The sequence below is a fragment of the Nocardia sp. NPDC004711 genome, assembly GCF_053601595.1.
The window spans coordinates 1-55828 of sequence record NZ_JBSGCB010000057.1 but is presented as its reverse complement, the minus strand read 5'-3'; the positions used below and the strand labels follow the sequence as shown (position 1 = coordinate 55828).

The window sequence follows — 55828 nt, the reverse complement described above, 5'->3', positions numbered from 1 at the left end:
GGCCAGCTGGTCGTGGTCGATTACTACGTGTCCCGTTCGCCCGAGCAGTTCCTGGAGCTGTTGCGCCGCGAGCAGGTCACGGTGCTCAACCAGACTCCGTCGGCGTTCTACCAGCTGGCCGAGGCCGACCGGATCGCCGCACCGGCGGACGACGAGCCGGGCCTCTCGTTGCGCTACGTGATCTTCGGCGGTGAGGCGCTCGAGCTGCGCCGCCTGTCGGATTGGGTTGCCCGCCACGGAGATTCCTCGCCGTACCTGGTGAACATGTACGGCATCACCGAGACCACCGTGCACGTGTCCGTCCGGTTCCTCGACGCCGACACCATCGCCGCCGCGACGGGATCGATCGTCGGCCGGGCCATCGCCGGCTTGAGCGTGTACGTCCTCGACGACCGCCTGCACCCGGTGCCGGTCGGTGTCGCGGGTGAGATGTACGTGGCCGGTGGGCAATTGGCGCGCGGCTACCTGGGCCGCCCCGAGCTGTCGGCGGGCCGCTTCGTGGCCTCGCCCTTCGGCGCGCCCGGCGGTCGCCTCTACCGCTCCGGTGACGTGGCCCGCTGGAACCGTCTCGGTGAGCTGGAATATCTGGGCCGCGCCGACGATCAGGTCAAGGTGCGCGGCTTCCGTATCGAGCTCGGTGAGATCGAGTCCGCCGTGCTGGCCCAGCCGGGCGTGGCGCAGGCCGCGGTCATCGTGCGCGAGGATCAGCCGGGCGATCAGCGCATCGTGGCCTACGTGATGCCCGAGGACGGTGCCGCGCTCACCGGGGACGCCGTGCGCGACGGCGCGGCCGAGTCGCTGCCGTCCTACATGGTGCCCACGGCCATTGTGGTCATGGACCGAATCCCGTTGACCGTCAACGGGAAACTGGATCGCCGCGCCCTGCCTGCCCCGGCGGTGCAGGTCCGCGCCTTCCGTTCGCCGCAGACCGCGACCGAGCGGATCGTGGCCGCCGTCTTCGCCGAGGTGCTCGGCATCTCCGGGACCGAGAACGGCACCGGGCGGGTCGGCCTGGACGACGATTTCTTCACCCTGGGCGGCAATTCGCTCATCGCCACCCAGTTGGTGGCGCGCCTCTCCAAGGCCACCGGCATCGCCGCCGGTGTGCGCATGGTCTTCGAAGCCTCCACCGTGGCCGACCTGGCCGCCCGGCTCGACGCCTACGACACCGCGGTCGATGCGAATACGGCACTGCCGCCGGTGGTTCCGCAGCACCGCGGCGATGTGGTCCCGATGTCCATCGCCCAGCAGCGTATGTGGTTCCTCAACCGGTTCGACACCGCTGGCGGCGGTTACAACCTGCCATTCGCGCTGCGCCTCACCGGATCGCTGAACGTCGAGGCGCTGCGCGCCGCAGTCGACGACCTCATCGACCGGCACGAGACTCTGCGCACCCTCTACCCCGAGCAGGACGGCGTGGGCCGTCAGGTGGTGCTGCCCGCCGGGACCCGCCTGGTGGACCTGGAACCGCGGCCGGTGGCCGCGGCCGAACTGCCCGCGCTGGCGGAGGGCTTGGCCCGCACCGCCTTCGACGTCACCGCCGAGGTGCCGCTGCGTGCCCGGCTGCTGCGCGTCACCGACGAGGCCGACACCTACGTGCTGCTGATCGTGGTGCACCACATCGCCGCCGACGGCTGGTCACTCACCCCGCTCACCCGCGATCTGGCCCAGGCGTACGTGGCCCGCTGCGCATCCACCGCGCCGACCTGGCGGCCGCTGCCCGTGCAGTACGCCGACTACGCCCTGTGGCAGCGCCGCGTGTTGGGCGAGCCCGAGGACGTGACCTCGGTGCTGGCCCGCCAACTGCGTTTCTGGCAGCGCGAACTGGCCGGAACTCCCGATGTGCTGGCCCTGCCGATCGACCGGCCGCGGCCCGCCGTGGCCACCGGCCGGGCCGGGGCCGGGACCGCCGTGCTCGACGCCGAACTGCACACAGCCGTGGTGGAATTCGCGGCCGAACACCGCGTCACCCCGTTCATGGTGCTGCACACCGCGCTGGCCGTGCTGCTGGCGCGGGTGTCCGGGCAAACGGACATCGTGGTCGGCACGCCGGTCGCCGGGCGCGGCGATGAGGCCCTCGACGATCTGGTCGGCATGTTCGTCAACACCGTGGTGCTGCGCACCCGGGTGCGGCCGGATGCCGGCCTGGCGGAGGTGCTGGCCGAGGTGCGCGAGCATGACCTGGCCGCCTTCGACCACGCCGCGGTGCCGTTCGAGACGCTGGTGGACGCGCTGAATCCGATGCGCTCCCAGTCGCATTCGCCGATCTACCAGGTCGGCTTCACCATGCAGAACCTGGCCCAGCCCGATATCCGGCTGCGCGGCCTGGCCATCAGCGGCCTGGACGCCGGGATGCTGCCCACCCAGTTCGATCAGGACTGGACGCTCAGCGACCACTACGCCGACGGCGCGCCTGCCGGGATCGACGTCCACCTGCACTACGCCGCAGACCTTTTCGACGCCGAGACCATCGGCGACTTCCTGGCCTGGTACGAGCGGGTGCTGCGCGCGCTCGTCACCGACCCGCGCACGACGGTGGCGGAACTGGAGCTCATGTCGGTGGCCGAACGCGGCCTGCTGCTGTCGGACCGCAATGCCACCGTGCGGGCGCTGCCCCGCGAGACTCTGGCCGACCTGCTCGACCGCCGCGCCGAGCTGTCGGCCGACGCGGTCGCCGTCGAACTCGACGGCGCCACCATGACCTGGGCGGAACTCGCCGAGCGCGCGAATCGGCTGGCGCGCCTGCTGATTCGCGACGGCGTCGGCCCTGACGACATCGTCGGCGTCACCGCGGTGCGCGGCCTGGACCTGATGGTCGCCCTCTACGGCATCGTGCATGCGGGCGCGGCCTACGTCCCGGTCGATCCCGAGCACCCGGCCGACCGCCTCGCCCACGTGCTCGCCACCTCCGACGCCCGCCTGGTGCTCACCGTCGACGGCGCGGAACTGCCCGAGCTGGAAGGCATCCGGACCCTGTCGGTCACCGACTCCGACACCTCCGGATTCTCGGCCGCCCCGATCGCCGACACCGAGCGCGCCCGAGCCCTGCGTCCGGACAACCTGGCCTACGTGCTGTTCACCTCCGGCTCCACCGGCAAGCCCAAGGGCGTCGGCACCAGCCACCGTGCCATCATGAACCAGCTGCGCTGGCTCGAGAACCGCTACGCCGTAACCGAATCCGACCGCATCATGCAGCGCGCGCCGCTGGCCTTCGACGTCTCGGTGTGGGAGTGCTTCCTGCCCGCCCTCACCGGCGCGCCGCTGGCGCTGCTCAGGCCGGGCGGCCACCAGGACCTGGATTACCTGGCCGCCCGCATGCGCGAGCACGGCGTCACCATCGCCGAGCACGTGCCGTCGGTGCTGGCCGCGCTGGTCGCGGAGGGCCACGGCGAGGCACTGCGCTCGTTCCGCCACCTGCACACCGGTGGTGAGGCACTGCCCGCCGAACTGCTGGGCGCGCTGCGCGCCCACGTCTCCGGCGCGGTGCACAACGCCTACGGCCCCACCGAGGCGGCCATCTCGGCGGTGTACCACGAGTTCACCGATGCCGACCCGGATTACGAGGTCGCCATCGGCCTGCCCAACTGGAACACCCGCGTCTACGTGCTCGACGCCCGCCTGCGGCCGGTCCCGACCGGCGTCATCGGCGAGCTCTACCTGTCGGGCACCCAGCTGGCGCGCGGCTACCAGGCGCGCGGCGGGCTCACCGCCGAACGCTTCGTCGCCGATCCGTTCGGCGTGCCCGGCGCGCGCATGTACCGCACCGGCGACCTGGTGCGCTGGAACCGCGCCGGGAACCTGGTGTACCTGGGCCGCAACGACTTCCAGGTGAAGCTGCGCGGCCAGCGCGTCGAGCTCGGCGAGATCGAGGCCGCGCTGCTGTCGGCGGCCGATGTCGCCAATGCCGTGGTGCTGCTCGACCGCGACAGCGCGGGCACCGAATGCCTGATCGGATACGTTTCCGGCCCCGGCCTTTCCGCTGCGGCCGTCCTGGACCACGCCCGGGATCGGTTGCCCTCCTACATGGTTCCCGCGCACCTGGTGGTGCTCGAGGACATGCCGCGTACCAGCGTCGGCAAGCTCGATCGGTCGGTCCTGCCAAAGGTCGAATTCACCGCCGCGGCGACGGCTTACCGTCCCCCGAACCCCGGCGCGGAGACACTGCTGGCCGACCTGATCGGAGAGCTGCTCGGGGAAGCGCGGGAAGGCGCAGCGGACCCCATCGGAGCGGACGACGACTTCTTCGATCGCGGCGGCAACTCGCTGCTGGCCATGCGCCTGGTCGCCCGGATCAATGCCGCCTTCGGCTGCGATCTCGGCGTACGCACGGTGTTCGAGGCCCCGACCGTGGCCCTGCTGGCCCCGGTGGTCACCGGTGCGGGCCGGCGCACGCTGCCGCCGCTGGTGGCGGTCGAGCGCCCGACGCGAATCCCCCTGTCGCCGTCGCAGACCCGCATGTGGCTGCTCAACCGCCTGGATCCGGCCTCGCCCGCCTACAACATCCCGTTCGCGGTGCGGCTCATCGGCGACCTCGACTTCGAGGCGCTGCGGGCGGCCATGGCCGATGTCATGGCCCGGCACGAGGTGCTGCGCACCGTCTACCCGATGGACGCCGAGGGCGTGGGCCACCAGGTGATCCTGCCCGTGGGCACCCTCATCGACCTGCCCATGGAGGTCGTCACCGGGTCGGTGGTGGAGCGGTTCTACGAATTCGCCGCCGCCGGTTTCGATGTCACCACCGAACTGCCGCTGCGCGCCATGCTGCTGCGCGAATCCGAGACCAGCCACGTACTGGTCGCGGTGCTGCACCACATCGCCGGTGACGGCGCGTCCACCGACCCGCTGCTGACCGACGTGGTGCTGGCCTACCTGTCCCGCACCGCCGGGAACGAGCCCGCCTGGGAGCCGCTGCCCGTCCAGCACGCCGACTACTCGCTATGGCGACACCTGGTGTTGGAGGCGGTCGGCGAGACCGAATTGGATTACTGGCGTGCGACTCTCGCCGGCGTCCCCGACGAGATCACCCTGCCCGCGGACCGTCCCCGCCCGGCCGTCGCCTCATTCCGCGGCGCGGTGGTGCGCGGCCGCATCGGCGGCGGCATCGGTGAACGGGTGCGCGAGATCGCCCGCCGGCACCACGCCACTCCGTTCATGGTGCTGCACGCCGCGCTGTCCACGCTGCTGGCACGACTGTCCGGCAGCGACGACATCGCCGTCGGCACACCGGTATTGGGCCGCGACGAACCCGTGCTGGATCGCGCGGTCGGCATGTTCGTCAATACCCTTGCGCTGCGGACCCGACCGGCCGCGCACCGCACTTTCTCCGAACTGCTGGCCGAGACCCGGGCGGCGGATCTGGCGGCCTTCGCGCACGCCGCCGTCCCGTTCGAGCAGGTGGTCAGCGCTCTCGGGGTGACCCCCGAGACCTCCCGGCATCCGCTGTTCACGGTGTCGCTGAACTATCTGGACCTGGACAACGGCACCCACGCCGTGCCCGGCCTGGTGCTGGAACCGGTCGACTTCGACGACACCGTCGCCAAATTCGACCTCACCTTCTCCGTCGGCCAGGACCTCGACGCCGACGGCAACCTGGTGGTCGAACTGGTCTACGCCACCGATCTCTACGACGAGGACACCGCCCGCGACCTGCTGCGCCGTTTCGGCCGGGTGCTGGGCACCGTCACCGCGGACCCGACCCGCACCCTGGGCAGCGTCGAGGTGCTCTCGCCCGGTGAGCGGAGCGCCATCCTGGCCCGCCGCGGCCCGGCCGCGCTGGAACCGATGTCGCTCGCCGAAATCCTGCGCGCGGCAGTCGATCTCAACCAAGCAGCCACCGCGCTGGTATACCGGGGCGAGCAGATCAGCTACCGGGAGCTCGATGAGCGGTCCTCGCGCCTGGCGCGACTGCTCATCGAATATGGCGTCGGGGCAGAGGATTTCGTGGCCCTGTCGGTCCCGCGCTCGGTGGACTCGGTGGTGGCGCTGTTCGCGGTCGCCAAGACCGGGGCGGCGTTCCTGCCCGTGGACCCCACCTACCCGGCCGACCGCATCGGCTTCATGCTGTCGGATTCCGGTGCGCCCGTCGGCATCACGGTCGCCGAGTACGCCGACCGGCTGCCGCACGACACCTGCGCCTGGCTGGTCCTCGACGACCCGGCCACCGCGGCCCGGCTGGCCGCGCTGCCCAGCGCGCGCCCGACGCCCGCCGAGCTGGTGCGTCCGGCGCACACCGACAATGCCGCCTGGATGATCTACACCTCCGGTTCCACCGGCCGGCCCAAGGGCGTGGTGGTCGGCAACGCGGGCATCATCGGCATCGCCGGCGTGCACCACCGGCACTCGCCGACCACGTGGAGTTCCCGTGTCCTGCACCGCACCTCGCCCAGCTTCGACGCTTCCATCCTGGAGATTCTGATGGCGTTCCCGGTGGGAGCGGCCATGGTGATCTCCCCGGTGGAGATCATCGGCGGAGCGGAGCTGAAGGAGCTCATCGAGTCCGAGGGCGTCACTCACGGCGTGTTCACCCCCGCGGTGATCAACACCCTCGACCCCGAAACCCTGCGCGGCATGCCGTATCTCACCGTCGGTGGCGAGGGCTTCGGTCAGGACCTGGTGGACCGCTGGGGCGGCACCCGCGAGCTGTACAACGGATACGGCCCCACCGAGATCACCATCATCAGCCACATGAGCTACCCGCTGCCGCCACACGGCCGCGTGGTGCTCGGCGACCTGGTGGACGGTCAGTCCGCGGTCGTGCTCGACAACCGGCTGCGGCCCGTCCCGGACGGCACCGCGGGCGAGTTGTACCTGCGCGGACCGGGTCTGGCGCGCGGCTACCACGGCCGCGCGGGCCTGTCCGCCGACCGCTTCGTGGCCGACCCGTACGGCGCGCCCGGCGGCCGTCTCTACCGCACCGGCGACCTGGTGCGCTGGGTGCGCAGCCCCATCCCGGGCTCCGCCGAACCCACGCTGGAGTACCTGGGCCGCTCGGACGACCAGGTGAAGGTGCGCGGCCTGCGCATCGAGCTGGGTGAGATCGACGCCGCGCTGATCGCCCACGAGAGCGTGGAATTCGCGGTCACCGTCGGCCACACCGGCCGCACCGGCGAGGTGTCGCTGGTGTCCTACGTCGTGCCCGCCGCCGGGCGGGTGGTGGACACCGAGGAGCTGCGCGCCTTCGCGGGCCGCTCGCTCATCGCCTACATGGTCCCGGCCGTGATCATGGTCATCGACGCCGTCCCACTCACCCCGATGGCCAAGCTGGACCGAAAGGCGTTGCCGGAGCCGGTCTTCCGCACCGCCGAGTTCCGCGCCCCGGAGACCGTCGTCGAGCGCGCCGTGGCCGACGCCATCGCCGAACTGCTCGGCGCGGATCGGGTCGGCCTGGACGACGACTTCTTCGCCCTCGGCGGCAACTCGCTGAGCGCGGTGAAGCTCTCGGCCCGCCTGTCGGCGCGGCTGGGCGTGGACGTGGCCATGCGCACCGTCTTCGAGCACTCCACCGTGGCCGGTCTGGCCGCCACCGTGGACGACGACGTGGTGCGGCCGTCCGACGAACCGATCCTGGCCCCGCGCACCGGCTCCGGGCCGGTGCCGCTGTCGCTGCCGCAGCAGCGCATGTGGTTCCTCAACCGCTTCGACGGGGACTCTTCGGCCTACAACATGCCGATTCCGATCCGGCTGTCCGGAACGCTGGACATCCCCGCCCTGGAGGCCGCGGTGGCCGATGTGGCGGCGCGGCACGAGGTGCTGCGGACGGTGTACCCGCTCACCGAATCCGGTCCGGTGCAGATGATCCAGCCCATGGAGCAGGTGGAACTGCCTTCGCTGCAACCTTTCTCGGTAGCACAGAGCGAATTGTTCGGTGTGATCACCGAATTCGTGTCGGCGGGCTTCGACGTCACCAGCGGCATCCCGCTGCGCGGTCGCCTGTTCGCGCTAGCGGGCACGGAGAACGAGTACGTGCTGGTCGTGGTGGTGCACCACATCGCCGCAGACGGCGCCTCCATGGCCCCGCTGGCCCGCGACGTGATGACCGCCTACGCCGCCCGGCACGCGGGCCAGGCCCCGGCCTGGGCGCCGCTGCCGGTACAGTACGCGGACTACGCGCTGTGGCAGCGGGCCCGCCTGGGCAGTGCGGACGATCCGCGGTCGCTGCTGTCGCGGCAGCTCAGCTTCTGGCGCGACGCGCTGGCGGGCCTGCCCGATCAGTTGGACCTGCCGTCGGATCGGCCGCGCCCGGCCGTGCTGTCCACCGAGGGCGCGGCGGTCGAGTTCGAACTCGACGCCGACCTGCACCGGCGGCTCACTGAACTGGGCCGCGCGCATGGCGCCACCCTGTTCATGGTGCTGCACGCGGCGTGGGCGCTGCTGCTGGCCCGGCTGTCCGGCACCACCGACATCGCGGTCGGCTCACCGGTCGCGGGCCGCGGCGACGAGGCCCTCGACGATCTGGTCGGTATGTTCGTCAACACCCTGGTGCTGCGCACCGCGGTGGATCCGGTCGCCGACTTCACCGCCCTGCTGGCCGGCGTGCGCGAAGCCGACCTGTCCGCCTTCTCACACGCCGACGTGCCATTCGAACGCCTGGTGGAGGCACTCGACCCGGCCCGCTCCACCGCTCGCCACGCCCTGTTCCAGGTCGGCTTCTCGTTCAACAATGTCGAGTCCCCGGAGCTGGAACTGGACGGATTGCGGGTCGGCGCGGCCGATTTCGAGACCGTCATCTCGCAGTTCGACCTGCACCTGGTGATCGCCGACCGCTACGCCGCCGACGGCGCCCCGGCCGGACTCAGCGCCCAGCTCACCTACGCCACGGCCCTGTTCGACAAGGGCACCGCTACCGGGTTCGCCGAACGCCTGAGCCGCCTGCTCTACGCGGTCGTGGCCGGCCCGACGACCCCGGTCGGCGACCTGGAACTGCTGGCCACGGCCGAACGGTCGCGAATCCTGAAGTCCTGGAACCAGACCGGGTACCGGACCGATCGCACCCTCACCCTGCCGGACCTGCTGAATCGCACCATCGCCGACACCCCGGACGCAATCGCGCTCGTAGGTGACGGCGACGAGCGGGTCGTCGTCACCTACGCCGAACTCGGCGAGCGGGTGAATCGCCTGGCCCGGCATCTGATCTCGCTGGGCGTCGGCCCGGAGAGCCGGGTGGCGCTGGCGCTGCGGCGTTCGGTGGACCTGGTGGTCGCCATGTACGCGGTGTCGGTCGCCGGTGGCGCGTACGTGCCGGTGGATCCGGACCAGCCCGCCGACCGCACCGAGTACATCCTCGCGACCGCGGACCCGGTGACCGTGCTGACCTCCGGCACCGACCTGTCGGTGGACACCGCCCAGGTCCGCATCGACCTGCTGGATCTGGCCGGATACTCCGACGAGCCGGTCAGCGACGCCGAGCGTCGCGGCCGGCTGCGGCCCGCGCACACCGCCTACGTCATCTTCACCTCCGGCTCCACCGGACGGCCGAAGGGCGTGGCCGTGCCGCACGCGGCCATCGTCAACCAGTTGCTCTGGAAGACCGCGGAATTCGCGCTCGGCGATGATGACGCCGCACTGCTGAAGACCGCCGCCACCTTCGACCTGTCGGTCTGGGAGTTCTGGTCGGCGGCGGCGTCCGGCGGCCGGCTGGTCATCGCCCGCCCTGACGGGCAGCGCGATCCGGCCTACCTGCGCGAGCTCATGGTCCGCGAGCGGGTCACCACCCTGCACGCGGTACCGTCCATGGTGGACGCGCTGCTCAGCGCCGGAGCCGACCTGCCCGAGCTGCCGCTGCGGCGGGTGCTGGCCATCGGTGAGGCGCTGCCCGCGCCGCTGGCCCAGCGCTTCCGCGCGGCGCAGCCCGACACCGAGCTGTACAACCTGTACGGCCCCACCGAGGCCGCTGTCTCGATCACCAATCACTATGTGACCGAGGATGATCAGGTCACGGTGCCGGTCGGCGCCCCGGAGTGGAACTCGCGGGTCTACGTCCTCGACGCTCGGCTGCGGCCGGTCCCCGCCGGGGTGGAAGGCGAGCTGTACCTCGCGGGCGCGCAGCTGGCGCGCGGCTACTTCCGTCGCCCCGAACTGACCGCGGATCGCTTCGTGGCCAACCCCTTCGAACCGGGCGAGCGCATGTACCGCACCGGCGACCTGGTGGCCTGGAACGCCGAGGGCGAACTGGAGTACCGGGGCCGCACCGACTTCCAGGTGAAGGTGCGCGGCTTCCGCATCGAACTGGGCGAGATCGAGGCCGCGCTGCTGGCACTGCCGCAGATCGCGCGGACCGCGGTGCTGGTGCTGGACCGGGGCGCGCAGGGCGGCACCCTGGTGGCCTACCTGGTCCCGGCCGCGGGTGTCGCGCTCGACACCGACCGGGTGGCGGCTGCGCTGCGCGAACGGTTGCCGTCCTACATGGTGCCCTCGGCCTTCACGGTCCTGGATACCCTGCCGCTCAACGCGAACGGCAAGCTGGACCGCGCCGCGCTGCCGGAACCGGTGTTCGCGGCCCGCGAATTCCGCGCTCCCACCAGCGAAGTGGAGCACACCGTGTGCGCCGCCTTCGCCGCGGTGCTCGATGCGGAGCGAATCGGCCTGGACGACAACTTCTTCGAGCTGGGCGGCAACTCGCTGCTGGCGGTGCGACTGGCCGCCGAGCTGAGTACGGCCTTCGGCACCACGGTGCCGGTACTCGCGCTGTTCACCGACCCCACCCCGGGCGGCCTGGCGGCGCGGGTGCGGCGTCGGGAGTTCGCGGTGGACCGCGCCTTCGACGTGCTGCTGCCGCTGCGCGACGGTAGCGGCGCGCCCCTGTTCTGCATCCACCCCATCGGCGGCGTGGCCTGGTCCTTCGCGGGCCTGACCGCCCACCTGGAGGCGAACCGGCCGATCTACGGTCTGCAGTCCCCGACGCTGGGCAGCGCGGTGCCGCTGCCGGATTCGATCGAGGAATGGGCCGACCGCTACGTCGAGGAGATCCGCCGGGTGCAGCCGGAGGGGCCGTACCACCTGCTCGGCTGGTCGCTGGGCGGCGTCATCGCGCACGCGGTGGCGGTGCGGCTGCAGGACGACGGGCAGCGGGTGGCGACGCTGGCCATGCTGGACAGCTCGCTGGATGTGGACGGCCCCATGGTCGACGCCGGGGCCCAGTCGGTCACCGTGCCGATCGGGGAGATGCTGGGCGACCTGCTCGGCGATCCTGCCGACCTCGAGGGTCTCGACCCGGCCGCCCTGGCCGACCAGCTGGCCGCGCTGCCCGAGCCCTTCGCCTCGGTCGGCGCGGATCGCCTGGCCCGCATCATCGACAGCGGCGTGGCCTCGCTCGAGCTCATCGGCCGCTACCGGCCTCGCCCCTTCCACGGTGACCTGCTGTATTTCACGGCGGCCCTGGACGATCCGACCGGAACCCTGGGTATCTCGGGCTGGCCCGACGCCATCGACGGCGAACTGCGCAACCACTCGGTGTGGGCCACCCACTGGCGGATGGCGAGCCCGGAGGCGCTCGCCGTGGTCGCCGACGCCCTGAACGGGCAGCTCTCGAACGAATCCAGCCTGCACGCCGCAGCCGGCTCGGAAGACCGTGCCTAGAAAGGAATACCGCAATGAGCAATCCCTTCGACGATGAGGACGCGCAGTTCTACGTGCTGGTCAACGAGGAAGAACAGCACTCGCTGTGGCCGGTGTTCGCCGCCATCCCCGGCGGCTGGTCGGTCGCGCACGGCCCTTCCCGGCGGCAGACGTGCCTGGACTACGTCGAGGCGCACTGGACGGACATGCGGCCCAAATCGCTCATCGAGGCGATGGCGGTCGATCCCGAATAACCCGCGGAAATAACAGCTCCGCACCTGAACCCGAGGCCGCTCATGGCCTCGTGCGGCGGTCCCGAGAAGAAACCACACATCGAGGGGGTCTGTCCGCGTCGTGAAAGAAAGGGAAACACCATGACCACCACTCCTCCCCCCACCGGTGGCGGAACCACCGTCGACATCGGCGCCCTGATGACCCAGGTGCTGCAGTTCCTCGGCGCTGGTTCCACCGCGAGCTACAACCCCAAGGGGCCGAAGGGCAAGCGTCGCAACGCGAAGTAATTCGCATTGCCCCTTCGCGAAGAGATTCGCACTGAAGAAAACAATCTCGAAAGGATTCACCCCATGCCTCTCTACACAGGCAGTGGCTTCACCGACCTCTTGCTCGCCTTCGCTCACCTCGTGACTTCTGGATCGTCGACGTCGATCACCCAGCCGGGCGCGGGCACCACCACGCCGCCGGTCGTCTAGGAGGCGCGATGTTCAGCGGCAGTGCAATCAACGACCTCTTCGCGATGATGGCGAAGGCGTTGGGCACCGGTTCCTCGTACACCTTCCCGCCGCAGACCACGACTACGACGTAGCGGTCGGCCAGGTGTGAAGGCCGCCAGGGCATTCCGGTCCTGGCGGCCCCGGGCCCGCGACGTCCGGCCATCGGCGCTCAGTCGACGGCCGGCCAGTCCCAGCCCAGCTGAAGAAACATGCCCAGCCGGTCGCTGACCGCGCGGATTTCGCTGATGCGCGAGCCGGTCAGGGTGAAGATCCAGATCTGCTCGACGTCGCAGGTGCGTCCGGTCGGCTCCGGCATCCGGGCATGCGCGCCGGTGTGGCGGCCGATCACCCGCAGCCGCGCCACGATCCGATCGTCCTCACCGATCAACTCCTGCACCAGGATTCCGCTCTCCTGCTCGTCGATGGCACTGAAGGCTGCGAGCTGCTGACGGAAGCCCTCGATGGCGGCGCCCGGTGCGTCCTCCTCCCCGAAGATCACCTTGTTGTGGTCGATCACCTGCGGGGACAGGTAGCGGACCCACTCGGTCCCACCCTCGAGGCCGTGGTTGAGCGCGTCGATGAACGCGGTGATGACGGTCTTGTTGTCGGCGACGGTGGTGGTGGTCATGCGGTTTCTCCCTTTCCGATGACTCTTACGTCGTAAGAGTTCGTTACTGTGGACTATGATTCACTTACGACGTAAGAGTTGTCAACACCGGAAGGAAACCCGATGGCCGCCAAGCGCACCCGAGCCGAACGAGCAGGCATCTCCCGCGAGCAGGTGCTCGACGCGGCGCTCGCCTTCGCCGATCGGGACGGCCTGGCCGCGCTGTCCATGCGTAAGCTCGGCGCCGAACTCGGCGTGGAGGCCATGACCCTGTACCACTACGTCCCGAACAAGGACGCCCTGCTCGACGGCATGGTCGAGCGTGTCATGTCCGAGGCCGACGCCGGATTCACCGACGGCCCTTGGCAATCGGTCCTCGTCGACTACGCCCGCGCCCTGCGGACCGCGCTGCTCGCGCATCCCGGCGCGCTGCCGCTGGTCGCGACCCGGCCCGCGGTGACCCCGAAGACCCTGCACACCGCCGAATGCGGCCTGAAACTATTGGTGGAGGCGGGTTTCGATCTCGGCCCCGCCCTCGACGCCCTGAACGCGCTCACCCTGTTCGTGGTGGCCCACGCCAATTCCGAAGCCCGTACGACCCCCGTCAACGAGGCGGGTGATCCAGGGTCGGTCGACTACCTGAAAACCCTCGAGCCCGAGGAATTCCCGCTGATCCTGCAGGCGGCACGCACCGGCGCGGGCACCGATGACCGCACCCGCTTCGAGTTCGCCGTAGCGGCCCTCGTCCACGGCTTCGCCATAATTCTCATGGACACAACGCCTTCCGGCCAGATTCGTGTAACCCGCCCGAAACCTCGTTAACCGGCAGTTTCGGATCTGCGGGCCCTTGGGGGCCGAGGCTGCCTTGGGTACTATTCTGCCGCAACCGATTCCAAGGAGACTACGTGTATCCGCAGCACACGCAACAGGGTGCTACCGCCAGCTCGAAGTCGCCGGTCGAGGACATGGGTCCGCGAATCCCGATCTACAGCCCGGAATTCGCTGCCGATCCCCACGGGTACTACCGTCGGATGCGCAGCGACTATGGCGCGCTGGTGCCGGTCGAGATCTGGCCGGGAGTACCCGCGACCCTGGTCGTCAAATACGCGACCGCGGTGCGTATTCTCAACGACTCCACTCATTTTCCGGCCGATCCGAGTGCCTGGCAGCGGTCCGTGCCCGGCGATATCCCGATCATGCCGATGATCGAGTACCGGCCCAACGCGATCCGCACCAGTGGCCCGGTGCACACTCGCTACCGCAAGGCGCTGAGCGACGCCCTGGCTGGGATCGACCTGAACTCGGTGCGATCCATGGTGGAGCGCACCGCGATCCCCGTGGTCAACACCTTCTGCGAGGACGGACGGGCCGACGTGCTGAGCCAGTACGCCCTCCCGCTGGTCTTCTCGGTCTTCTGCCAGTCACTCGGCTGCCCGCCGGACATCGGTCAGCGCGTCGCGGCCGCCAGTGCCGCGATGTTCGACGGCGTGGATACGGAGACCGTGAATGCGAGCATGGGCGAGGCATTGCTCGACCTCACGGCGCTGAAGCGGGTTCAGCCCGGCGACGACGTCACCACCAGACTGGTCCAGCATCCCGCCGGGCTGTCCGACGAGGAGATGGTGCATCAGCTGGTCCTGCTGTTCGCGGCAGGTGTCGAACCGCCCCTGAATCTCATCGCCAACACCCTGCTGCTGATGATGACCGACAGCCGCTTCACCAGTGCTGTACAGGGGATTCCGCTGCCGACGAGCACCGCGATCGGCGAGCGGCTCGCCACCGACCCGCCGATGGCGAACTACTGCATCACCTACCCGCGGCAACCCACCTTGATCGAGAACGTGTGGCTGCCGGCCGATCAGCCGGTCATCATCAGCATGGCCGCCTGCAACACCGATCCGGAGTTGAACCCGGGCGAATCCCTCGGCAACGCATGGAACCTGGCGTTCAGCTCCGGCGATCACGCCTGCCCCGTGCACGCCCAGTCGTACGGGCGTCTGCTCGCGCAGGAGGTCATCGATCAGCTGCTGGACTTCCTCCCGGAAATCCAATTGGCGGTCGCCGCAGACGATCTCGTGTGGCGGCCCGGCCCGTTCCACCGGGCGCTCACCGAGTTGCCCGTGGTGTTCCCGCCTACCAGGCCGTTTCCCGCTGTGTAGGTGCAGCTTCCGGCGCCTCGGACCCGTGGTGACCGCGGTCTGTGATTGTTCACCGTGAGCCGCGACACGAATTGTGTAACAATACAATCCATGACACGGTCGGTCGAAGGTAGTTCTGCGGCAACTGTGTTGCCGCAGTTCGACGCGGCCGCAATGTCGGCTCATCAGCGGGTATGCGCTGCTGCCCAACCGGTACGAACACACCTGCCACCCCGGCGACCGGACCAGATCGGGCGACCGTCGCCGCGGGGACTTCACGTGAAGGTGTGTGGTGCGTCGAACTTTTGACAGGTGATCGCCCGGCTCCCTTTCCGGTCCCCGCGGTGCCCGTGTGAGCGTGCGCCAACGGTGGCCCCCGGTGCATCGAAGTTCGGCAGCGATCGTCTCGCATGCCCAGTGGTGGACGAATCGCCGCTGGGATCGTGAATGAGTAGGAGGCGGTTATGGATACGCACGGGCGCAAGGAAGGGACATCGCTGGCCGAGCTGCTTCGGCATGGTGACCTGGCATTCGACCAGCAGCTGCAGAAGGTGCTCAGCAACCCGGACTACTTCGTCACTGAGCAGCAGAGCCAGGCGGAGCGCCGGCAGAACGCCTACGACCAGCTGCGATATCTGGTCCAGGAGATCGGTAGCACCAGCGATGTCGCTACCAGCCTCCCGCAGCTGTTCGCGGTGTTCGACTGGGCGGCAGTGCTGGCGACGGACCTGATTCCGCTGATCTCGGGCCACTACAACCTGGCCTCGGGCAGCCTCGCCACGCTGACCGATTCCGATTCGGCCGCACCGTATCTGGAGGATCTGGACGACGCCTCCGCCATCGGCGTCATGTTGCTGACCGAGTACGGGTGCGGCTCCAACATCCAGTTCATGCAGACCCGCGCGACCTGGGACGGCGACGGGTTCGTGATCAACACCCCGAACCCGCGGGCGCGCAAGTTCATGCCGAGCGTCGGCATCCCGGTGTCCCGGGTCTGCGTCGTCGGCGCCCGCTACATCGACTCGGCGGGCGTCGATCAGGGCGTGCATCTGTTCACGGCGCGCCTGCGCGGTGCCGACGGCGAAGCGGCGCCCGGCGTGACGATCACCCAGCTCGACCACCAGCCGCTGGTCATCATGGACAACTCGGTGATCAGCTTCGACAATCTCCGGGTCGAGCGCAGCGCCTGGCTGAGCAACGACCTGGCCACCATCGACGACGACGGCGTGCTGACCTGGCGCGACGAGACCAGCCAGAAGCGGGCATTCGCCTCGGCGATCAGCCAGCTCACCGTGGGACGCTTGGCGCTCTCGTCCTGCCTGAACGCCTCCGCCCGCGCCGCGCTCTACATCGCGCTGCGCTACGCCTCCAAGCGGGTGGTGCCGCTGACACCGTTCGACAGTCCGCTGATGGCGGATATCCCGCACGTGCGCGACACCCTGCTCACCGATCTGGCCGGCACCGTCGCCCGCACGATCTACGGGAACGCGATCAAGACATCGCTCGCGGGCAGCGATCTCACCAGTCGCGACACCGTCGTCTCGGTGATGCTGGCCAAGCACTACATCCAGCCGCACGCCTTGCAGTCCGTGACCAACAGCCGCCTCAAGATGGCCGCCCAGGGCATGTTCAGCGCCAACCGGGTTGCCGACTATCTCGGTGTCTGTCACGCGGCCATCACCGGCGAGGGCGACTGCCACGTGCTCGGCTCCGTGGCCGGCCGCGTCCTGGCCAAGCACCTGGCCGGGAAGCCGGTCCCCGAAGTCCGCGTGCACGATGGCGCGGATCCCGGCGACCGCATGAGCCTGTTCAGCACACGCACTCTGACGATCGTGGAGGAGACGCAGCACTATCTGACGACGCCGGGGCTCGAAGCCCGGCTGGCGATCATTCCGGAGGTGCTGGAGCTGGCCGAGGCATACAGCGCCGAAGAGGCGCTGCAGCTGCTCCACCAGTATTCCGATCATCCCGAGATCATCGCCGTGCGTGACGTTTTCGCACTGAGCTACCTCGATCAGCACGCCACCTGGTACCTCACCCGCGGCCTGCTCGACATCGACGCTGTGCAGACGATCAAGCAGCAGCTCCGCCTGGCCCTGGACAACCTCGCCGACAAGCTACCCACGCTGCTGGACGCGTTCGGCCTCGACGATGAAATTCTCGGCGCACCGGTCCTTTCCGACGACCTGCCGGCCGCGTGGGTCTCCCGCATCGACGATCGACGACGTCCCTGATCCTGCCTGGGCAGGTCCGGACCGGGCGCCCGTCGGGGTGCTCTGTCCGGTAGGGCCCGGCGGCGTGGTGGGTCGCGGCCCGCGAGGTCTCGCCCACCGCGCTCGACTGGGGCCGATGCTGTATTCGGCGACGCTCGGATACACGCGCGAGGGCGCAAGCGCGGGCGGCGCATGGGCCTGCTGCCCGGCCCGGTATTGCGCGGTCGCGAGCTGCCGGGTGATTTCCTCGCGTTCGGGATGCGCGTCGAAGACGGTGCGCAGTTCGATGGCGACCTCGCCGAGCCGATTGCGTTCCAGTTCCACCGCCGCGCGCATTTCCGCCGCAGTGAGCCGGAGATCTGTTAGCCCCCCGTATAGCGAATGTGCACTTGCGGTATCGACAGGCCGGTATGCGGCGGATTGTCTTCCCGCAGATCGTCGATGAGCCGATCGGCGCTGGTGGCGCGGCCGCTCGCAGCGGCGAGGGGGGCCGCCGAAGTCCGTAACATGATGGCTCCCAAACCAACCGACTGGTCTTCTATGCTGAGATCTGGCCGAGTACGTGAATCGGTTCGACCATAGGACAGCAATTATTCCGCCGCGACGCGGCCGCAAACGGCGGAAACCGGTGAGTGAATTCGACTCGCGCGTGCAGCTTCAACCATCGGCGAATGTTTGGCAAATATATTTGCTCAGAAGAGAAGCCCTAATCACCACGAAAGAGTCCCGGAAGCGTGGCGGCGAATACTTTTCGGCATGACAGCTACACCGGGATTGCCAATGGTGACCGCAATAAGCAGGAGCGAGGACGACGAGGCCGTGCCCGGCGGCGATCATGCGTGCCGCAGCCTGGCCGCCCGGAGTCTCGCAATCGCTGACGGGTAGCTATGAGAGGAAGACCATGAGCCGGAGTGACACGGTCGAACCGAACACCATCGGCCTCTACTGGGACCGCGACGGCGACATCTGGCAGCGGGAGGACGCCGGCTGGCGGCTCATCCTGCAGAGCGGCGTCGCCGTCGATCCGATCTCGCTGTGGGAGTGGGACAAGGGGCACGTGTGCGACTACGCGCCGTTCACCCCGCTGAAAACCCTGGCCGGTTAGCCTCGGGACTCCGGCGTCCCGGCTCCGAAGAGGGTGACCTCCATGAGCCGGATCACCCTGGGCTGCGGGCAGATCGCCGGATACCCGCCGAACTCCCGGCCCAGGTCCACCACCAGACCGAAGGCGGCCTGCACCAGGATGCGCGCCTCGCTCTCGGACAGTTCCGGGCGCACCGCCACCAGCAGCCGCACCCACTCGGTCACGATAAGCCGCTGCACATTGCGCAGCATGGTGCGCTCCTCGGCAGCGACGTGCCCGAACTCGGCGTAGTACACGAAGGTCAGCTCGCGCTCGGCGAACGACCCCGCGACATACAGGTCCACCAGCTTGCTCATCGCCTCGGCCGGACTCGACGAGGACGCCACCGCCGGCCCGATCGCCCCCGACACCCGATCCGCCGCCCGTCGGAACGCGGCGGCCAGCAGATCGCCCTTGCTGCGGTAGTAGCGGTACACCGCCGAGGCCGCCGACAGATCCGCCGCCGCCGCGATGTCCTCCACGCTCACGTTCGGATAGCCGCGCGCGTGGAACAGCTCGACGGCCTTCTTGAGCAGCAGCTCGTGCTTGAAGCTCTGCGGAATCTCCACCGCCCGCGGCGGCTCGGCGACGGTGCCCTCGGGCGGCAGCTCGGTCGCGATGATGGCGTCGCAGGCCGAATGTAGTAGGGCCGTCAGCGATTTCGCGGGCAGCGTGGCGTGATGGTCGCCAATGCTGGAGATGACGCTGAGTATCGACACCGCCCGTACCGCGCGACTGTGCCCGTCCAGTTCGGGCCGCACATCCGCGATGAGCCCGCGCAGGGTGGCCAGCGCCGCGGTGAACTGCTCCTCGAGGGTCTGCCGGTCGGTGTCGTCGAGGTAGCGGCGCTCCCAGCGCACCAGGGTGACCGTGGCGCGATTGGCGATGGTCTCGGCGATCAACCGGTCCAGCACCCGGTCCAGCCGTTCGCGCGGGGACAGGCCCTCGGACTCGTCGGGCGGGGTGGCGGCCTCCGCGGTCAGCCGCGCCAGGCGCAGCAACTCCTCGCGGAAGAGCGCGTATTTGCTCGGATAGTGGCGATACAGTGCGGCCGAGGAAATGCCGAGCCGCGCGGCGATGTCCTCCATGCTGACGCCGTGATAGCCCAGCGAACCGAAGGCGGCGGCCGAGGTGGCGGCGATCTGGGCGCGCCGGTTCTTCGGGCGGCGGCGAATCACGCGCTGCGGCTGCTCCTCGACGGTCATATCGCAATGGTAGTCACCAGGCATTTCCGTCGACGCCGCGCCGCCGATCTCGTAGTCTGCCCACAGGATCCGCGTCCATCAGAACGGAGCCGGCATGCGCACGGTCGATGTCGAACGCACCATCGCGGCAGCACCGCCCGACGTCTTCGACTGGCTCACCGATGTCACCAATTACCAACGGGTCCCGATGGTTCGCCGCGTCACCCTGGTGCGTCCCGGCGATACCGCGGGCAACGGTGCGGGCGCGGTGCGCCTGGTGGTGACCCCGCTGCTGCGCCTCACCGAGGAGATCGTGGAATACGATCCGCCCCGCCTCATGCGCTACCGATTGCTGAATTCCGTTCCGCCCCTGCGGCATCAGGAGGGTTCCATCACCTGCGCGCCGGTCGCCGCCGGCACCCGGGTGTGCTGGTCGTCCACCTTCGAGATCGCCGCGCCTGTGCTCGCGCCGCTGTGGACGCGGATCTTCCTGCCGGTGGTGCGCGGCGGCTTCGTCATGGTGCTGCGAACCGCGGAGCGCGAGTTGGGCGGGCGGTGACGCGGGTTACCATCTGGGGCCATGGCGGAGATCAAGGTGGAGCGCCTGAACTCAGTGGCGCTCGTAACGGTGCACGACCCCGGCAAGCGGAATGCGTTGACGCTGGACCTGTCCGCCGATCTCGCGGACGCGGTGGCGGACGCGGAGGCCGACGACTCGGTACACGCGCTGGTGGTCACCGGCACGCCCCCGGCCTTCTGCGCGGGCGCGAACCTGACCGCCCTGGGTGAGGCGAAAGAGGAGGGCCTGCGGGCCATCTACGAGGGCTTCCTGGCGGTGGCGCGCTGCAAGCTGCCCACCGTCGCGGCGGTCGGCGGCGCGGCGGTCGGCGCGGGCCTGAACCTGGCCCTGGCCGCGGACGTGCGATTCGCGAATCCCAAGGCGCGCTTCGACGCTCGCTTCCTGCGCCTGGGCATTCACCCGGGCGGCGGCATGACCTGGATGCTGCAGCGCGCGGTCGGTCCGCAGCAGGCCACGGCCATGACGCTGTTCGGCGAGGTGCTCGACGCGCACGCCGCAGCCCAGGCCGGTCTGGTGCACCGCGTCGTCGACGGCGATCATGCCGCCCTGGTGGCCGCCGCCGTCGAATTCGCCTCCGCCACCGCGGAAGTCCCGCGCGAGCTGCTCATCACCACCAAGCGCACCATGCGCGCCACCCGCGCCCTGGCCGCCCACGCCGAGGCGGTGAACACCGAGGTGGTGCCGCAGCTGGCCTCCCTCGAATCCCCGGAATTCGCCGCCCGCCTGGCCGCGGCCCAGACCCGGATCACGGGTTCGAAGAACTGAAAAACACAGTGGCGCGGGCGGATTCACGTCCACCCGCGCCACCGTCCCCGACCGCGCCCGGGGAGATTCGGCCCGCCACCGCGAGTGCCCCACGCCGCGGCGTGGTCGCTGGGCTCGTCGGGCTGCGGGTCACCTCGCCCGACCTCGCTCCGCGTGAGCGGATCATCTCCGCCCGCGCCACATCCATACCGTGCCAGGGGAATTCAGCCCGGTGCCGATCTCACCCAGGCGTCGATCTCGGTCCTGTGCCGGCCTCACCCCAGGGCAGCGAGCGCCATGCGCCGCAGCACCGGTCGTGCGCGGGTCGCGCTGGCCGGCGCGCTGTGCGGCGTGGAGTTGATCAGGCCGAAAGTCGCGTGCGCCTGCACGCGCGCCGCCTGCTCGGGTAGCTCCGGCCGCAGTTCACGCAGCACCGCCACCCAGACCTCCACGTACTGCCGCTGGGTGCGCCGCACCTGACGGCGCGCGGACTCCGGCAGGTTCTCCAGGTCGCGATCCTGGATCCGGATGAGTTCGGGCTCGCCGAGGGCGAAGTCGAGGTGGAAATCCACCAGCCCGCTCAGCGCCTCCTGCGGCGACACCGCCTGCTCGGCCACGGCCTGGCCGCCGTCGAGCAGCCGCTGACTGATGCCGACCAGCAGCTCGACCAGCAGCGCCTCCTTGTTGGGGAAGTGCCGATACACCGCGGGCCCGCTGATCCCGGCCGCCGCGCCCAGGTCGTCGAGCCGCATGCCCAAGAATCCGCGATCGGCGATGAGCCGCGCCCCCGCCTCGAGCAGCTGCTGCCTACGCTGGGCTTTGAGCTGCTCACGACGGGTGAGCGTGACGGTTTCCGCAGTGTTCACCGTGGCTCCCTCTCGCCGGTGCTGGACAATTCAGTTAGTGAAGATTATCTTATTTTCCAGTTATTGGTGACTAACCGAGCGGCCGGATCGGCCGAACGGGGAGGCGGAGCGGATGACGCTGACCGAAGGCACACGGACCGGGAACCGGGCCGCGCATCTGGCGCTGGTCGACGAGCTGCGAGAGCGGCTGGCCGTCAGCGCGCTGGGCGGACCGGAGCGGGCCCGGGAACGGCACCTGGCGCGCGGCAAGCTGCTGCCGCGCCAGCGGGTGGACCAGCTGCTGGACACCGGCAGCCCGTTCCTGGAGCTGTCGCCGCTGGCGGCCAACGGCATGTACGACGACGAGTCACCCGGCGCGGGCGTGATCGGCGGCATCGGCCGCGTCTCCGGGCGCGAGTGCGTGATCATCGCCAATGACGCGACGGTCAAGGGCGGCACCTACTACCCGATGACGGTCAAGAAGCACCTGCGCGCCCAGGAGGTGGCGCTGCAGAACAACCTGCCGTGCATCTACCTGGTCGACTCCGGCGGCGCCTACCTGCCCCGTCAGGACGAGGTGTTCCCCGATCGCGAGCACTTCGGCCGCATCTTCTACAACCAGGCGAACATGAGCGCCAAGGGCATCGCGCAGATCTCCGCGGTGCTCGGCTCCTGCACCGCCGGTGGCGCGTACGTGCCCGCCATGAGCGACGAGACCGTCATCGTGCGCAATCAGGGCACCATCTTCCTGGGCGGCCCGCCGCTGGTGAAGGCGGCCACCGGTGAGGTGGTCACCGCCGAGGAGCTGGGCGGCGGCGATCTGCACTCGCGCACCTCGGGTGTCACCGACCACCTGGCCGAGAGCGATCAGGACGCGCTGCGCATCGTGCGCAATATCGTGGCCACCCTCGGTCCGAAGACCCCGACCCCGTGGGATGTCGCCCCGACCGTGGATCCCATTGCGCCGCAGGACGAGCTGTACGACGTGGTCCCGGTGGACCTGCGCACCCCGTACGACGTCCGCGAGGTCATCACCCGCATGGTGGACGGCGGCGAATTCCAGGAGTTCAAGGCCGAATACGGCAAGACGCTGGTCACCGGCTTCGCCCGCATCCACGGCCACCCGGTCGGCATCGTCGCCAACAATGGCGTGCTGTTCAGCGAATCCGCCATGAAGGGCGCGCATTTCATCGAGCTCTGCGACAAGCGCAAGATCCCGCTGCTGTTCCTGCAGAACATCACCGGCTTCATGGTCGGGCGCGACTACGAGGCGGGCGGCATCGCCAAGCACGGCGCCAAGATGGTGACCGCGGTGGCGTGCGCCCGCGTGCCCAAGCTGACCGTGGTCATCGGCGGCTCCTACGGCGCGGGCAACTACTCCATGTGCGGGCGCGCGTATTCGCCGCGCTTCCTGTGGATGTGGCCCAATGCCCGCATCTCGGTCATGGGCGGCGAGCAGGCGGCCTCCGTGCTGGCCACCGTGCGGGGTGACCAGTCCGAGGCGGACCTCGAGGCGTTCAAGGCCCCGATCCGGGAGCAGTACGAACACCAGGGCAACCCGTACTACTCCACGGCCCGCCTCTGGGACGATGGCGTCATCGACCCCGCCGACACCAGAACCGTTGTCGGCCTGGCCCTCTCGGTCTGCGCGCAGGCCCCGCTCGAGCCCGTCTCCTACGGCGTCTTCCGGATGTGATGACCTTGATGAACACGATGTCCTCCTTTGTCTCCGACAAAGCGCAACCCGTCGCCTTCGACACCGTGCTGGTCGCCAATCGCGGCGAGATCGCGGTGCGGGTCATTCGCACCCTGCGCGCCATGGGGATTCGATCGGTCGCGGTCTACAGCGACGCCGACGCCGACGCCCGCCATGTGCGCGAGGCCGATACCGCGGTCCACCTCGGCCCGGCCCCCGCGCGCGAGTCCTACCTCAGCATCGACAAGGTGGTCGCGGCCGCCGTGCGCTCCGGCGCGCAGGCCGTACACCCGGGATACGGCTTCCTGTCGGAGAATTCGGCCTTCGCGGCCGCACTCGAGGCGGCGGGCATCGCCTTCCTGGGCCCGTCCGCCCGCGCCATCGAGGTGATGGGCGACAAGATCACCGCCAAGAACGCGGTGGCCGAATACGGCGTGCCGGTGGTGCCCGGCATCGCCAAGCCCGGCCTCACCGACGCCGAATTGATCGACGCCGCAACGGAGATCGGCTACCCGGTGCTGGTGAAGCCGTCCGCCGGTGGCGGCGGCAAGGGCATGCGCCGGGTCGACGATCCGGCCGACCTGCCCGCCGCCCTGGTCAGCGCCCGCCGCGAGGCCGGCGCGGCCTTCGGCGATGACACCCTGTTCCTGGAGCGCTTCGTCACCCGCCCCCGGCACATCGAGGTGCAGATCCTGGCCGATCAGTTCGGCCACGTGCTGCACCTGGGCGAGCGCGAGTGCAGCCTGCAGCGCCGCCACCAGAAGGTGATCGAGGAGGCGCCCTCGCCGCTGCTGGATCCGCAGACCCGCGCCCGGATCGGCGCGGCCGCCTGCAATACCGCGCGCAGTGTCGACTATGTCGGCGCGGGCACGGTCGAGTTCATCGTCTCCGCCGACCAGCCGGACGAGTTCTTCTTCATGGAGATGAACACCCGCCTGCAGGTCGAGCACCCGGTGACCGAGCTGGTCACCGGCGTCGATCTGGTGGAATGCCAGGTGCGCATCGCGGCCGGGCAGAAGCTGGCGGCCGCGCAGGACGACATCCGCCTCACCGGCCACGCCATCGAGGCGCGCGTCTACGCCGAAGACCCGGGCCGCGACTTCCTGCCCACCGGCGGCACCGTGCTCGCACTGGCGGAGCCGGAAGGCCCCGGCGTGCGGGTGGATTCGGGCCTGCGTGCCGGCACTGTGGTCGGCAGCGACTACGACCCGATGCTGTCCAAGGTCATCGCCCACGCCGCCGACCGCACCGCCGCCATCGCCAAACTCGATGCGGCCCTGCGGGACACGCAGATCCTCGGCGTCCGCACCAATACCGATTTCACGCGCTTCCTGCTCGCCGACCCGGATGTCCGTGCGGGACAGCTGGATACCGGTCTGCTGGACCGCCGCGCCGTGGACTTCACGCCCGAACCGGTCAGCGACGAGCAGTTCATCGCCGCCGCGGCCGAACTCTGGCTGCGGCACTGGCCGGCCGCCCCGGTCGATCCGTGGCAGCAGCCCACCGGCTGGCGGGTCGGCGCGCACGCGCCCGTCGGCATCCGCCTCATCGGCGGCGATCGCACGGCCCACGTGTACCTGTCCGGCACCCCGGAGCAGGCGACGGCCTGGGTCGAGGGCGGCGAAAAGCACGTCCTGACAGTGGAATCCGACGGTGACTCGCTGATGCTGGCCCTCGACGGCCTGCGCACCCGCTTCCGCGTCGCCACCGGGTCCGGTCAGATCTGGGTCGCCGACCGCACCGGCACCGCGCTGCTGCGCGAGGTCGCCGAGGCCGATGTCCGCGGCGGCGACGCCCATGTCGGCGACGCCGAGATCCAGAGCCCCATGCCGGGTTCGGTCATCGCCACCCCCGCCGCGGACGGCGAGATCGTCGCCGCGGGCACGCCCATCGTGGTCGTGGAGGCCATGAAGATGGAACACACCCTCACCGCACCCATTGCCGGCCGCGTCGAACTGCTGGTCGAGCCCGGCGCGCAGGTGAAACTCGAACAGCCGCTGGCTCGCATCATCGCCGAGGAGAACACCCAGTCATGACCGATTTCCTGTCCACCGGAACCCTGCCGGACGAGTACCGCGAACTCGCCCTCACCGTCCGCGATTTCGCCAACCAGGTGGTGGCCCCGGTCGCCGCCAAGCACGATGCCGAGCACAGCTTCCCCTACGAGGTGGTCTCGGGCATGGCCGACATGGGCCTGTTCGGCCTGCCGTTCCCGGAGGAGTTCGGCGGCATGGGCGGCGACTACTTCGCGCTGTGCCTGGCCCTCGAGGAGCTCGGCAAGGTCGACCAGAGCGTGGCCATCACCCTGGAGGCCGGTGTCTCCCTGGGCGCCATGCCGATCTACCGCTTCGGCAACGACAAGCAGAAGGCGGAGTGGCTGCCGCTGCTGGCCAGCGGGCGCGCGCTGGGCGCGTTCGGCCTCACCGAGCCCGGCGCGGGCAGTGACGCGGGCGGCACCCGCACCACCGCGCGGCTGGACGGCGACACCTGGATCATCAACGGCTCCAAGCAGTTCATCACCAACTCGGGCACCGACATCACCCGGCTGGTGACGGTCACCGCGGTCACCGGGGGAGTGGACGGCAAGAAGGAGATCTCGACGATCATCGTGCCGACCGACACTCCCGGTTTCACCGCCGAACCCGCCTACAACAAGGTCGGCTGGAACGCCTCCGACACCCACCCGCTCAGCTTCGACGACGTCCGGGTGCCCGCCGAGAACCTGCTCGGCGAGCGCGGCCGCGGCTACGCCAACTTCCTGCGCATCCTCGACGAGGGCCGGATCGCCATCGCGGCGCTGTCGGTCGGCGCGGCGCAGGGCTGCGTGGACGAGAGCGTGCGCTACGCCAAGGAGCGCGAGGCCTTCGGCCGCGCCATCGGCAACAACCAGGCCATCGCCTTCAAGATCGCCCGCATGGAGGCGCGCGCCCACATGGCCCGCACCGCCTATTACGACGCGGCCGCGCTCATGCTGTCCGGCAAGCCTTTCAAGAAGCAGGCCGCCATCGCCAAGCTGGTCGCCAGCGAGGCCGCCATGGACAATGCCCGCGACGCCACGCAGATCTTCGGCGGCTACGGCTTCATGAACGAATATGCTGTGGCGCGGCACTATCGCGACAGCAAGATCCTGGAAATCGGTGAGGGCACCACGGAGGTGCAGTTGATGCTGATCGGTCGGGAGCTCGGCCTGTGAGCGAGCGACACACGGGTACCGCCGAGGTGAAGCGGGTCGTCCAGCGCGGCTTGTGGTTCGACGAGTTCGAGATCGGCGTGGTGTACGAGCACCGGCCCGGCCGTACCATCACCGAGGCCGACAATGTGCTGTTCACGACGCTGACCATGAACACCCAGGCCCTGCACCTGGACGCGGCGTTCTCCGACGCGCTGCCGCCGTTCCACCAGCGGCTGGTGAACTCCATGTTCACGCTGTCCACGCTGGTGGGCCTGTCGGTGGCGCAGCTGACCCAGGGCACCATCGTGGCCAACCTCGGCTTCTCCGAGATCGCCTTCCCCAAGCCGCTCTTCCACGGCGACACCCTGTACGCCGAGACCGTGGTGACCGACCTGCGGGAATCCAAGAGCCGCCCGGGCGAGGGCATCGTGACCTTCGCGCACACCGGGCGCAATCAGCACGGCGACATCGTGGCCACCGCCGCCCGGAAAACCTTGGTGAGACGGAGCCCGACATCCAGCCCGCTGGAGGAACCCGCATGAGTTGGGAAATGCCCGGCCCCGCTTGGCTTTTCTGCCCCGCGGACCGGCCCGAGCGCTACGGCAAGGCCCTCGCCGCGGCCGACGTGGTCATCCTCGACCTCGAGGACGGCGTCGCCGAGGCCGACAAGGCGGCGGCCCGCGAGGCGCTCATCGCCACCCCGCTGGACCCGGAACGCACCGTCGTCCGCGTCAATGCCGCGGGCACCTTCGAGCACATGCTCGACCTGGACGCCCTGGTGCGCACCGAGTACCGGCGCATCATGCTGCCCAAATGCGAATCGGCCGAACAGATCACGCGGCTGACCGACTACGAGGTGATCGCGCTCATCGAATCCCCGCTGGGCGCGCTCGCGGTCGGGCGGGCGGTCATGGTGCGCAATGCCATCGGCGTCATGTGGGGCGCGGAGGATCTGGTCGCCGCGCTCGGCGGCAACTCCAGCCGGCACGCCGACGGCGGCTACCGGGATGTGGCGCGGCACGTGCGCTCCCAATCCCTGCTGGCCGCCAAGGCGTACGGCAAGTTCGCGCTGGACTCGGTGTACCTGGATATTCCGGATCTGACCGGGCTGGCGGCCGAATCGGAGGACGCGGTCGCCATCGGCTTCGACGCCAAGGTGGCCATCCACCCCAGCCAGGTGCCGGTCATCCGGACCGCCTACGCGCCGACGCCCGGCGAAGTCGACTGGGCGCGCAGACTATTGGCGGAAGCGCCGAACCATCGGGGTGTCTTCACCTTCGAGGGGCGCATGGTGGACATGCCCGTCATCCGGCATGCCGAGCGAATCGTGCAGCGGGCCGCCACGGCCGGCAGCGCGGGATTCGCGTCGTAGGAGGTATTGCGGTGGAACCACAGTGGGTGCCCAGCGATCAGGACATCGCCGAGGCACAGGCGACCAGCTTCGCGCTGTTCGTCGAGAAGCGCACCGGGCTGTCCCTGCCGGACTATCGAGCCCTGTGGCAGTGGTCGGTGGACGACCTGCCCGGCTTCTGGGGCGCGATCTGGGACTACTTCGATCTCGGCGAGCGCTCCGACGAGGTGCTCGGGAGCACGGAAATGCCCGGCGCGCAGTGGTTCCCGGGCACCACGCTGAACTATGTCGAGCAGGTGATGCGGCAGGTCCGCGACGACCGGCCCGCCATCCTGTCCGTCGACGAGACCGGCGAGATCACCGAGATCTCCTGGGCCGCACTGATCGCCACCGCCGCCGCCTTCGCCCACACCCTGCGCGCGCTGGGCGTCGGACCCGGCGACCGGGTCGCGGGGTACCTGCCGAACATCCCCGAGGCCGTCATCGCCTTCCTGGCCACCGCCAGTATCGGGGCCGTCTGGAGCGCCTGCGGCCAGGACTACTCCGCCCAGGCCGCGCTCGACCGGCTCGGGCAGCTGGAACCGAAGGTGCTGGTCACCGCCGACGGCTACCGGTTCGGCGGCAAGGCGCACGACAAAACCACCGATATCGCCGCCCTGCGCGCCGGGCTGCCCTCGCTGGCGGCGACCGTGCTGGTGCCGCGCCTCGGCCTCGAGGTGCCCGGCACCCTGGCCTGGGAGAGCGTCGATCCCGGTGACGAGTTCGTCGTGCTCCCGATCGAGGAGGTGGATTTCGCACACCCGCTGTGGGTGCTGTACTCCTCCGGCACCACCGGGAAGCCCAAGGGCATCGTGCACGGGCACGGCGGCGTGCTGCTCGAGCACCTCAAAGCCGTTGCCGTGCAATCGGATATCGGCTCGGACGACACGTTCTTCTGGTACACCAGCCCGAGCTGGATGATGTGGAACTTCCAGGTCGCCGGACTGCTGGTGGGCGCGACCATCGTCTGCTACGACGGCAGCCCCGCCGCGCCGACGCCGGATGCGCTGTGGCAGTTGGCCTCCCGCACCGGCACGACGGTCCTCGGCACCAGCCCCGGCTATGTGCTGGCCTGCGCCAAGGCCGGATCCGTGCCGCGCACCGACCACGATCTGTCCGCCCTCCGGCTGGTCGGCATCACCGGCTCCGCGCTGCCCCCGTCGTCCTCGCTGTGGCTGCGCGACAACGTCGGCGAGCAGGTGCCGGTGGCCTCGATCAGCGGTGGCACCGATGTGGTGTCCGCCTTCATCGGCGGCGTCCGCACCGTGCCCGTCTGGCCCGGCGAGCTGTCCGCCCCGTACCTCGGCGTGGCCCTGGACGCCTGGGACGAGCAGGGCAATCCGGTGCGCGACGAGGTCGGCGAACTGGTCATCACCAAGCCGATGCCGTCGATGCCGGTGTCCTTCTGGAACGATCCCGACGGCTCCCGCTATCGCGACGCCTATTTCGAGATGTTCCCCGGTGTGTGGCGGCACGGCGACTGGATCACCATTACCGAACACGGCAGCATCGTGGTGCACGGCCGCTCCGATTCCACCCTGAACCGGCAGGGCATCCGTATGGGCAGCGCCGATATCTATACGGCGGTGGAACGCATACCGGAAATTGCCGAGGCACTGGTCATCGGTGCCGAACAACCGGACGGCGGCTACTGGATGCCGTTGTTCGTGGTGCTGACTCCCGGGGCCGAATTGACCGACGAGCTGCGATCCCGCATCAATGCGACCATTCGCGCCGAAGTGTCCCCGCGACACGTGCCGGACGAAATCATCGCGGCACCCGGCATTCCGCATACTCGCACCGGCAAGAAATTGGAAGTGCCGATCAAGAAACTGATCCAGGGCGCCGAGGTGTCCACGGTGGTGGCACCCACGGCCGTCGACGTTCCCGAACTCCTGGACTGGTACGCCGCGCGCAAGCCGAAGTGAGGTGGGTCAGTGTGCACCGGGCAGGCGACGACGCCCGGTGCACACTTCCGACGCCAAATCCTCATAGCCGACCGCCAATTCGGCCAGGTGCTCCCAGGCAATGGTGAGTTCCCGGCCGGATTCGCGCGCCAGCGCCGCATAGGCGGTGGCGGTGAACCGGGCCAGCCGATCGATGACCGCGCCCAGGGTTTCGGTGTGTACCCGGGCCGCGCCGTGTGACGGCGGCAATTGCGCGGTCACCCAGCAGTCGATCTGATGCACCAGGTCCGTCCGGATGGTGTCGAGTTCGATCAGCTGGGCCGGTTCGGCACTGAGCAGGCGCTCGTGCAGCGCGGTCAGGTCGTGCGCCGCGCGTAGTAGTGGATGACCGGGCTGACCAGAACCTCGACAAGCCTCAAGGACCTGGTTCTTGGATGGCAGTGTGTCCCTCATCGCGACTCCTATAACGCGACCTGCGAATTCCCAGCACGTTAGTCAGCGCAGATGACAGGGACGTGTCTGCCGGTTCAACACCCCACTTCGATTCCGCTATTGGAAGCTCGCCGTACCCGTTGGGCAAACGGTGAGATCACGCCGTGGCGCCGCCGTCGATCACCAGATCGTGGCCGATGACGAAAGCGGATTCCGGGGAGGCCAGCCACACCACGGCCGCCGCGATCTCCGCCGGATCCCCGACCCGGCCCAGTGGAATTGCCGACGCCATGCGCGCATCGCGATCCGCGCGAGTTTCCCCCGGGCGGAAGGACATTCGCGTATCGGTCGCCCCCGGGCTGACCGCATTGATGCGAATACCGTCGCCGATATGGTCACGCGCGGCGGTCTGGGTCAGCACACTGACCGCCGCTTTGGAGGCCGCGTAGGCCGCCAGACCAGGACGGCGCCCGTGCGCGCCGATATTCGAGGCCATATTCACGATGACGCCGCCGCCATTGCCGCGCATATGGGCGATCTCGTGTTTCATGGACAGGAAGACGCCGGTCAGGTTGACATCCAGCACCCGGTGCCAGTCGGCATCCTCCAGCTCGCCGACCGGGGCGGGCGTGCCCAGAATTCCGGCATTGTTGAAGGCCACATGCAGGCCGCCGTGCCGGCGCACGACCTCCTCGATCATGGCCGCGACCTGGTAGCCGTCGGTGACGTCGGCGACCACCCAGTCGACCGTGCCGGCCGCCGGCCGAACTCGTCCGGCGGCGTCGGCCAGCTGCTGCGCATCACGGCCCGCCAGCACGACCGTGGCGCCGAGATCGGCGAAGGCCTGGGCGGTCGCGCCCGCGATCGTGCCCGCGCCGCCGGTGATCAGCACAGTTTTGTCATCGAATCGGGTAGTCATGACAGTTCGAAGCTCCTTTTCAGAATGGCCGTTCTCGAATATGGACAGTGGAAAAGGTTGTGGATGAATGGGAAACCTGTTCAGCCGAGCACGGATACGGCCACGCGGGCCGCATCCTGCAGGCGCGCAGCCGAATCCGGCGTGCGCTCGATGACGCGGACTCCCTGGAAGAAGACGAGAAGGAATCGGGCGAGTGCGCGCGGGTCTGAGTCCGCCGCCAGTTCGCCCTGCGCGCGGGCGCGCAGCAGCGCGGAAGTCAATGTCGTCTCGAGGTGCGCCCAGCTGGACTCCACGAGCCGCGCCACCGCCTCGTCGCAGTGCGCCAACTCGACCGCGCTGTTCACGACCAGGCAGCCCAGAGATGAATCGGGACTGGATGCTTCGCGGACGAACCGCTGCACGAGTCCGCGCACCGCTGGCAGAACCGGACCCGGCTGCGACAACTCGTCCATGATCACCGGATCGGTGGTCTCGAGGTAGCGCTGAAGGGCCTTCAGGTAGAGGTCGCGCTTGCCGCCGAAGGTCGAGTAGATGCTCGCCCTGGCAATCCCAAGGTGCTCAACCAGATCCGACATGGACGTCGCCTCATAGCCGCGCTCCCAGAACAATTCGAGAGCCCGGCGGAGCATGGTGTCCGGATCGAACTCCTTGGTCCTCGCCATGGCACGGACACTACGGCTTTCAAGACCAATCGGTCAAATATGGCGGGCTCGGTGGATCGTGCCGAAGCAGGCCTGAATATCGGCCACATGCGCCCGGGGAACGTCCATGGCCAGGAAGTGGTTGCCGGTGTTGCCCTCGGGCCAGTGCACGATGGTGTTGTCGCGGTCGGCGAGCCGGCGCATGAGCGGCGAGCCCCCGGCGTACACGCCGACCGGGACCAGCTTCTGGCCGGTCGGCCATGCGAAACCATGGTCGCCCAGTCCGTTGTACATGGGCCAGGACGAGGTGGCGGCGGTATCGGAGAACCAGTAGACGCTGACATTGGTCAGCAGCTGGTCGCGGTCCACGGCGTCCTCCAGCCGGTCGGCCAGCGGGGAGAACTCGTCGAACTTGTGGACCAGCCACGCGAGCAGGCCGATCGGGGAGTCGGTCCAGGCGTGCGCGAACGTCTGCGGCGCCTGGCGGAGCAGGACATGGTGATTCACGCCGGACTGCCACTTCTGCATGAGATCCCACTCGGCGCGTTCCTCGGCCGTCATGGTCGGGACGTCCGCCTCGGTGGGCAGGCCGATGCCGCCGTCGATGTGCACCCCGACCAGGTGGCCGGGGGCGGCGATCGCCATCTCCTGCACCACGTACGCGCCCAGATCCCCGCCCTGCGCGCCGTAACGGTCGTAACCCAGGCGGGCCATGAGCTCCACCCACATGCGGGCCACGTGCCGCGGCCGCAGGCCCGGTTCGCGCGGCGCCGCCGAGAACCCGAAACCCGGCACCGACGGGATCACCACATGGAACGCCTGCGCCGACTCCATGCCGTGCGCTCGCGGATTCGTCAGCAGCGGAATGGTTTTCGTGAACTCCACGAAACTGTTGGGCCAGCCGTGGGTGAGGATGAGCGGCAGCGCGTCCGGGTCGTCCGAGCGCACGTGCAGGAAGTGCACGTCCAGCCCGTCGATCTCGGTCAGGAACTGCGGGAACTCATTGAGCGCCGCTTCCTGCGCGCGCCAGTCGAATTCGGTGCGCCAGTATTCGGCCAGCTCGCGCAAATAGGCCACCGGGACGCCGCGCTCCCAGCCCTGTCCCGGGAGCTGCCGGGTCCAGCGGGTCCGCGCCAGCCGGTCGAGGAGGTCATCGAGATCGGACTGCGGGATGGCGATGCGGAACGGGCGGATATCGGTGCTGGTCATGGTGACTCCTGACGTCGGGCGGACGATCCGCTGACCACGGTAGGAGTCATATAGGACTATTCTCGTCCTACTTCGAGCGGAGGATGGCGGGTATGAGCGACACGTCGGCACGACTGCTGCGGCTGCTGTCGCTGCTGCAGACCCCGCGCGAATGGCCCGGCAGCGAACTCGCCGAACGTCTCGGCGTCACCGATCGCACCGTCCGCCGCGACATCGACCGCCTCCGCGATCTCGGCTACCCCGTCGCGGCCACCATGGGCGCCACCGGCGGCTACCGGCTGGTCGCGGGGGCCGCCATGCCGCCACTGCTGGTCGACGACGAGGAGGCGGTCGCCATCGCGGTCGGCCTCCGGGCGGCCGCGGGCTCCGCCATCGCCGGCATCGAGGAGGCGTCCGTCCGCGCGCTCGCCAAGATCGAACAGGTACTGCCCGCCAAACTGCGCCGCCGGGTGCGAGTCCTGGGAGCCGCCACCGTCCCGCCCCGCTCCGGTGCGACCCCCGTCGACCCGGAGCTCCTCACCGCCCTGGCCGCGGCCGTGACCAACCGGGAACGAATCCGCTTCGCCTACGCAGCGGCCAACGGCACCGAAACCCGGCGCAACACCGAGCCCGTCGGCCTGGTCCCCCACCGGCACCGCTGGTACCTGGTCGCCTTCGACCTCGACCGCAACGACTGGCGCGTCTTCCGCGCCGACCGAATCCACCGCCTCCAGCCCACCGGCGCCCGCTTCACCCCACGCGACCTCCCCGCCGCCAACCCCGCCGCCTACGTAACCGGCGAACGAACCGACTGGGGCACCCCAACCCTGCACTTCCAGGTCGACATCGCCGCCCCGGCCGAAGCCGTAATCGGCCGCCTGGGCGAAGGGCCCGGCGACATCGTCCCGCACGGACCAAACACCTGCACCCTGAACATGTCCCGCGACGACCTCCCCGAATGGGTAGCACACCGCCTCCTGGAGCTGGGCGTCGAATTCGAAGTGCACAGTCCCTGCCAACTAACAGACGAGCTGCGAAAGATCCGCGATCGCGCCGCCCGCGCAATAGAAGCCAAAAGATAAAAAGACCAAAACCCAAAGGATCAAAAGATTGAAAGACAAAGATGCCTGGAGAAGGGAGGGGGTCGGGCTCACGTCCGCGCCTACACCTACCAGCCCCCCACCTTTGAAGCCGCATGTGGGGTTACTGCAGGACGTATTCCTTCAGATCAGCGGGTTGGGGTCGCCACATGATGGTTGTCGGCGTCTTGGTGGCGGCAGTGGCGATTGAGATCGGAGAAACCGTGGCAGGAATGTCGGTGCGGGCGTCCGGCGTTCGGCAGACGAGGCAAACCACACTCCCCGGTCCGTGCGCACGCCAGCAAGACATGCGCAGCCGGGAATCATGCCGCTCGTGAACCCCACCTTCGGCAACTCGATTCGATCGTGGTGGCGACCTGCTGCCCCACGTGATGTCTGTCGTTCACGCGAGGAATGCCGGTGGGATCAAGACTCTTCGGTGCAATCCATCCGGTGCGTCCCCGATAGGGGGAATCTTTGCCCATGACAACGGTTTCCAGCCGTCGGGACTGTCGTTGACGAGCGCGTGGCAGTGATCGCATGCCAGGGTCAGATTGGTCAGGTCGGTGGGGCTTTCCGGGTCTTCGAGGTTGCACATGCCCGGACGTGCGAACTTCGCGAACACCGCGTCCAACAGGGCCCGCAGTTCGGGGGTGATCCAGCCTTCGATCCAGGACATGCCATCGATGCCGGGGCGGCACAGCATGATCCCCCGCTTGCGACGGCGGTCGGTGTCGGAGATGACCTTGCCGTCGGGGTCGATGCGGGCGAGGATGTCGCGGCCGATCTTGGGCAGGTCATCGGGCCAGCCGATCCGCGAGTGGCCGACCAGAATGTGCTCGGCTTCGGCGCGGGTCTCGGCGGGGATGTCGGTGGGCAGGTGGTTCATCACGTCGATGATGTTGCGGACGTGGTCGCGTGAGATGCCGCCTGTCTCAAAGGCTTCGGCGGTCTCGGCCAAGGTGGGCGGACGCAGGTGGCCAGTGGGTTCGAAGAACTCGCCGCACTGGCGGGTGATCTTCACCCGCACCGACGCTTCGTATTTCGACAACGCGAGTGTCTGGCGCAGGAACGGCACCAGGTCCCCGGCTCCACTGGTTTCGGGCAGGGAGCGATTCGCGGCTTCGATGATCAGGCGTGAATCGAGCGCCGACAGTTGGCGTTTGCAGGTTTCCAGGCGCTGCATCAACTCCACGACATCAGCATCGGAGAATTGCTTCAGGCTGGTGTTCGAAAGGGTCTGGACTGCGGTCGCCAATTCGGCGATACCGCAGCTCTCCAGCGCTTTCCCCTTCGAATTCATACCTCTATGCTATCGCTTCCGCTATAAGATAGGAATCCGAATTGTCCAGTATCACTGTATATTTCAGGCCGCCAATGCCGATTTCTGTTGTGTAAGAACGCCATCCACCATTCGGTACACGCTGTCCATTTGATCCAAATGCGACAGATCGTGCGTCACCAGCAACGTCGACGCTCCATGCTCCCGAACGATCCCGACGATCAGATCGATGATGGCCGCCCCGCGCTCCTGATCCAGCGCACTGGTCGGCTCGTCGATGACCAGCAGCGACGGGTCGTTCATCAGGGCGCGCGCGATGTTCACCCGCTGCCGCTGTCCGCCCGAGAGCTGAGCCGGCCGCTTGCTCTCGTGCCCCGAGAGCCCCACGGCCGCCAGCAGATCCCGTGCGCGCGAGCGAGCTGCGCGCCGCTTGGCGGGTGAGACGAACCAGCTCTGCCTCAGGTGCACCATGGCCTCGAGCTGCTCGACGGCGGTCAGCGCCGGGACCAGATTGGACTGCTGGAACACGATGCCGATCGAGCTGCGCCGCAGGGTCGCGGCGTCGCGTCGGCTCAGCGAAGCGAGATCCATGGTGCCCGTGGCGGTTTCGAGCTCCACCCGCCCCGAATCCGGGCGCAGCAGGGTGGAGACGGTGGCCAGCAGGGTCGACTTGCCGGAGCCCGACGGACCGGTGATGGCCGCGATCTCGCCGCCGCCCACGCGCAGGTTCACGTGGTCGAGGGCGGTGATGCGGTCCGTGCCGTCCGGGAAGGTGAGGGTCAGATCGGAGACGGTCAGTGCGTTGGTCATCGCAATGCTCCTGGGAGGCAAGGGGAGTGTGGTCATCAGCGGGCCTGGTTGAGGGCGGTGAGGGGATCGGTGGTGACGAGGAAGCGCAGTGCGAAGGCCGCGCCGAGCAGACCGAGCGCGATCAGCGCCGCGGCCGGGAACAGCGTCGTGCTTGCACTGAGCACGAAAGGCACTGCGCCGCCCATGAATACGCCCGCCACGGCGGTCAGGCCGACACCGACGCCGACACCGAGCAGCAGCACGATCAGCGCCTGGCTCAGGGCATCCCGGATCAGGGAGCCGGTGGTCGCGCCCAGCGCCTTCAGCGTCGCGATGTCCGGCTGCCGCTGCACGGTCCACACCGTGAAGAACGCGCCGATCACCAGCGCCGAGATGGCGAACAGCATGACGGTCATGAGGGTCAGCGAACCGTTCTCGGCCTGGTACGACGACATCGCGGACAGCGAGTCCTTGCTGCTGGTCGTGGTGGTGTGCGCCGACGCGTTCACCGCGGACTGCTCGCTCACGCCGGACACCGCGAGGATGGTGGCCGCGCCCGCGTGGGGGTTGAGGGACTGCCAGTCCGCCAACGTCATCCACACCACGGGGGTATGCGCGTACCAGTCGTCATCGGTCACGCCCTGCACGGTGTAGGAGGCCGCGCCCAGCTCGACGGTGTCGCCGGTCTTGGCGTCGAGGTCCTTGGCGGCGGCCTTGGACAGGATCACCGAGCCCGGATCGGTTGCCACACGCTTGCCGAAAGGCGTGCCCTGGACGCCGAACAGTGCCACCTGGGTGGGCGACGCGCCATCGAGGGTGGCGCGGGTGCGGCTGATGCCGATCGGATCGACGGTGCCGCCCGCCGCCTGCCACGTCTGCACCTGCTCGGTGCTCAAGGTGGAGGCGTCGAAGGAAGGGGAGGACCCGGTGTCGGAGAAGACGACCGTGCTCGTGTTGAGGGACTGGATGGCGGAGATGTTCTGGTGCGCCAAGCCGGCCGTCAGGCCGCTGAGAAAGCTCACCAGCAGCGCGACCAGCGTGACCACCAGGGAAATGAGGAGGAAGCGGCCGCGGGCGGCCCGCAGATCTCTGAGTGCGACGAACATGATTCCACTGTGTCGTCGCGGACCTCGAAAGCCATCGTCGAGCAGGACGGTTCCCGGACCAGCCAAGGGTGGGGCGGCGTTTCCTACTTTCGATGGATGCCGCGGCAATAGCCGGGCATAAGCTGGTCGCGTGCACCGCTCGCCACTCACCCCGGTCTTCTCCGCCCTGCAGGCGGGACTGCATGTCATGGTGGTGGCGCTCACCATCGTGGTGGGGGTGCAGGAGTTCCTGACGGGTTCGCATCGGGTGCTGGTCGTGGTGCTCGCGAGCGTCTTTCTCGGCGTCTACTTCGCCGGCGGCCGGTTTCGTCGCGATCTTCCCGCGGCCCGGGTGTGGCTGGGCCTGTTGACGCTGCTGTGGCTGGGCCTGGTGACCGTGGCTCCGCTGCCGGTGTACCTGGTGTTCGGACTGTTCTTCCTGTATCTGCATCTGCTGCCGCGCAATTGGGGGCTGCTCGCGGTGACCGCGACCACGGTGGTGTCGGTGGTCGGGTACGCAGCACACCGCGGCTGGACGGTGGCGGGTGTGATCGGCCCGCTGCTCGGCGCCCTGGTCGCGGTGGCCATCGGGCTCGGCTACCAGGCGCTGTTCCGGGAGGCCGCCGAACGGCAGCGCCTCATCGACGAATTGCTCGCCACCAGAAACACTCTCGCCGAACAGGAACGCACCGCGGGCAAGATGGCCGAGCGGGAACGCCTGGCCCAGGAGATCCACGACACGGTTGCCCAGGGCCTCAGCAGTATTCAGCTGCTGCTGCACGCCGTCGAGCGCGCCGCCCCGGATCATCCGGCGCTGGAGAAGATCCGGCTGGCCCGCGAGACCGCCGCCGACAGCCTGGTCGAAACCCGCCAGCTCATCGCGGAACTCACGCCCGCCGCACTCGAGGGCCAGTCCCTCGCCGGTGCGCTGCACCGCATTGCCGAGCGGGCCGCCGCGCCCGGCCTGGATGCCCAGGTGCTCGTCGAGGGGGAGCCGCAGGCGCTGCCCATGTCCATGGAGGCCGCCCTGGTCCGCATCACCCAGGGCGCGGTCTCGAATGTGGTGCGGCACGCCCACGCTCAGCGCATGCGGGTCACCCTCACCTACGCCGATGACGCCGTGCACCTGGACGTGGTCGACGACGGCGTCGGCATCGATCCCGCGGTGCTGGCCGAATCCCCTTCCGGCAGTTTCGGTCTCAATGCCATGCGCAGCCGGGTGGAGCAGCAGGGCGGCACCATGGATGTCGAATCCGAGCCCGGCCACACCGCGGTAACCGTCTCCTTCCCCCTGGAGGAGCAGCCCACCATCCCCTCGGAGCAGAAATGATCCGCATCCTCCTCGCCGACGACCACGCCATCGTCCGCGCGGGCCTGCGCGCGCTGCTGGACTCCAGCGTCGCCGAAACCGATTGCGACGATATCGAAGTCGTGGGCGAGGTGGCGACCGCCGAAGAGTCCGTGGCCTTCTGCTCCACCACCCCTGTCGACCTGGTCCTGATGGATCTGCGCTTCGGCCCCGGCAAGTCCGGCGCGGACGCCACCGCGGCCCTGCGTGATCTCCCGAATCCGCCGAATGTCCTGGTGGTCACCAACTACGACACCGACGCCGACATCCTCGGCGCGATCGAGGCGGGCGCGGTCGGCTACATCCTCAAGGACACCCCGCCCGCCGAACTGCTGGCCGCCGTCCGCTCGGCCGCCGAGGGCGAGAGCGTCCTGTCGCCCTCGGTCGCCTCGCGTCTCATGACGCGAGTCCGCAAGCCCGACACCACCTTGAGTCCCCGCGAGATCGAGGTCCTCCGCCTGGTGGCCGACGGCCATTCCAACCGGGAGATCGGCAAGCGCCTGTTCCTCTCCGAGACCACCGTGAAATCCCACCTGGTCCACATCTATTCGAAGCTCGGCGTCAAATCCCGAACCTCCGCCGTGGCCCGGGCTCGCGAGCGCGGGGCCATCTGAGGTCGTACGGTGTCGCCCATGGCCTCACTGTCCGATCAGCGTGTACGCGATTTCCTGACCGAGGGCACCCGGACCGGCAAGCTCGCCTTCGTGGCGAGCGACGGCCGCCCCCTGGTGGCGCCCGTCTGGTTCATCCTCGAAGGCGACGAGATCGTCTTCAACACCGGCAAGGACACGGCCAAGGGCCGCTCGATCCGGCGGGACGGCCGACTGAGCCTCTGCGTGGACGTCTCCACATCCCCGTACTCCTTCGTTCAGGTCCAGGGTGTGGCCGAAGTCTCCGAGGACCCGGACGAACTCCTCCGCACCGCCACCGACATCGCCGCCCGCTACATGGGTCCCGGCCGCGCCGACGAATTCGGCAAGCGCAATGCCGTCCCCGGCGAACTCGTGGTCCGCCTCCGCCCCACCAAGATCGTCACCGACTTCTCGGTGAGCGGCTGATCGCGGTGCCGGTGGCGGCCGGGCAATTCGGCTGAGCGGGTGTGCGAGACTCGGCCGATGACAGTGCACTTCATCGGGGCCGGGCCGGGGGCGGCGGATCTGCTGACCGTACGGGCGGTCGAGCTGCTGCGGCGGTCGCCGGTGTGCCTGTACGCGGGGACCTATCTGGATCCCGAGGTGCTGGGGCACTGCGCGCCGGATGCCGAGCTGATCGATACCCAGCGGCTGGATCTGGACGAGATCATCGCGCACTGTGCGCGGGCACACGCCGAGGGCAAGGACGTCGCGCGGTTGTGCTCGGGCGATCCCTCCTTGTATTCCGCGCTCACCGAGCAGAAGCGCAGGCTGGACGCCCTGGGAATCCCCTGGGACGTGACGCCCGGGGTGCCGGCGTACGCGGCCGCCGCGGCGCTGCTGGGTGCGGAGCTCACCGTGCCGGAGCAGGTGCAGTCGGTGGTGCTGACCCGCACCCGGGCGCGGTCGACCGCGATGCCGGAATCGGAGGCGCTGGCAAATTTCGCGCGCACCCGGGCGACCCTGATCCTGCATCTCGCCATCACCCGGATCCGGACCCTCGCGCAGGAGCTGGTCCCCGACTACGGCGCGGACTGCCCGGTCGCGGTGGTCTACCGCGCGACCCAGCCTGAACAGCAGGTTCTCCGGGGCACCCTGGCCGATATCGCCGATCGCGTGGAGGCGGCCGGACTGCGGCAGGCGGCCGTGATTCTGGTCGGTCCCGCATTGGCCGAAACCCTGAACTGTGCCCAGTCGCATCTGTACGATCCTGCTCGCGATAGGTCGCACATCACTGGCTGAAAGTACGAAATGCGATGATAGTTAAGGGCTATGGCCCTTTCTTATTGTCGCTTGCGCGCTGACGGTAGATTGGACCGAGTGTCCGTCACCAAGTTTGCGACTGTGGCTGCCCTGCAGCGGCCGACGGGTGTGGTCGCGCCCATGTAACAAGATCGGCCAGCTGGGGGGATACCCCAGGGAGTCTCAATTTACGGTGAAGTGAGCCCCGAACACCGGACGCCACGCTGAAGCAGGCGTGGCGTCCTGTTCGGGTTTTCGGCGGGGAGCGCTGCGTGTCGTGGTGTTCCGGAAGCGAGGTTTGGGTTGGACCGGCTGGATTTCGGCGGCATCGGCGAAGCTGGCAGCGAAATCGCACCGGGATCGGGCGAACTTTTCCCGCTGTCGCCGGCGCAGCTCGGCATCTGGTATGCCCAGCACCTGGACCCGCAGGTCCCGATCAATATCGCCCAGTACGTGGAACTGCGCGGCGAACTCGACGTCGAGTTGCTGGAACGCGCCATGGTCCACGGCTCGGAGGAGTTCGGGTCGGGCTTCCTGCGCGTCGTCGAGCGTGACGGTGAGCCCATGCAGATGGTGGACCACTCGCTGGACCGCACCATCTACCACGTCGATCTGACCGATGAGGCCGATCCGGCCGCCGCGGCCCAGGCCTGGATGCGCGCCGACTACAGCGCCCCGCTGGACCTCACCCGGGACCGCCTCATCCGCACGGCCATGCTGAAGCTGGCCGACGGCCATTACTACTGGTACGCCCGCATCCACCACATCGTGCTGGACGGCTTCGGCGCGGTGACCTACATGACCCGCGTCGCCGAGCTGTACACCGCGTATGTGCGGGGCGTCGAGCCCGCGCCGCACAAGCTGACCGACCTGCCCACCCTGGTCGAGCAGGAATTCGCCTACCGCGAGAGCAGCCGCTTCAAGTCGGACAAGGAGTACTGGGCCGAGCGGGTCGCCGGGCTCGAGGACGGCACCAGCCTGGTCGGCCGCTCCGCGCCGCCGGCCGCCATCAACCGGATCGCCACGGGCGCGCTCAGCGAGGACCAGAGCTCGCTGCTGGACGACGCCGTGGCGCGCCACGAGTCGTCGCCCGCGGGCCTGCTCATCGCCGGTTTCGCCGCCTATCTCGCGCAGTGGACCGGCAGCGAGGACGTCATCCTCAGCCTCCCGGTGACCGCGCGCACCACCGCGATCATGCGCCGCTCCGGCGGCGCCGCCTCGAACATCGTGCCGCTGCGCCTGCGCGTCGGCCACGGCGTGACCGTGAGCGATCTGCTCAAGCAGGTGCAGGTCGAGGTGTCGGGTGCGCTGCGTCACCAGCGCTACCGTGCCGAGGACATTCGCCGCGACTCGACCGGCGAGTTCACCGGCGGCGAGGTGGGCTCGCAGTTCTTCGGCCCGTGGGTCAACATCATGTTGTTCCACAACGAGGTCGTGCTCGGTGACATCACCGGTGAATACAGCGTGCTGTCCACCGGTTCCATCGAAGATCTGGGCGTCAACTTCTACCAGTCGGTGAAGGGCACCCGGAATCACATCGATTTCGAGACCAACCCCAACCTTTACTCCGAGGACGAGACCGAGCGTCACCACGCGCGGTTCCTGGAGTTCTTCGACCGCTTCCTGGCGGCGGGGGTGGAGCAGCCCGTCTGGGGCCTGCCCATCACCACCGCGGCCGAGCGCACCCGCACCCTGGTGGAGTGGAACTCCGCCGCGCACGAGGTGCCGGTCACCACGCTGCCGGCGTTGCTGGACAAGCAGATTCCGCTGACCCCGGACAATGTCGCCGTCGAGTTCGAGGGCGAGCAGCTCACGTACGCCGAGTTCGGTGCGCGCGTCAATCGCCTGGCCCGCTTCCTCATCGCGGACGGCGTCGGCCCGGAATCGCTGGTCGCCCTGGGCATGCGCCGCTCGCTCGACCTGGTCGTCGGCATGCACGCGGTGCTGCGCGCCGGTGGCGCCTACGTGCCGATCGACCCGGATCACCCGGCCGACCGCACCGCCTACATCCTCGAGTCCGCGGCACCGGTCTGTGTGCTGACCACCGCCCGCGACGAACTCGAGCTGCCGGACTCCGTGCGCCGCTTGGCGATCGACACGCTCGACGTCTCCGGCTTCTCCGCGGAGCCGGTGACCGATGCGGATCGCCGGGCCCCGCTGCGCCCGGACAACACCGCCTACGTCATCTACACCTCGGGTTCGACCGGCCGCCCCAAGGGCGTCGCCGTCACCCACCACGCCATCGTCAATCAAGAGCTGTGGATGCTCGACGAGTATCCGCTCACCGAAGACGATGTCTACCTGCAGAAGACCGCCACCACCTTCGACGTGTCGCTGTGGGGCTACTTCATGCCGCTGCTGGTGGGCGCGAAGCTCATCGTGGCGACCCCGGACGGCCACCGTGATCCGCTGTACGTGGCGGAAATGATCGAGCGCCACGGCGTCACGGTCACCGACTTCGTGCCGTCCATGCTGACGGTCTTCGTCGCGCACGCCACCCGGGCCCAGTGTGCCTCGCTGAAGTACGTTTTCGTGATCGGTGAGGCGCTGCCGCCGGAGACCGGCGCCGGCTTCCGCGAGATCACCTCGGCCGGCCTGCACAACCTGTACGGCCCCACCGAGGCCGCGGTCTCGGTCACCTACTGGGAGAACACCGCCGCCGACACCGTCACGGTGCCGATCGGTCTGCCCGAGTGGAATGTCGAAGTCTACGTTCTGGATTCGCGGCTGCGGCCCGCCGCCATCGGCGCCGCGGGTGAGCTCTACCTCGCGGGCCGTCAGCTGGCCCGCGGGTACAAGGGCCGTCCGGATCTGACCTCCGATCGCTTCGTCGCGAACCCGTTGTCGCCCAACGGCGAACGCATGTACCGCACCGGTGACCTGGTCCGCTGGAACGAGGCGGGCGCGCTGGAGTACATCGGCCGCACCGACTTCCAGGTGAAGTTCCGCGGTCAGCGCATCGAGCTCGGCGAGATCGAGACCGACCTGCTGGCCCACCCGGCCGTCAGCCAGGCTGCCGTCCTGGTCATGGACACCGCCACCGGTCAGCAGTTGGTCGCGTACGTGGTCCCGGTCCCCGGCCAGTCCATCGATCCGGCCGAGCTGACCCGTTTCGCCGCCGAGAAGCTGCCGTCCTACATGGTTCCGGCGTCGATCATGGTGCTGGACGCCTTCCCGCTCAACACCTCCGGCAAGCTGGACCGCAAGGCCCTGCCGGAGCCGGTGTTCAGCGCGGATGCCGCCGGCTACCGCGCGCCGCGCACCGCCGCCGAGGAGATCGTGGCGGGCGTGTTCGCCGATGTGCTCGGCCACGACCGGGTCGGCGTCGACGACAACTTCTTCGATCTGGGCGGCAACTCGCTGGTCGCCACCCAGGTGGTGGCCCGCATCTCCGCCGCGTTCAGCACCCGCCTGGGTGTGCGCGCGCTGTTCGAGACCCCCACCGTGGCGGGCCTCGCCGCGCGGGTGGAAGCCGCTGGGCCGTCCGATGTTTCGCGTACTCCGCTGATGGCGCAGGAGCGCCCCGATCGGGTGCCGCTGTCGCTGGCGCAGCAGCGCATGTGGTTCCTCAACCAATTCGACCCGAACGTCCCCACCTACAACCTGCCGTTCGTGGTGCGGTTGCGCGGGCAGGTCGATATCGAGGCCCTGCAGCTGGCGCTGGCCGATGTGGTCGCGCGCCAGGAATCCCTGCGCACCATCTTCCCCGAGTCCGGCGACGGCGGCTTCCAGCAGGTGCTGCCGATGTCCGAGGTGGAGCTGGGCATCGACGTCATCGATCTCGCCGAGACCGAATTGCCGTCCGCGCTGGCGGAATTCGCCTCCGCCGGTTTCGATGTCTCGACCCAGCTGCCGATTCGCGTGCGCGTGTTCCGGGTCTCCGGTGCGGCGGCGCTCGAGGCCGGCGAGGTCGATCTCGCCGTCGCCTTCGTGGTGCATCACATTGCGGCGGACGGCTTCTCGTTCGGGCCGCTCTCGCGCGACATGACCGCCGCCTACCTGGCGCGCGTGGCCGGTCAGGAGCCCGCGTGGGCGCCGCTGCCGGTGCAGTACCAGGACTTCAGCATCTGGCAGCGCGAGGTGCTCGGTTCGGAATCCGATGCCGAGTCCATGGCCGCCCGCCAGATCGCCTACTGGCGTGGGGCGCTGGCCGGGCTGCCGGATCAGCTGGACCTGCCGGCCGACCGTCAGCGTCCGCCGGTGCAGAGCTTCCACGGCTCCCGCGTCACCTTCGACATTCCGGCCGAGTTGCACACCCGGCTGGCGGGTTTGGCGCGCGCCCAGGGTGTTTCGCTGTTCATGGTCATGCACAGCGCGCTGGCCGTGCTGCTGGCCCGGCTCTCGGGCACCGGCGACATCGCCATCGGCACCCCGGTCGCCGGTCGTGGTGAGCAGGCGCTCGACGACCTGATCGGCATGTTCGTCAACACCCTGGTGCTGCGTTCGGAGGTGGATGGGGCCGAGCGCTTCACCGACTTCCTGGCCCGCACCCGGGAGACCGACCTGGCGGCCTTCGCCAATACGGATGTCCCGTTCGAGCGGCTGGTCGAGGTGCTCAACCCGACCCGTTCGCAGGCCCGGCACCCGCTGTTCCAGGTCATGCTGTCGTTCCAGGAGATGTCGCACGGCTCCATGGAGCTGCCCGGCCTCACCGTCTCCGCGGACGAGCTCGAGGTCGACATCGCCAAGTTCGACCTGCAGTGGACGCTGACCGAGCAGCGCGGCCTGGCCGGTGAGCCGGCCGGGCTGGCGGTGGTGCTGTCCTACGCCACCGATCTGTTCGACGCCTCGACCGTGGCCGAGTTCGGGCAGCGCTACCTCCGCGTCCTGGAAACCGCGGTCGCCGCACCGGACACCGTGGTGCGCGACATCGACGTCCTCGACGCCGGTGAGCGCGAGACCGTGCTGCACGCGTGGAACCACACCGCACGTGAACTTCCGTCCGCCGCAACCGTTCTCGACCTGTTCGAGCGGCAGGTGCGGATCCGGCCGGACGCCACCGCGCTGATCTTCGATCCGGGCGAGCGCAACGGCAGCATGTTCGGCCCCGCCGAGGAGCTGAGCTACGCGGAGTTCTCCGCGCGCGTGAATCGCCTGGCGCGCAGGCTGATCGACGCCGGCGTGGGTCCGGAGTCCCTGGTCGCGGTGGGCATCCGCCGCTCGGTGGACATGCTGGTCGCCATCTACGCCACCCTCACCGCGGGCGGCGGTTACGTGCCGATCGACCCGGACCACCCGGCCGAGCGCACCGACTACGTGCTGCGCACCGCCGAGCCGGTGGTGCTGCTCACCACCGCCGACGATGCCGTGGAATCCTCGGATTGCCCGGTGCTGCACCTGGATTCGCTGGATCTGGGCGACTACAGTGCCGCCCCGGTCACCGACGCGGACCGGCTGGCGCCGCTGCGGCCGACCAATGCCGCCTACGTGCTGTTCACCTCCGGCTCGACCGGCCGCCCCAAGGGCGTGGCCATCCCGCATGCCGCGGTGCTCAACCAGATCGCCTGGATCACCCGCGAATACGACATCGACGACACCGATGTGATCCTGCAGAAGACGCCGGTCACCTTCGACGTCTCGGTGTGGGAGCTGTTCGGCTCGCTGGCCGTGGGCGCGCAGCAGGTCATCGCCGCGCCGGACGGCCACCGCGATCCGATGTACCTGTCGGAGGTCATCGGCCGGCACCGGGTCACCATGACCTCGTTCGTGCCGTCCATGCTGAGCGTGTTCGCCTCCAGCGCCTCGTCGGCCGAATGCCTGTCGCTGCGTGCGGTGCTGGTCGCCGGTGAGGCGCTGCCGCCGGCCACCGTGACCGCCTTCCGCCGCTTCTCCACCGCGGCCGTGCACAACCTGTACGGCCCGACCGAGTTCACCGTGCACGCCACCTACGCGGCCATCGACGCGCCCGTGGTCACCTCGGTGCCCATCGGCCGCCCGGTGTGGAACGCGCAGACCTATGTGCTGGACGAGGGCCTGCGCCCGGTGCCCGCGGGTGTCCCGGGTGAGCTCTACCTGGGCGGTGTCCAGGTGGCGCGCGGCTACTTCGGCCGCCCGGACCTGAGCGCCGAGCGCTTCGTCGCCAACCCCTACGGCGAGCCGGGTTCGCGCCTGTACCGCACCGGTGACCTGGTGCGCTGGAACCACAACGACCCGGGCGTCATCGACTACATCGGCCGCACCGACTTCCAGGTGAAGTTCCGCGGCCAGCGCATCGAGCTCGGCGAGATCGAGGCCGCCCTGCTGGACCACCCCAAGGTGCAGCAGGCCGTGGTGCTGGTCATCGACACCGTGGCCGGCGATCAGCTGGTCGCCTACATCGTGGCCGGCGGCCCGGTGGATCTGGACGGCGTCAAGACCTCGCTGCAGCGCACCCTGCCCGCCTACATGGTGCCGGGTTCGATCATGGTGCTGGACGCGTTCCCGGTGAACGCCTCCGGCAAGCTGGACCGCCGCGCGCTGCCCGCGCCGCGCTTCGAGGTGCGCGAATTCCGCGCTCCCACAACGCCGATCGAGGAGATCGTCGCCCAGATCTTCGGCGAGGTGCTGGGCATCGCCCGGGTCGGCGTCGACGACGACTTCTTCGAACTGGGCGGCAACTCGCTGATCGCCACCCAGGTGGCGACCCGACTGGGTACCGCCCTCGACACCCGCGTGCCGGTGCGCATGCTGTTCGAGGCCGCCACCGTGGAAGCCCTGGCGGCCCGGGTGGAATCGCACGTCGGCGACGGCGGCCGCAAGGCCCTGGTGGCCCGCGAACGGCCCAGCGAGGTCCCGCTTTCGCTGGCGCAGCAGCGCATGTGGTTCCTCAACCGCTTCGACACCGCCTCGGCGGTGAACAACATCCCGGTCGCCATCCGGCTCTCCGGTGAGCTCGATATCGCGGCCCTGCAGGTCGCGGTCATCGACGTCATCGACCGCCACGAGTCGCTGCGCACCGTCTTCCCGGAGACCGCGCACGGCCCGGTGCAGCGGGTGCTGGACGCCGCGCAGATCGTGCCCGACCTGACGCCGGTGCCGGTGACCGAGTCGAATCTGATCGACCACCTGGTCGAGCTGGCCACCATGGCCTTCGACGTCACCGACGAAGTGCCTTTGCACGCCGCGCTTTTCGAGATCAGCGAGACCGAGTACATCCTCGGCATGGTGGTCCACCACATCAGTGCCGACGGCTGGTCCATGGGCCCGCTGGCCCGCGACGTCATGGTCGCCTACGCCGCCCGCACCTCGTGGGAGGCCCCGGCCTGGGCGGAACTGCCGGTGCAGTACGCCGACTACGCGCTCTGGCAGCGCGAGGTGCTCGGCTCCGAGGACGACCCGGATTCGCTGATCGCCAAGCAGATCCGCTACTGGACCGACGCGCTCGCCGATCTGCCGGACGAGCTGGTGCTGCCCGCCGACCGGCAGCGGCCGGCCGTGGCCAGCTACCAGGGTGGCACCTACCCGTTCGCCATCTCCGCCGAAACCCAGCAGGCGCTGGTGGATCTGGGCCGCCGGCACAATGCCTCGCTGTTCATGGTCATGCACAGTGCGCTCGCGGTGCTGCTGGCCCGCCTGTCCGGGACCGGCGACATCGCCATCGGCACCCCGGTGCACGGCCGCGGTGAGGCCGCGCTCGACGACCTGATCGGCATGTTCGTCAACACCCTGGTGCTGCGCACCGAGGTGGACGGCAGCGAGACCTTCGCCGACCTGCTGGCCCGCTCCCGCGACACCGACCTGCACGCCTTCGCGCACGCGGACGTCCCGTTCGAGCGGCTGGTCGAGGTGCTCAACCCGGCCCGCTCGCAGGCCCGCCACCCGCTGTTCCAGGTCATGCTGACCTTCCAGAACACCCGGCAGGCCAGCCTGGAACTGCCCGGGCTCTCGGTCAACGGCATCGACTACGACGCCCGCCTGGCCAAGTTCGACCTGCAGCTGACCCTGCAGGAGGCACAGGACGACCACGGCGAGAACGCCGGTATGTCCGCCGAGATCTCCTATGCGCTGGACCTTTTCGACGAGCCCACCATCGCGGCCTTCGCGCACCGCCTGGATCTGATCCTGGCAGCCGTGGTCGCGGACCCGGACCGGCCGCTCGGCGATATCGACCTGCTGGTCGCCGACGAGCGCGAGCGGGTGCTCGACGACTGGAACGACACCGCGTTCAACCTGGCGCGGGTGCTGCCCGCGCTGCCGGAGGGTGAGGCCGCGACGCTGGTTTCGCTGTTCGAAGCACAGGCTCTGACCAGCCCCGATGCGCCTGCCGTGGAATTCGAGGGGACAGTTCTGTCCTACGCCGAGTTCGCGGCGCGGGTGCACCAGCTGGCCCGCAAGCTCATCGCCCAGGGCGTCGGCGCGGAATCGCATGTGGCGCTGGCCATCCGGCGCTCGCTGGATCTGGTCGTCGCCATGTACGCGGTGCTGGAGGCCGGTGGCGCGTACGTGCCGCTGGACCCGGATCAGCCGGACGAGCGCATCGACTACGTGCTCGACACCGCCCGCCCGGTCGCGATCCTCACCACCGGCCGCGACGATTTCGTCACCGGCCGCAATGTGCCGGTGCTCGAGGTCGACACGCTGAACCTGGAGGCCTACTCCGACGCGCCGATCACGGATGCCGAACGGGGACAGGCGATCCGGCCGGAGCACACGGCCTACGTCATCTTCACCTCCGGTTCGACCGGCCGCCCGAAGGGTGTCGCGGTCGAGCACGGTGCGATCGTGAACCGCCTGCTGTGGATGCAGCACGAGTACCCGATCGACGCGAACGACGCTGTCCTGCAGAAGACTCCGGCCACCTTCGACGTGTCGGTCTGGGAGTTCTTCTGGCCCCTGCAGACCGGCGCCCGCCTGGTGGTCGCCAGGCCGGACGGCCACCGCGACCCGGTGTACCTGGCCCAGGTCATCGCCGAGACCGGCATCACCACCGCCCACTTCGTGCCGTCGATGCTGTCGGTGTTCGTCGCCACCCTCGGCAACGAGAACGGCGACTCCTCGGTCCCCGCACCGCGTTTGCGGCAGGTCTTCGCCTCGGGTGAGGCGCTGCCCGCGCCGACCGCGCAGAAGCTGCGTCAGCTGACCGGTGCGCGGCTGCACAACCTGTACGGCCCGACCGAAGCGGCCGTCGACGTCACCTACCACGAGGTCGTGGACACCGACACCGTGTTCGTGCCGATCGGCCGCCCGGTCTGGAACACCGAGACCTACGTGCTCGACGCCCGCCTGCACCCGGTCGCGCCGGGTGTCGCGGGTGAGCTCTATCTGGCGGGCGACCAGCTGGCGCGCGGCTACCTGGGCCGCCCCGACCTGTCCGCCGATCGCTTCGTCGCGAACCCGTTCGTCTCCGGCGACCGCATGTACCGCACCGGCGACCTGGTCTCCTGGACCGCCGACGGTGAACTGAACTACCTGGGCCGCACCGACTTCCAGGTCAAGCTGCGCGGTCTGCGCATCGAGCTCGGCGAGATCGAGGCCGCGCTGCTGGCACAGCCGGCCATCGCCCAGTCGGTCGTGGTGGTGCGCACCGACGCGCACGCCGGTGACCAGCTGGTCGGCTATGTGGTGCGTGAGGCCGAGGCGGTCGTGGACGTCGACGCGGTCAAGGCCGCGCTGAGCGGCTCGCTGCCCGCCTACATGGTCCCGGCCGCGCTCGTGGTGCTGGACGCCTTCCCGGTCAACGCCTCCGGCAAGCTGGACCGCCGGGCGCTGCCCGCGCCGGTCTTCGAGGCCAAGCGTTTCCGCGCCCCCTCCACCCCGATCGAGGAGATCATCGCGCAGATCTTCGCCGACCTGCTCGGCGCCGAGCGCGTCGGCGTGGACGACGACTTCTTCGAGCTGGGCGGCAACTCGCTGGTCGCCACCCAGGTGGTGGCCCGCCTGGCCACGGCGCTGAACGCCGAGATCGGCGTGCGCGTGCTGTTCGAGGCCCCGACCGTGGCCGCGCTGGCCGCCCGTGTCGAGTCGCACGCGGGAACCGGTGTGCGCCAGGCCCTCACGGTTCGGTCCCGGCCGGAGTACCCGCCGCTATCGCTGGCGCAGCAGCGCATGTGGTTCCTCAACCGGTTCGATCCGGACTCGGCCGCCAACAACATCCCGGCAGCCGTAAGGCTCACCGGTGCACTGGATCTCGACGCCATGCGCGGGGCCATCGCCGACGTGGTGGCGCGGCACGAGTCGCTGCGCACCCTCTACCCGTCGCACGAGGGCGTCGCCTACCAGAAGGTGCTGCCCACCGGCCGCGCCATCCCCGAGCTGGATGTGCTGGACGTGACCGAGGGCGAATTGTTCGCCGCGGTCTACGAGTTCGCCGCCCGCGGCTTCGACGTCACCACCGAGACCGCCGTCCGCCTGCGCGCCTATCGCCTCGCGGCCGACGATCATGTGCTGGTGCTGGTGGCCCACCACATCGCCGCCGACGGTTTCTCGATGAACCCGCTGGTGCGCGACCTGATGACCGCCTACATCGCGCGCAGCAACGGCGAGACCCCGGGCTGGACCGAACTGCCGGTGCAGTACGCGGATTACGCGCTGTGGCAGCGGGAAACGCTGGGCTCGGAAGAGGATCCGCGCTCGCTCATCACCGAGCAGCTCGACTACTGGCGCGGCACCCTGTCCGGCCTGCCGGACGAGCTGCGCCTGTCGGCCAAGCCGCGGCCGGCCGTCGCGTCCTACGACGCCGGTACCCACCGGTTCCAGGTGCCGGGCGAGCTCATCGCCGGGCTGAACCGGGTGGCGCAGTCCAATGGCACCACCCTGTTCATGGTGGTGCACAGCGCTTTCGCCGCGCTGCTGGCGCGCCTGAGCGGCACCGAGGACATCGCGGTCGGCATTCCGGTGGCGGGCCGTGGCGAGCAGGCCCTCGACGATCTCGTCGGCATGTTCGTCAACACCCTGGTGCTGCGGTCGCCGGTCGATACCGGCACCAGCTTCACCGACCTGCTGAAGACCGTGCGCGAGCGCGATCTGCAGGCCTTCGCCCACGCGGATGTGCCGTTCGAGCGGCTGGTCGAGGTGCTCAACCCGGCCCGCTCGCAGGCCCGGCACCCGCTGTTCCAGGTCATGCTGTCGTTCCAGAATCTGGGCCGCACCTCGCTGGAGCTACCGGGTCTGAGCGTGTCCGAGCTGGCCATCGACCAGCAGTCGGCCAAGTTCGACCTGCAGCTGACGCTGAGCGAGGTCGTCGACGGTGCCGCGGCGGGCCGCGAATCGGACATCGCGGCCATGGATGCCGAACTCGTCTATGCGACAGACCTTTTCGACGCGCAGTACGCCGATGTGTTCGCGCAGCGCTTCGTCGCCATGCTCACCGCCGTGGCCGCGGACCCGGCCCAGCTGGTCGGCGATGTCGAGCTGCTGAGCGAGGCCGAACGCCGCCAGCTGCTGGTCGGCTGGAACGAGACCGCGTTCGAGCTCGACACCGCACTGCCGGAGATCTCCGAAGGCGCTGCGGCGACCCTGGTTTCGCTGTTCGAGGCGCAGGTCGCGCTGACTCCCGAAGCGACTGCTGTCACTTTCGAGGGGACGCCCGGGCGGAGCCCGGAAAATAAGACACAGTTGTCCTACGCCGAGTTCGCCGCTCGCGTGCGTAAGCTGGCGCGCTGGCTCATCGCCGAGGGTGTCGGACCGGAATCCTTCGTGGCGCTGGGTATGCGCCGATCCATCGACCTGGTCGCGGGCATGTACGCGGTCACGGTCGCCGGTGGCGCGTACGTGCCGCTGGATCCGGATCACCCGGCCGAGCGCACCCAGTACATCCTCGAGACCGCACAACCGGTCTGCGTACTGACTTCCGGCGACGACCTGGAAGGCGTTGACGCGCGCCAGGTCCGGATCGACGAGCTGGACCTGTCCGGCTTCGCCGACACCCCGGTCGCCGATGCCGAGCGCCGCTCGCCGCTGCGGCCGCGGAACACTGCGTACGTGATCTTCACGTCCGGCTCCACCGGCCGCCCCAAGGGTGTGGCCGTGAGCCACGCCGCGATCGTGAACCGTCTGGTGTGGATGCACGCCCAGTACGGGCTGGCCGCCTATGACGTGGTGCTGCAGAAGACCCCCGCCACCTTCGACGTGTCGGTGTGGGAGTTCTTCTGGCCCTTGCAGGTCGGCGCGCGCCTGGTGGTCGCCAAGCCGGACGGCCACCGCGATCCGGCCTACCTGGCCGAGATCATCGTCCGCGAGGGCGTCACGGTCACCCACTTCGTGCCGTCCATGCTGGCCGTCTTCGTGGCCGAGCCGACCGCGGCCGATTGCGTCAGCCTGACCAATGTCTTCGCCTCCGGTGAGGGCCTGCCCGCGCCGACCGCGCAGAAGCTGCGCGAACTGACCGGCGCTCGCCTGCACAACCTGTACGGCCCCACCGAGGCGGCAGTCGACGTGACCTTCCACGAGGTCACCGATGCCGACCTGGCCTCGGTGCCGATCGGCGCGCCGGTCTTCAACACCCAGGTGTACGTGCTGGATTCGCGTCTGAAGCCGGTTCCGGTGGGTGTCGCGGGTGAGCTGTACCTGGCGGGCGATCAGCTGGCCACCGGCTATGTGGCGCGCCCCGACCTGACCGCGGATCGTTTCGTGGCCAACCCCTTCGGCGCCGGCGCCCGCATGTACCGCACCGGTGACCTGGTCACCTGGACGGGCCATGGCGAGCTGGAGTACCTGGGCCGCACCGACTTCCAGGTGAAGCTGCGCGGTCTGCGCATCGAGCTCGGCGAGATCGAGTCGGCGCTCACCGCGCTGCCGTCGATCGCCCAGTCCGTGGTGGTGGTCCGCACCGACGAGCGCACCGGCGATCAGCTGGTCGCCTACCTGATCGCCGCCGACGGTCACCTCGACCTCGACGCGGTCAAGGACGAACTGTCCGAGCGGCTTCCGGCCTACATGGTCCCGGCCGCCTTCATGGTGCTGGACGCCTTCCCACTCAATGCCTCCGGCAAGCTGGACCGCAAGCAGCTGCCCGCGCCGACCTTCGCCGCCAAGACCTACCGCGCCCCGGCCACGCCGGTGCAGCAGACGGTCGCCGGCACCATCGCCGACGTGCTCGGCCTGGAACGGGTCGGCCTGGACGACGACTTCTTCGAGCTCGGCGGCAACTCGCTCATCGCCACCCAGGTGATCGCGCGCCTGTCGGCCGCCCTGGACGCCGACATCCCGCTGCGCGCGCTGTTCGAGGCCACCACCGTGGCTTCCCTTGCCGCGCAACTGGAATCGCGCGTCGGCACCGGCGCGCGCGCCGCGCTGGCCGCCCAGGAGCGCCCGGAGCTGGTGCCGCTGTCGCTCGCACAGCAGCGCATGTGGTTCCTGAACCGCTTCGACAACCGCACCGCGGTCAACAACATCCCGGTGGCGCTGAAGCTCACCGGGGCGATCGACCCGGCCGCCTTCACCGCCGCCATCGGCGACGTGCTGGCCCGCCACGAGTCGCTGCGCACCATCTACCCCGAGGTCGAGGGCGACGGCTACCAGCGCATCCTGCCGCTGTCCGAGGTCGAGTTCGAGGTGCGGACCGAGACCGTCACCGCGGCCGACCTGACCGCCCGCGTCACCCAGCTCGCGAGCGTGTTCTTCGACGTCACCCGCGAACTGCCGTTCCGCGCCACCGTGCTCAGCCTCAGCGAAAACGAGCACGTGGTCGTGCTGGTGCTGCACCACATCAGCGCGGACGGCGTCTCGCTGCGCCCGCTGCTGCGGGATGTGGTGGCCGCCTACCTGTCCCGCAGCACCGGCGAGGCCCCGGCCTGGGCGCCGCTGCCGGTGCAGTACGCCGACTACACGCTGTGGCAGCGCGAGATCCTCGGCGCGGAAACCGATTCCGAGTCCCTGGCGGCCCAGCAGATCGCCTACTGGACCGACCGGCTCGCCGACCTGCCCGAGCAGATCGAACTGCCCGCCGACCGCCCGCGGCCGGAGATCGCCACCAATGCCGGTGGCACCTACGACTTCTCGATCGACGCCGAGCTGCACCGCGCCCTGACCGGCGTGGCCCGCGAGCACGACGTCACCCTGTTCATGCTGGTGCACGCCGCCCTGGCCACCTGGGCCGCGCGCCTGTCCCGGGCCACCGACATCGCCATCGGCACCCCCATCGCGGGCCGCGGCGAACGCGCGCTGGACGACCTGGTCGGCATGTTCGTCAACACCCTGGTGCTGCGCAGCGAGGTGCGGCCGGACGCCGCCTTCCGCGACCTGCTGGCCCAGGTGCGCCGCACCGACCTGGCCGCCTTCGCGCACGCCGACGTGCCGTTCGAGCGTCTCGTCGACGTGCTCAGCCCGGTCCGCTCGCAGGCGCACCACCCGCTGTTCCAGGTGGCGCTGACCTTCGAGGCCGCCGGGGCCAAGGACGCCGCGGCGGTCGCGCTGCCGGGCCTCGAGCTCGAGGTCGTCGAATTCGACCCGGGCACCGCCAAATTCGACGTGCAGCTCACCGTGAGCGAGCGCGCCGACGGCTCGCTGGGCCTGTCCTGGAACTACGCCGCCGACCTGTTCGACGCCGAGACCGTCATCTCCTTCGCCGAGCGCCTGGTCCGCATCCTGCGCGCGGTCGCCGAGGATCCGGCCGCGCTCATCGGCGATATCGACCTGCTGGGCGAGGGCGAGCGCCACAATGTGGCCGAGCACTGGGTCTCCGCGGGCGAGGACATGGTCGCCCTGGCCCAGACCGCGCGGGCCGCGGTCGCCGATGCCGAACGCGCTGTCGCCGAGAGCATCTCGGGCATCGCGCCCGAGGCCGCCGCCCTGCTCGCGCTGGGCGCTTCCGCCGAGCGCCTGGCCAACCCGCTGGCCGCCCTGGCCAGCCCGTTCGTGGCGGCCGACGCCACCCTGTCGAGCCTGTTCGATCTGGCGGTGGCCGCGAATCCGGAGCGCGTCGCGGTGCGCTTCGGCGACGAGGAACTCACCTACTTCGACCTGGACCGCCGCGCGAATGTGCTGGCGCGCCGCCTGATCGGCGAGGGCGCGGGACCGGAATCGCTGGTCGCGGTGCTGCTGCCGCGTTCGGCGGATCTGGTGGTGGCGCTGCTGGCCGTGATCAAGACCGGTGCGGGCTACGTGCCGATCGATCCGACCTATCCGGCCGATCGCATCGCCTACGTGCTCTCGGACGCGAAGCCGACCAGCGTGATCACCGACTCGACCGTACAGGTCGAGCAAGTGCTGGGAGGTGGAGCGGCGGCCGAGCTGAACACCATCCTGCTGGACGGGTTCTCGCTGGAGGCGGGCAATATCGTGGACGCGGCCGACGGGCCGGTCACCGATTCCGACCGCCGGGCGGCGTTGCGTCCGGACCATGTCGCCTATGTCATCTATACCTCCGGTTCCACGGGCCGCCCGAAGGGTGT

At 69.3% G+C, this 55828-nt stretch carries 33 protein-coding genes; 22 read left to right on the top strand and 11 right to left on the bottom strand.

Annotated elements, in window-relative coordinates:
* The 4 genes from ACWEKS_RS39310 to ACWEKS_RS39295 form a co-directional block, all read left to right on the top strand.
* A partial coding sequence (locus ACWEKS_RS39310; protein ID WP_452344804.1) for an amino acid adenylation domain-containing protein occupies positions 1-11574 on the top strand: 11574 nt, incomplete at its 5' end.
* A 14-nt stretch (positions 11575-11588) separates the two neighbouring features.
* Positions 11589-11807 (top strand): MbtH family protein, encoded by a 219-nt coding sequence (locus tag ACWEKS_RS39305; RefSeq protein WP_364614148.1) that lies wholly within the window; start codon positions 11589-11591, stop codon positions 11805-11807.
* A 120-nt stretch (positions 11808-11927) separates the two neighbouring features.
* On the top strand, positions 11928-12074 hold the full coding sequence (locus tag ACWEKS_RS39300; protein ID WP_364614151.1) for a hypothetical protein: 147 nt from the start codon (positions 11928-11930) through the stop codon (positions 12072-12074).
* A 63-nt stretch (positions 12075-12137) separates the two neighbouring features.
* Positions 12138-12263 carry a hypothetical protein gene (locus tag ACWEKS_RS39295; protein ID WP_364614154.1) on the top strand — a complete coding sequence of 42 codons (126 nt, stop codon included), beginning with the start codon at positions 12138-12140 and terminating at the stop codon, positions 12261-12263.
* A 190-nt stretch (positions 12264-12453) separates the two neighbouring features.
* Here the strand turns inward: ACWEKS_RS39295 and ACWEKS_RS39290 are convergent, their stop codons facing one another.
* Entirely contained in the window at positions 12454-12912 is a 459-nt protein-coding gene (locus ACWEKS_RS39290) for an ester cyclase (protein WP_452344803.1), read from the bottom strand.
* A 102-nt stretch (positions 12913-13014) separates the two neighbouring features.
* On the opposite strand from ACWEKS_RS39290, the gene ACWEKS_RS39285 reads away from it, so the two are divergent.
* From ACWEKS_RS39285 to ACWEKS_RS39275, 3 genes are all read left to right on the top strand, one after another.
* Complete coding sequence (locus ACWEKS_RS39285) at positions 13015-13713, top strand: TetR/AcrR family transcriptional regulator C-terminal domain-containing protein (protein ID WP_452344802.1); 699 nt, start codon at positions 13015-13017, stop codon at positions 13711-13713.
* Between the two features lie 143 nt (positions 13714-13856).
* Complete coding sequence (locus ACWEKS_RS39280) at positions 13857-15050, top strand: cytochrome P450 (RefSeq protein ID WP_452344805.1); 1194 nt, start codon at positions 13857-13859, stop codon at positions 15048-15050.
* 443 nt (positions 15051-15493) lie between these two features.
* Complete coding sequence (locus ACWEKS_RS39275) at positions 15494-17263, top strand: hypothetical protein (RefSeq protein ID WP_452344801.1); 1770 nt, start codon at positions 15494-15496, stop codon at positions 17261-17263.
* Here ACWEKS_RS39275 and ACWEKS_RS39270 read toward each other — a convergent pair.
* Positions 17147-17578, bottom strand: a complete 432-nt coding sequence (locus ACWEKS_RS39270) for a BTAD domain-containing putative transcriptional regulator (RefSeq protein ID WP_452344800.1) — start codon at positions 17576-17578, stop codon at positions 17147-17149. The genes ACWEKS_RS39275 and ACWEKS_RS39270 overlap by 117 nt on opposite strands.
* Before the next feature lie 565 nt (positions 17579-18143).
* Here ACWEKS_RS39270 and ACWEKS_RS39265 point away from each other — a divergent pair.
* Complete coding sequence (locus ACWEKS_RS39265) at positions 18144-18347, top strand: hypothetical protein (RefSeq protein ID WP_452344799.1); 204 nt, start codon at positions 18144-18146, stop codon at positions 18345-18347.
* Here ACWEKS_RS39265 and ACWEKS_RS39260 read toward each other — a convergent pair.
* Entirely contained in the window at positions 18344-19570 is a 1227-nt protein-coding gene (locus ACWEKS_RS39260; protein ID WP_452344798.1) for a TetR/AcrR family transcriptional regulator, read from the bottom strand. The genes ACWEKS_RS39265 and ACWEKS_RS39260 overlap by 4 nt on opposite strands.
* A gap of 94 nt (positions 19571-19664) precedes the next feature.
* On the opposite strand from ACWEKS_RS39260, the gene ACWEKS_RS39255 reads away from it, so the two are divergent.
* Entirely contained in the window at positions 19665-20108 is a 444-nt protein-coding gene (locus tag ACWEKS_RS39255; RefSeq protein ID WP_452344797.1) for an SRPBCC family protein, read from the top strand.
* Positions 20109-20129: 21 nt separating this feature from the next.
* Positions 20130-20894 (top strand): enoyl-CoA hydratase, encoded by a 765-nt coding sequence (locus tag ACWEKS_RS39250; protein WP_452344796.1) that lies wholly within the window; start codon positions 20130-20132, stop codon positions 20892-20894.
* 254 nt (positions 20895-21148) lie between these two features.
* Here ACWEKS_RS39250 and ACWEKS_RS39245 read toward each other — a convergent pair whose 3' ends face one another.
* Positions 21149-21739, bottom strand: coding sequence for an SACE_7040 family transcriptional regulator (locus ACWEKS_RS39245; RefSeq protein WP_452344795.1), 591 nt, complete (start codon positions 21737-21739; stop codon positions 21149-21151).
* 112 nt (positions 21740-21851) lie between these two features.
* Here ACWEKS_RS39245 and ACWEKS_RS39240 point away from each other — a divergent pair, with 112 nt between their 5' ends.
* From ACWEKS_RS39240 to ACWEKS_RS39215, 6 genes are read left to right on the top strand one after another with little or no spacing between them, the layout of a single operon-like run.
* A complete protein-coding gene (locus ACWEKS_RS39240; protein WP_433563358.1) occupies positions 21852-23414 on the top strand; it encodes a carboxyl transferase domain-containing protein in 1563 nt (520 codons plus the stop codon).
* 8 nt (positions 23415-23422) lie between these two features.
* The gene (locus tag ACWEKS_RS39235; RefSeq protein ID WP_452344794.1) at positions 23423-25450 is read left to right on the top strand and encodes an ATP-binding protein; all 2028 of its coding nucleotides are present in this window, start codon (positions 23423-23425) and stop codon (positions 25448-25450) included.
* On the top strand, positions 25447-26607 hold the full coding sequence (locus tag ACWEKS_RS39230; RefSeq protein ID WP_452344793.1) for an acyl-CoA dehydrogenase family protein: 1161 nt from the start codon (positions 25447-25449) through the stop codon (positions 26605-26607). The genes ACWEKS_RS39235 and ACWEKS_RS39230 overlap by 4 nt, the downstream gene beginning before the upstream one ends.
* Positions 26604-27128, top strand: coding sequence for a MaoC family dehydratase (locus ACWEKS_RS39225; RefSeq protein WP_452344792.1), 525 nt, complete (start codon positions 26604-26606; stop codon positions 27126-27128). Before ACWEKS_RS39230 ends, ACWEKS_RS39225 begins: the two co-directional genes overlap by 4 nt.
* On the top strand, positions 27125-27958 hold the full coding sequence (locus ACWEKS_RS39220) for an HpcH/HpaI aldolase/citrate lyase family protein (protein WP_379397205.1): 834 nt from the start codon (positions 27125-27127) through the stop codon (positions 27956-27958). Before ACWEKS_RS39225 ends, ACWEKS_RS39220 begins: the two co-directional genes overlap by 4 nt.
* Before the next feature lie 11 nt (positions 27959-27969).
* Positions 27970-29904, top strand: a complete 1935-nt coding sequence (locus ACWEKS_RS39215; RefSeq protein WP_452344791.1) for an acetoacetate--CoA ligase — start codon at positions 27970-27972, stop codon at positions 29902-29904.
* A 6-nt stretch (positions 29905-29910) separates the two neighbouring features.
* Here ACWEKS_RS39215 and ACWEKS_RS39210 read toward each other — a convergent pair whose 3' ends face one another.
* From ACWEKS_RS39210 to ACWEKS_RS39195, 4 genes are all read right to left on the bottom strand, one after another.
* Entirely contained in the window at positions 29911-30336 is a 426-nt protein-coding gene (locus ACWEKS_RS39210; protein ID WP_433563353.1) for a DUF4254 domain-containing protein, read from the bottom strand.
* Positions 30337-30472: 136 nt separating this feature from the next.
* Positions 30473-31234 carry an SDR family NAD(P)-dependent oxidoreductase gene (locus ACWEKS_RS39205; protein WP_452344790.1) on the bottom strand — a complete coding sequence of 254 codons (762 nt, stop codon included), beginning with the start codon at positions 31232-31234 and terminating at the stop codon, positions 30473-30475.
* Between the two features lie 80 nt (positions 31235-31314).
* Positions 31315-31896, bottom strand: a complete 582-nt coding sequence (locus ACWEKS_RS39200) for a TetR/AcrR family transcriptional regulator (RefSeq protein ID WP_452344789.1) — start codon at positions 31894-31896, stop codon at positions 31315-31317.
* Positions 31897-31929: 33 nt separating this feature from the next.
* Positions 31930-33084 (bottom strand): epoxide hydrolase family protein, encoded by a 1155-nt coding sequence (locus tag ACWEKS_RS39195; RefSeq protein ID WP_452344788.1) that lies wholly within the window; start codon positions 33082-33084, stop codon positions 31930-31932.
* 92 nt (positions 33085-33176) lie between these two features.
* Between ACWEKS_RS39195 and ACWEKS_RS39190 the strand changes: the two genes are divergently transcribed.
* Positions 33177-34145 (top strand): helix-turn-helix transcriptional regulator, encoded by a 969-nt coding sequence (locus ACWEKS_RS39190; RefSeq protein ID WP_452344787.1) that lies wholly within the window; start codon positions 33177-33179, stop codon positions 34143-34145.
* Between the two features lie 400 nt (positions 34146-34545).
* Here ACWEKS_RS39190 and ACWEKS_RS39185 read toward each other — a convergent pair whose 3' ends face one another.
* The 3 genes from ACWEKS_RS39185 to ACWEKS_RS39175 all read right to left on the bottom strand — a co-directional run bounded on the left by ACWEKS_RS39185 (position 34546) and on the right by ACWEKS_RS39175 (position 37319).
* Positions 34546-35445 carry a DUF222 domain-containing protein gene (locus ACWEKS_RS39185; protein WP_452344786.1) on the bottom strand — a complete coding sequence of 300 codons (900 nt, stop codon included), beginning with the start codon at positions 35443-35445 and terminating at the stop codon, positions 34546-34548.
* Between the two features lie 63 nt (positions 35446-35508).
* Positions 35509-36234, bottom strand: coding sequence for an ABC transporter ATP-binding protein (locus ACWEKS_RS39180; RefSeq protein ID WP_452344785.1), 726 nt, complete (start codon positions 36232-36234; stop codon positions 35509-35511).
* A 35-nt stretch (positions 36235-36269) separates the two neighbouring features.
* Positions 36270-37319 carry an ABC transporter permease gene (locus ACWEKS_RS39175; protein ID WP_452344784.1) on the bottom strand — a complete coding sequence of 350 codons (1050 nt, stop codon included), beginning with the start codon at positions 37317-37319 and terminating at the stop codon, positions 36270-36272.
* A 130-nt stretch (positions 37320-37449) separates the two neighbouring features.
* Between ACWEKS_RS39175 and ACWEKS_RS39170 the strand changes: the two genes are divergently transcribed.
* From ACWEKS_RS39170 to ACWEKS_RS39150, 5 genes are all read left to right on the top strand, one after another.
* Positions 37450-38628, top strand: coding sequence for a sensor histidine kinase (locus ACWEKS_RS39170; RefSeq protein ID WP_452344783.1), 1179 nt, complete (start codon positions 37450-37452; stop codon positions 38626-38628).
* Positions 38625-39260 carry a LuxR C-terminal-related transcriptional regulator gene (locus ACWEKS_RS39165; protein ID WP_033090529.1) on the top strand — a complete coding sequence of 212 codons (636 nt, stop codon included), beginning with the start codon at positions 38625-38627 and terminating at the stop codon, positions 39258-39260. Before ACWEKS_RS39170 ends, ACWEKS_RS39165 begins: the two co-directional genes overlap by 4 nt.
* Before the next feature lie 18 nt (positions 39261-39278).
* Positions 39279-39704, top strand: a complete 426-nt coding sequence (locus ACWEKS_RS39160) for a PPOX class F420-dependent oxidoreductase (RefSeq protein ID WP_452344782.1) — start codon at positions 39279-39281, stop codon at positions 39702-39704.
* Positions 39705-39761: 57 nt separating this feature from the next.
* Entirely contained in the window at positions 39762-40520 is a 759-nt protein-coding gene (gene cobM, locus ACWEKS_RS39155) for a precorrin-4 C(11)-methyltransferase (RefSeq protein WP_452344781.1), read from the top strand.
* Positions 40521-40823: 303 nt separating this feature from the next.
* Positions 40824-55828: non-ribosomal peptide synthase/polyketide synthase (locus ACWEKS_RS39150; protein WP_452344780.1), on the top strand; the 15005-nt coding region annotated here is incomplete at its 3' end.

What these genes read in the sequence shown, in the direction of transcription:
- ACWEKS_RS39160 (WP_452344782.1), top strand. Translation starts at nt 39,279, where the DNA reads ATGGCCTCACTGTCCGATCAGCGTGTACGCGATTTCCTGACCGAGGGC.
- ACWEKS_RS39190 (WP_452344787.1), top strand. Translation starts at nt 33,177, where the DNA reads ATGAGCGACACGTCGGCACGACTGCTGCGGCTGCTGTCGCTGCTGCAG.
- ACWEKS_RS39265 (WP_452344799.1), top strand. Translation starts at nt 18,144, where the DNA reads ATGAGCCGGAGTGACACGGTCGAACCGAACACCATCGGCCTCTACTGG.
- ACWEKS_RS39220 (WP_379397205.1), top strand. Translation starts at nt 27,125, where the DNA reads ATGAGTTGGGAAATGCCCGGCCCCGCTTGGCTTTTCTGCCCCGCGGAC.
- ACWEKS_RS39175 (WP_452344784.1), bottom strand. Translation starts at nt 37,319, where the DNA reads ATGTTCGTCGCACTCAGAGATCTGCGGGCCGCCCGCGGCCGCTTCCTC.
- ACWEKS_RS39300 (WP_364614151.1), top strand. Translation starts at nt 11,928, where the DNA reads ATGACCACCACTCCTCCCCCCACCGGTGGCGGAACCACCGTCGACATC.
- ACWEKS_RS39285 (WP_452344802.1), top strand. Translation starts at nt 13,015, where the DNA reads ATGGCCGCCAAGCGCACCCGAGCCGAACGAGCAGGCATCTCCCGCGAG.
- ACWEKS_RS39210 (WP_433563353.1), bottom strand. Translation starts at nt 30,336, where the DNA reads ATGAGGGACACACTGCCATCCAAGAACCAGGTCCTTGAGGCTTGTCGA.
- ACWEKS_RS39240 (WP_433563358.1), top strand. Translation starts at nt 21,852, where the DNA reads ATGACGCTGACCGAAGGCACACGGACCGGGAACCGGGCCGCGCATCTG.
- ACWEKS_RS39270 (WP_452344800.1), bottom strand. Translation starts at nt 17,578, where the DNA reads ATGCGCGCGGCGGTGGAACTGGAACGCAATCGGCTCGGCGAGGTCGCC.
- ACWEKS_RS39275 (WP_452344801.1), top strand. Translation starts at nt 15,494, where the DNA reads ATGGATACGCACGGGCGCAAGGAAGGGACATCGCTGGCCGAGCTGCTT.
- ACWEKS_RS39295 (WP_364614154.1), top strand. Translation starts at nt 12,138, where the DNA reads ATGCCTCTCTACACAGGCAGTGGCTTCACCGACCTCTTGCTCGCCTTC.
- ACWEKS_RS39260 (WP_452344798.1), bottom strand. Translation starts at nt 19,570, where the DNA reads ATGACCGTCGAGGAGCAGCCGCAGCGCGTGATTCGCCGCCGCCCGAAG.
- ACWEKS_RS39230 (WP_452344793.1), top strand. Translation starts at nt 25,447, where the DNA reads ATGACCGATTTCCTGTCCACCGGAACCCTGCCGGACGAGTACCGCGAA.
- ACWEKS_RS39235 (WP_452344794.1), top strand. Translation starts at nt 23,423, where the DNA reads ATGAACACGATGTCCTCCTTTGTCTCCGACAAAGCGCAACCCGTCGCC.
- ACWEKS_RS39180 (WP_452344785.1), bottom strand. Translation starts at nt 36,234, where the DNA reads ATGACCAACGCACTGACCGTCTCCGATCTGACCCTCACCTTCCCGGAC.
- ACWEKS_RS39290 (WP_452344803.1), bottom strand. Translation starts at nt 12,912, where the DNA reads ATGACCACCACCACCGTCGCCGACAACAAGACCGTCATCACCGCGTTC.
- ACWEKS_RS39195 (WP_452344788.1), bottom strand. Translation starts at nt 33,084, where the DNA reads ATGACCAGCACCGATATCCGCCCGTTCCGCATCGCCATCCCGCAGTCC.
- ACWEKS_RS39250 (WP_452344796.1), top strand. Translation starts at nt 20,130, where the DNA reads ATGGCGGAGATCAAGGTGGAGCGCCTGAACTCAGTGGCGCTCGTAACG.
- cobM (WP_452344781.1), top strand. Translation starts at nt 39,762, where the DNA reads ATGACAGTGCACTTCATCGGGGCCGGGCCGGGGGCGGCGGATCTGCTG.
- ACWEKS_RS39200 (WP_452344789.1), bottom strand. Translation starts at nt 31,896, where the DNA reads ATGGCGAGGACCAAGGAGTTCGATCCGGACACCATGCTCCGCCGGGCT.
- ACWEKS_RS39255 (WP_452344797.1), top strand. Translation starts at nt 19,665, where the DNA reads ATGCGCACGGTCGATGTCGAACGCACCATCGCGGCAGCACCGCCCGAC.
- ACWEKS_RS39305 (WP_364614148.1), top strand. Translation starts at nt 11,589, where the DNA reads ATGAGCAATCCCTTCGACGATGAGGACGCGCAGTTCTACGTGCTGGTC.
- ACWEKS_RS39280 (WP_452344805.1), top strand. Translation starts at nt 13,857, where the DNA reads ATGGGTCCGCGAATCCCGATCTACAGCCCGGAATTCGCTGCCGATCCC.
- ACWEKS_RS39185 (WP_452344786.1), bottom strand. Translation starts at nt 35,445, where the DNA reads ATGAATTCGAAGGGGAAAGCGCTGGAGAGCTGCGGTATCGCCGAATTG.
- ACWEKS_RS39205 (WP_452344790.1), bottom strand. Translation starts at nt 31,234, where the DNA reads ATGACTACCCGATTCGATGACAAAACTGTGCTGATCACCGGCGGCGCG.
- ACWEKS_RS39165 (WP_033090529.1), top strand. Translation starts at nt 38,625, where the DNA reads ATGATCCGCATCCTCCTCGCCGACGACCACGCCATCGTCCGCGCGGGC.